45 protein-coding genes are annotated in these 53,494 nt (G+C 74.0%); 28 read left to right on the top strand and 17 right to left on the bottom strand.

Going from position 1 to position 53,494, the window contains the following annotated elements:
* Positions 1-58: 58 nt before the first annotated feature.
* Positions 59-994, bottom strand: coding sequence for a TIGR03619 family F420-dependent LLM class oxidoreductase (locus tag ABZ815_RS43845; protein WP_357707575.1), 936 nt, complete (start codon positions 992-994; stop codon positions 59-61).
* Between the two features lie 96 nt (positions 995-1,090).
* Between ABZ815_RS43845 and ABZ815_RS43840 the strand changes: the two genes are divergently transcribed.
* The 6 genes from ABZ815_RS43840 to ABZ815_RS43815 are packed head-to-tail and all read left to right on the top strand — an operon-like array spanning position 1,091 to position 7,721.
* On the top strand, positions 1,091-2,296 hold the full coding sequence (locus ABZ815_RS43840) for an ABC transporter substrate-binding protein (protein WP_357707573.1): 1,206 nt from the start codon (positions 1,091-1,093) through the stop codon (positions 2,294-2,296).
* Positions 2,296-3,153 (top strand): branched-chain amino acid ABC transporter permease, encoded by an 858-nt coding sequence (locus ABZ815_RS43835; RefSeq protein WP_357707570.1) that lies wholly within the window; start codon positions 2,296-2,298, stop codon positions 3,151-3,153. The genes ABZ815_RS43840 and ABZ815_RS43835 overlap by 1 nt, the downstream gene beginning before the upstream one ends.
* Positions 3,140-4,906, top strand: a complete 1,767-nt coding sequence (locus ABZ815_RS43830) for an ATP-binding cassette domain-containing protein (RefSeq protein ID WP_357707568.1) — start codon at positions 3,140-3,142, stop codon at positions 4,904-4,906. Before ABZ815_RS43835 ends, ABZ815_RS43830 begins: the two co-directional genes overlap by 14 nt.
* Positions 4,903-5,613 (top strand): ABC transporter ATP-binding protein, encoded by a 711-nt coding sequence (locus ABZ815_RS43825; protein ID WP_357707566.1) that lies wholly within the window; start codon positions 4,903-4,905, stop codon positions 5,611-5,613. Before ABZ815_RS43830 ends, ABZ815_RS43825 begins: the two co-directional genes overlap by 4 nt.
* Positions 5,610-7,178 (top strand): amidohydrolase family protein, encoded by a 1,569-nt coding sequence (locus tag ABZ815_RS43820; protein ID WP_357707564.1) that lies wholly within the window; start codon positions 5,610-5,612, stop codon positions 7,176-7,178. Before ABZ815_RS43825 ends, ABZ815_RS43820 begins: the two co-directional genes overlap by 4 nt.
* A gap of 45 nt (positions 7,179-7,223) precedes the next feature.
* The gene (locus ABZ815_RS43815) at positions 7,224-7,721 is read left to right on the top strand and encodes a MarR family winged helix-turn-helix transcriptional regulator (protein ID WP_357707562.1); all 498 of its coding nucleotides are present in this window, start codon (positions 7,224-7,226) and stop codon (positions 7,719-7,721) included.
* On the opposite strand, the gene ABZ815_RS43810 is transcribed toward ABZ815_RS43815, so the two are convergent.
* Complete coding sequence (locus ABZ815_RS43810) at positions 7,696-8,925, bottom strand: cytochrome P450 (protein WP_357707560.1); 1,230 nt, start codon at positions 8,923-8,925, stop codon at positions 7,696-7,698. The two genes, ABZ815_RS43815 and ABZ815_RS43810, sit on opposite strands and share 26 nt — an antisense overlap.
* A gap of 150 nt (positions 8,926-9,075) precedes the next feature.
* Between ABZ815_RS43810 and ABZ815_RS43805 the strand changes: the two genes are divergently transcribed.
* Positions 9,076-10,467: a tetratricopeptide repeat protein gene (locus ABZ815_RS43805; RefSeq protein WP_357707558.1), complete on the top strand. Its 1,392-nt coding sequence runs from the start codon at positions 9,076-9,078 to the stop codon at positions 10,465-10,467.
* Positions 10,468-10,566: 99 nt separating this feature from the next.
* Positions 10,567-11,391, top strand: a complete 825-nt coding sequence (locus tag ABZ815_RS43800) for a PIG-L family deacetylase (protein WP_357707556.1) — start codon at positions 10,567-10,569, stop codon at positions 11,389-11,391.
* Positions 11,392-11,422: 31 nt separating this feature from the next.
* On the opposite strand, the gene ABZ815_RS43795 is transcribed toward ABZ815_RS43800, so the two are convergent.
* On the bottom strand, positions 11,423-12,112 hold the full coding sequence (locus ABZ815_RS43795) for a hypothetical protein (RefSeq protein ID WP_357707554.1): 690 nt from the start codon (positions 12,110-12,112) through the stop codon (positions 11,423-11,425).
* A gap of 244 nt (positions 12,113-12,356) precedes the next feature.
* Between ABZ815_RS43795 and ABZ815_RS43790 the strand changes: the two genes are divergently transcribed.
* From ABZ815_RS43790 to ABZ815_RS43775, 4 genes are all read left to right on the top strand, one after another.
* On the top strand, positions 12,357-13,130 hold the full coding sequence (locus ABZ815_RS43790; protein WP_357707552.1) for an alpha/beta fold hydrolase: 774 nt from the start codon (positions 12,357-12,359) through the stop codon (positions 13,128-13,130).
* Between the two features lie 56 nt (positions 13,131-13,186).
* Complete coding sequence (locus ABZ815_RS43785; RefSeq protein WP_357707549.1) at positions 13,187-13,498, top strand: metalloregulator ArsR/SmtB family transcription factor; 312 nt, start codon at positions 13,187-13,189, stop codon at positions 13,496-13,498.
* Entirely contained in the window at positions 13,498-14,073 is a 576-nt protein-coding gene (locus tag ABZ815_RS43780; protein ID WP_357707546.1) for an SRPBCC family protein, read from the top strand. Before ABZ815_RS43785 ends, ABZ815_RS43780 begins: the two co-directional genes overlap by 1 nt.
* A 126-nt stretch (positions 14,074-14,199) precedes the next feature.
* Positions 14,200-15,132: a carbohydrate kinase gene (locus ABZ815_RS43775; RefSeq protein WP_357707544.1), complete on the top strand. Its 933-nt coding sequence runs from the start codon at positions 14,200-14,202 to the stop codon at positions 15,130-15,132.
* 11 nt (positions 15,133-15,143) lie between these two features.
* Here the strand turns inward: ABZ815_RS43775 and ABZ815_RS43770 are convergent, their stop codons facing one another.
* From ABZ815_RS43770 to ABZ815_RS43750, 5 genes are all read right to left on the bottom strand, one after another.
* Complete coding sequence (locus tag ABZ815_RS43770) at positions 15,144-17,726, bottom strand: glycoside hydrolase family 2 protein (RefSeq protein ID WP_357707541.1); 2,583 nt, start codon at positions 17,724-17,726, stop codon at positions 15,144-15,146.
* Positions 17,727-17,747: 21 nt separating this feature from the next.
* Complete coding sequence (locus ABZ815_RS43765; RefSeq protein WP_357707539.1) at positions 17,748-19,304, bottom strand: family 20 glycosylhydrolase; 1,557 nt, start codon at positions 19,302-19,304, stop codon at positions 17,748-17,750.
* 61 nt (positions 19,305-19,365) lie between these two features.
* Positions 19,366-23,436: a TIGR02680 family protein gene (locus ABZ815_RS43760; protein ID WP_357707536.1), complete on the bottom strand. Its 4,071-nt coding sequence runs from the start codon at positions 23,434-23,436 to the stop codon at positions 19,366-19,368.
* Positions 23,433-24,620 (bottom strand): TIGR02678 family protein, encoded by a 1,188-nt coding sequence (locus tag ABZ815_RS43755; RefSeq protein WP_357707534.1) that lies wholly within the window; start codon positions 24,618-24,620, stop codon positions 23,433-23,435. Before ABZ815_RS43755 ends, ABZ815_RS43760 begins: the two co-directional genes overlap by 4 nt.
* Complete coding sequence (locus tag ABZ815_RS43750) at positions 24,617-26,191, bottom strand: TIGR02677 family protein (RefSeq protein ID WP_357707531.1); 1,575 nt, start codon at positions 26,189-26,191, stop codon at positions 24,617-24,619. The genes ABZ815_RS43755 and ABZ815_RS43750 overlap by 4 nt, the downstream gene beginning before the upstream one ends.
* A gap of 179 nt (positions 26,192-26,370) precedes the next feature.
* Between ABZ815_RS43750 and ABZ815_RS43745 the strand changes: the two genes are divergently transcribed.
* On the top strand, positions 26,371-26,790 hold the full coding sequence (locus tag ABZ815_RS43745) for an SRPBCC family protein (protein WP_357707529.1): 420 nt from the start codon (positions 26,371-26,373) through the stop codon (positions 26,788-26,790).
* A 44-nt stretch (positions 26,791-26,834) separates the two neighbouring features.
* Here ABZ815_RS43745 and ABZ815_RS43740 read toward each other — a convergent pair whose 3' ends face one another.
* Positions 26,835-27,203: a hypothetical protein gene (locus ABZ815_RS43740; RefSeq protein WP_357707527.1), complete on the bottom strand. Its 369-nt coding sequence runs from the start codon at positions 27,201-27,203 to the stop codon at positions 26,835-26,837.
* Between the two features lie 127 nt (positions 27,204-27,330).
* On the opposite strand from ABZ815_RS43740, the gene ABZ815_RS43735 reads away from it, so the two are divergent.
* The 7 genes from ABZ815_RS43735 (at position 27,331) to ABZ815_RS43705 (ending at position 35,160) form a co-directional block, all read left to right on the top strand.
* Entirely contained in the window at positions 27,331-28,734 is a 1,404-nt protein-coding gene (locus ABZ815_RS43735; RefSeq protein ID WP_357707525.1) for an alpha/beta hydrolase, read from the top strand.
* Positions 28,735-28,867: 133 nt separating this feature from the next.
* On the top strand, positions 28,868-31,639 hold the full coding sequence (locus ABZ815_RS43730) for a Na+/H+ antiporter subunit A (RefSeq protein ID WP_357707523.1): 2,772 nt from the start codon (positions 28,868-28,870) through the stop codon (positions 31,637-31,639).
* Positions 31,636-32,454, top strand: a complete 819-nt coding sequence (locus ABZ815_RS43725) for a Na(+)/H(+) antiporter subunit C (protein ID WP_357707520.1) — start codon at positions 31,636-31,638, stop codon at positions 32,452-32,454. The genes ABZ815_RS43730 and ABZ815_RS43725 overlap by 4 nt, the downstream gene beginning before the upstream one ends.
* A gap of 21 nt (positions 32,455-32,475) precedes the next feature.
* A complete protein-coding gene (locus tag ABZ815_RS43720) occupies positions 32,476-34,044 on the top strand; it encodes a Na+/H+ antiporter subunit D (protein WP_357707517.1) in 1,569 nt (522 codons plus the stop codon).
* Positions 34,041-34,583: a Na+/H+ antiporter subunit E gene (locus ABZ815_RS43715; protein ID WP_357707515.1), complete on the top strand. Its 543-nt coding sequence runs from the start codon at positions 34,041-34,043 to the stop codon at positions 34,581-34,583. Before ABZ815_RS43720 ends, ABZ815_RS43715 begins: the two co-directional genes overlap by 4 nt.
* Positions 34,580-34,840, top strand: coding sequence for a monovalent cation/H+ antiporter complex subunit F (locus tag ABZ815_RS43710; protein ID WP_357707514.1), 261 nt, complete (start codon positions 34,580-34,582; stop codon positions 34,838-34,840). Before ABZ815_RS43715 ends, ABZ815_RS43710 begins: the two co-directional genes overlap by 4 nt.
* 5 nt (positions 34,841-34,845) lie before the next feature.
* Positions 34,846-35,160: a monovalent cation/H(+) antiporter subunit G gene (locus tag ABZ815_RS43705; RefSeq protein ID WP_357707629.1), complete on the top strand. Its 315-nt coding sequence runs from the start codon at positions 34,846-34,848 to the stop codon at positions 35,158-35,160.
* On the opposite strand, the gene ABZ815_RS43700 is transcribed toward ABZ815_RS43705, so the two are convergent.
* The 4 genes from ABZ815_RS43700 to ABZ815_RS43685 form a co-directional block, all read right to left on the bottom strand.
* Entirely contained in the window at positions 35,112-35,609 is a 498-nt protein-coding gene (locus ABZ815_RS43700) for a DUF6328 family protein (protein ID WP_357707512.1), read from the bottom strand. The genes ABZ815_RS43705 and ABZ815_RS43700 overlap by 49 nt on opposite strands.
* A 66-nt stretch (positions 35,610-35,675) precedes the next feature.
* A complete protein-coding gene (locus ABZ815_RS43695; protein ID WP_357707509.1) occupies positions 35,676-37,697 on the bottom strand; it encodes a xanthine dehydrogenase family protein molybdopterin-binding subunit in 2,022 nt (673 codons plus the stop codon).
* The gene (locus tag ABZ815_RS43690; protein ID WP_357707506.1) at positions 37,694-38,665 is read right to left on the bottom strand and encodes a xanthine dehydrogenase family protein subunit M; all 972 of its coding nucleotides are present in this window, start codon (positions 38,663-38,665) and stop codon (positions 37,694-37,696) included. Before ABZ815_RS43690 ends, ABZ815_RS43695 begins: the two co-directional genes overlap by 4 nt.
* On the bottom strand, positions 38,662-39,174 hold the full coding sequence (locus ABZ815_RS43685; RefSeq protein ID WP_357707504.1) for a 2Fe-2S iron-sulfur cluster-binding protein: 513 nt from the start codon (positions 39,172-39,174) through the stop codon (positions 38,662-38,664). Before ABZ815_RS43685 ends, ABZ815_RS43690 begins: the two co-directional genes overlap by 4 nt.
* Before the next feature lie 133 nt (positions 39,175-39,307).
* Here ABZ815_RS43685 and ABZ815_RS43680 point away from each other — a divergent pair, with 133 nt between their 5' ends.
* The 3 genes from ABZ815_RS43680 to ABZ815_RS43670 are packed head-to-tail and all read left to right on the top strand — an operon-like array spanning position 39,308 to position 43,890.
* On the top strand, positions 39,308-40,474 hold the full coding sequence (locus ABZ815_RS43680; protein ID WP_357707503.1) for an acetate/propionate family kinase: 1,167 nt from the start codon (positions 39,308-39,310) through the stop codon (positions 40,472-40,474).
* A complete protein-coding gene (locus ABZ815_RS43675) occupies positions 40,467-41,723 on the top strand; it encodes an erythromycin esterase family protein (protein WP_357707500.1) in 1,257 nt (418 codons plus the stop codon). Before ABZ815_RS43680 ends, ABZ815_RS43675 begins: the two co-directional genes overlap by 8 nt.
* 34 nt (positions 41,724-41,757) lie before the next feature.
* Positions 41,758-43,890 carry an ATP-dependent RecD-like DNA helicase gene (locus ABZ815_RS43670; RefSeq protein ID WP_357707498.1) on the top strand — a complete coding sequence of 711 codons (2,133 nt, stop codon included), beginning with the start codon at positions 41,758-41,760 and terminating at the stop codon, positions 43,888-43,890.
* A gap of 62 nt (positions 43,891-43,952) precedes the next feature.
* On the opposite strand, the gene ABZ815_RS43665 is transcribed toward ABZ815_RS43670, so the two are convergent.
* From ABZ815_RS43665 to ABZ815_RS43650, 4 genes are all read right to left on the bottom strand, one after another.
* Entirely contained in the window at positions 43,953-46,889 is a 2,937-nt protein-coding gene (locus tag ABZ815_RS43665) for an FAD-linked oxidase C-terminal domain-containing protein (protein WP_357707496.1), read from the bottom strand.
* A 57-nt stretch (positions 46,890-46,946) separates the two neighbouring features.
* Entirely contained in the window at positions 46,947-47,486 is a 540-nt protein-coding gene (locus ABZ815_RS43660) for a DUF892 family protein (protein WP_357707494.1), read from the bottom strand.
* Positions 47,483-48,700 (bottom strand): MFS transporter, encoded by a 1,218-nt coding sequence (locus ABZ815_RS43655; RefSeq protein ID WP_357707492.1) that lies wholly within the window; start codon positions 48,698-48,700, stop codon positions 47,483-47,485. Before ABZ815_RS43655 ends, ABZ815_RS43660 begins: the two co-directional genes overlap by 4 nt.
* A 245-nt stretch (positions 48,701-48,945) precedes the next feature.
* Positions 48,946-49,380 (bottom strand): hypothetical protein, encoded by a 435-nt coding sequence (locus tag ABZ815_RS43650; RefSeq protein WP_357707491.1) that lies wholly within the window; start codon positions 49,378-49,380, stop codon positions 48,946-48,948.
* Between the two features lie 212 nt (positions 49,381-49,592).
* Here ABZ815_RS43650 and ABZ815_RS43645 point away from each other — a divergent pair, with 212 nt between their 5' ends.
* From ABZ815_RS43645 to ABZ815_RS43625, 5 genes are all read left to right on the top strand, one after another.
* Entirely contained in the window at positions 49,593-49,784 is a 192-nt protein-coding gene (locus ABZ815_RS43645) for a helix-turn-helix domain-containing protein (RefSeq protein ID WP_357707489.1), read from the top strand.
* Between the two features lie 104 nt (positions 49,785-49,888).
* Entirely contained in the window at positions 49,889-50,332 is a 444-nt protein-coding gene (locus ABZ815_RS43640; RefSeq protein WP_357707488.1) for a CBS domain-containing protein, read from the top strand.
* Between the two features lie 97 nt (positions 50,333-50,429).
* Positions 50,430-51,032, top strand: coding sequence for a TetR family transcriptional regulator (locus ABZ815_RS43635; protein WP_357707486.1), 603 nt, complete (start codon positions 50,430-50,432; stop codon positions 51,030-51,032).
* Positions 51,033-51,142: 110 nt separating this feature from the next.
* Positions 51,143-52,594, top strand: coding sequence for an MFS transporter (locus ABZ815_RS43630; RefSeq protein WP_357707484.1), 1,452 nt, complete (start codon positions 51,143-51,145; stop codon positions 52,592-52,594).
* Positions 52,595-52,823: 229 nt separating this feature from the next.
* On the top strand, positions 52,824-53,186 hold the full coding sequence (locus tag ABZ815_RS43625; RefSeq protein WP_357707481.1) for an STAS domain-containing protein: 363 nt from the start codon (positions 52,824-52,826) through the stop codon (positions 53,184-53,186).
* Positions 53,187-53,494 lie beyond the last annotated feature (308 nt).

The following is a 53,494-nucleotide window of genomic DNA, read 5'->3' as shown; positions in this document are numbered from 1 at the left end:
GCGCGCGCCCCCGCGGCCCCGGCGGGGCCGCGCTCGGGCCCCGCCCCCCGCCACGTCCTCACCCGGTCAGCTCGCCCACCCGCCGCATGACCTCGCGGCAGAACGCGCCCACGCCGTCCGGGTCGTCGACGAACTGCGACGGCTTGATGCAGAAGGTGGTGTAACCCTCGGCCATCCGGGCCGGGATGTGCTCCAGGGCCGGGCCGAGCGGCGCACAGGAGACGGCGTCGGGGAAGACGGCCCGCGTGCCGCCGGCCAGCTCCAGCTCGCCGATGTCGCGACCGGCCGCCTTCATGCCGTCGGCCAGCGCCTTCATGTCCTCGGCGGGCGGGTAGCCGAGCGGGTTGAACCCGCTGCCCCACCGGGTCATCCGGCGCAGCAGGTGGGCGCTCATCCGCGCGCCGCCGAACCACAGCGCCGGCCCGCTCTCCCGGTACGCCTTCGGCTCGAAGTACACCTCGTCGAACCGGTAGTGCCGTCCGCGGTAGGTGACCGGCGAGTCCCGCCAGAGCAGCTCCCAGATCTCCAGGTGCTCGTCGAGCAGTTGCCCGCGCCGCTCGAAGGGCACGCCGAGCGCGGCGTACTCGTCGCGGCTCCAGCTCACGGTGGGCAGCACGATCAGCCGGCCCTCCGAGAGCAGGTCGAGCGTGCCGAGCTCGCGGGCCAGCGCCAGCGGGTGGCGCAGCGGGGCGAGCACCGCGGCGGCGGCCAGGCGCAGCCGGGTGGTGACCGAGGCGACGGCGGCCAGCAGGCCCAGCGAGTACGGCCACGGCGTGAACGGGTCCTGGTTGCCGGGCAGCGCGTACTCGCGGGGGTTGGCCATGCGGCCCCGGGCGCCGGCGTCGGGGCCGAGCGCCAGGTGCTCGCTGACCATGACCGAGTCGAACCCGGCGTCCTCGGCCTCGCGTGCCCACCGGACCAGCACCGGCAGGTCGCGGGCCGAGGTCATCGTCCAGTTCTCGGACAGCACGAGTTGCATGCGCGGTTGCTTCATTTTTCTTTCATACCCGAACGATCTTAAACAAGCTAGCTCTTGAACCAGCTCGTTTGGCACCTTACGATCCCTCCACAATCCGCAGAGAGGTCGCCCATGATCCCCATGAGGGCACGCGCCGTCCCGCTCGCCGTCCTGCTCGCCTTCCCGCTGTCGGTCGCCGGGTGCGGCCTGTCCGACGAGCCGCCGTCCGCCTCGTCCGGCGGCGCCGGGAACGTCATCAAGGTGGGCGGCGTCAGCTCGCTGAGCGGCGCGGTCACCTTCCCCGACTCCTCGGCCGCGGCCAAGGCCGTCTTCGACCGGGTCAACGAGCAGGGCGGCGTGAACGGCCACAAGATCGAGTACGTCAGCGCCGACGACAAGGGCGACCCGGCCGCCGCCGCCCAGGCCGCCAGGGACGTCGTCACCAACCAGGGCGTCGTGGCGCTGGCCGGCTCGGCCAGCCTGCTCGACTGCGCCGTGAACGCCCCCTTCTACCAGCAGTCGGGGATCGTCTCCGTCCAGGGCACCGGCGTCGACCCGACCTGCTTCGAGTCCCCGGCGGTCTCCCCGGTGAACACCGGCCCGTACCTCAACATGGCGATCAACCTCTACTACGCCTCCGAGGTGCTCAAACGGGACAAGGTCTGCATGTTCCTGGCGATCCTCGGCAACACCAACGACGCCTACGGCGGGGCCGTGAAGAGCTGGACCGCCCTGACCGGCAAGAAGCTCACCCTGGACGACCGCACGGTCAAGCCGGACTCCGACCCCACGCCGTTCGTGCTGCGGGCCCGGCGGGAGGGCTGCCAGGCGGTCCTGTACAACGGCACCGAGCCGATGGCGATCGCCTGGATGAAGGTCGTCAAGCAGCAGGACGTCACCGGCATCGACTGGCTGATGACCACCGCGCCCTACACCGAGGCCGTCGCCAAGGCCCTCGGCCCCGACGGGGACGGCATGTACGCCAACGCCGAGTTCGAGCCGTTCACCGAGGCGGACTCGCCCGCGCTGAAGGACTGGCGCGAGCTGATGACCTCGAAGAACGTGCCGCTCACCTCCTTCGGGCAGGGCGGCTACCTGGCGGCCACCTACTTCGTGGACACGCTGAGGACGATCAAGGGGCCGATCACCCGGGAGTCGGTGACGGCGGCGTTCAGGGCGCTCAAGCCCGTCCAGACTCCGATGACCGGCACCCCGTACGAGTTCGGGCAGGCCGCCCGGCACTTCTCCAACCGGGCCGGGAAGATCGTCCGGCTCAAGGACGGCGCCTGGCACGTGGTCACGCCCGAGTGGGTGCGCTACCCCGGGACGCTCGGCTGATGTTCCAGGGCCTGGTCTCCGGGCTGGCCTCGGGCGGCACGTTCGCCGCCCTCGGCCTCCTGCTCACCGCCATGTACCGGCTGACCGCGACGGTGAACCTGGCCGTCGCCGCGACCGGCGTGGCCGGGGTGTACGTGATGGCCGCGCTCGCCGGGACGGGGTGGCCGTACTGGGCGGCGGCCCTGGCCGGGGTGGCGGCCGGGGCACTGGTGTCGGCCGGGTGCGGCCTGGTGGTGACGCGGTGGTTCGCCGAGAGCGGGCCGCAGACCCGTACGGCGGTGTCGATCGCGCAGCTCATCGGGATCATCGCGCTGGCCTACATCGCCTTCGGCGACGAGCCGCGGGTGCTGCCGAACCCGGCCGCGGGCCGCGTCGCCACGCTGGCCGGGGTCGTGGTGACGCAGGGGGCGGTCGTGCTGCTCGCCCTGGCCGTCGTGATCGGCGCGGGCACCTCGCTGCTGCTCACCCGGACGCCGCTGGGCCTGCGCCTGCGTGCCATGGCCGAGCGGCCGGTCACCACCGAGCTGCTGGGCATCGGCACCCGCGCGCTCACCCTGACCGTGTGGGCCCTGGCCGGCGCGTCGTCGTCGCTGGTGCTGCTGGTGGTGGCGCCCGTGCGGTCGAGCGACATCCTGTCGCTGAGCATGCTCATCGTGCCCGCCTGCGCGGCGGCGCTGCTGGGCGGGCTGCGGCGGCTGGCCGGGGCGCTGGCCGGCGGGCTCGCGCTCGGGCTGCTGGAGGGGGTGCTCGCGGGGTCGGCGGTGGTGCAGCAGTACCGGGACGTGGTGCCGTTCGCGGCCATCCTGCTGATCCTCGTGTGGAGCCGGCGCAGGGAGGTGTGGGATGCGTCGCGCTGACGGGCCGGTGGCGCGGTGGGCGGTCGCGGGCGTCCTGGCGGCGGCGGCCGCCTACGGTCTCGCCGCCGGGCTGCCGGCGTACTGGGTGTTCCTGGCGATGTCGGCGGTCATCTCCGGAGTGCTGCTGCAGAGCCTCGGGGTGGTGGCCGGGCAGGCCGGGATGGTCTCCCTGTGCCAGATGGCCTTCGCCGCCATCGGCGCCTGGACCACCGCCCAGCTCAACGTCTGGGGCGTCCCCGGCGGCCTGTACGTCTGGCTGCCGCTCGCGGGCCTGGCCGCCGTGCCGTTCGGGCTGCTCATCGGCCTGCCCGCGCTGCGGCTGCGCGGCGTGCACCTGGCGATCGTCACGCTGGGCTTCGCCGCGACCGTGGACGTCGTCATGGCCGCCAGCTCCTTCCCCGGCGTGAGCCAGGGCGTCGTGGTGGGCCGTCCGGCGGGGCTGACCTCGGACCGCCAGTACTTCCTGCTGTGCTGCGGCGTCTTCGCGCTGGTGGCGGTGGCGCTGGCGGTGGTGCGGCGGACCCGGCTCGGGGCGTCGTGGCGGGCGCTGAAGGAGTCGGAACGGGCCACGGCGGCGGCCGGGACCAGCGTGCCCGGCGCCAAGTTGAGCGCCTTCGCGGTGAGCGCGTTCATCGCAGGCGTGTCCGGGGCGTTGCTGGCCGGGCAGCTCGCCATGGTGGTGTCGCGCAACTTCGACCCCGGGCAGTCGCTGGTGGCCTACGCGGTGGCCGTGATGGCGGGCGCCCACCACGCGGAGGGCGCGCTCGTCGGCGGGGCGCTGGGCGTGCTGGTGAGCGAGCTGCTGCGGCGGCTCGGCGTACCGCAGCAGTGGGCGAACGTCGTGTTCGCGGTGGGCGCGGTGCAGGCGATGACGCAGGGGTCGGGCATGAGCGACGGCCTCCGCGCCGCCCTGCGCGCCCGCCGCGCCCGCCGCTCCGACGCCCGTCACGCCGACACCGGACGCGCCGACGCTGAGCCGGGCGTGTCCGCGGTGGCCGGACCCGAGGCTCCGGCCCTCGCCGCGGACGGGCGGCGCGCGGCGCTGCGGATCGAGCGGGTGAGCGTGCGGTACGGCCAGGTCGTCGCCGTGGACGACGTCGGCCTCACCGTGCTCGCCGGCGAGGTGCACGGGCTGGTCGGCCCGAACGGCGCGGGCAAGTCGTCCCTGGTCGACGCGATCAGCGGGTTCGTCCCCGCCGGAGGCGGCCTGGTCGAGGTCGGCGGCGTCGCCGTCGCGGACGCCCGGGGCGGCGCGGCGGTCCACCGGCGCGCCAGGGCCGGGCTGCGCCGCACGTTCCAGCAGGACCGGGTGCCGGTGGGCCTGTCGGTGCGCGAGTACCTGCGGTTCGCCGCGCGCCGCGCGCTGAGCGACGCCGAGATGGAGGAGGGCCTGGCCGGGCTGGTGACGGCCGCGCCCGGCGACCCGATCGCCGCGCTCGACGTGGGCGCCAGGCGGCTGCTCGAAGTGGCCGGCACGCTGCTGGCCCGTCCGGCGATCGCGGTGCTGGACGAGCCCGCCGCCGGCCTCGGCCACGCCGAGAGCGAACGGCTGGGCGCCTGGCTGCGCCGGGTCCCCGCCCGGTACGGCGCCGCCGTCCTGCTCATCGAGCACGACCTGGACCTGGTCCGGGCGGCGTGCACGGGCGTGACCGTGCTGGACTTCGGCCGCGTCGTCGCCCAGGGCCCGCCCACCGAGGTGTTCGCCGAGCCCCGCGTCCTGCGGGCCTACCTGGGCGAGGAGCCCGCCGCGTGAGCGGGCGGACGGGAGGCGACCCCATGGATCTGGTGCTGCGCGACGTGACCGTGGCCAGAGGCGGCCGGCCGGTGGTCAGGGACGTGACGCTGACCGCCGCGCGGGGGCAGGTCACCGTCCTGCTCGGCCCGAACGGCGCGGGCAAGACGACGCTGCTCGAAGCGGTCTCGGGCGTGGTGCCGGTCGCCGGGGGCGAGATCGTCCTGGGCGGGGCCGCGCTGACCGGCCGGCCGCGCACCCACCGCGCCAGGCACGGCCTGGCGCACGTGGAGCAGGGCCGCGCCGTGTTCGGCACGCTCACCACCCGCGAGAACCTGTCCCTGGCCGGCGACCCCCGGCGCGGCCTGGAGCTGTTCCCCGAGCTGGAACGGCGGCTCGACGTGCGGGCCGGGCTGCTGTCCGGCGGCGAGCAGCAGATGCTCGTCCTGGCCAGGGCCATCGGGACCGGTCCCGTGGCGCTGCTGCTCGACGAGATGTCGCTCGGCCTGGCGCCGGGCGTCGTCCGCCGGCTGCTGCCGGTGATCCGGCGGCTGGCCGACGACGGTTGCGCGGTGCTGCTGGTCGAGCAGTTCGCGCACGCGGCCCTGGCCCTGGCCGACAGCGCGTACGTGCTGTCCCACGGCACGATCACCTACGGCGGCGACCCCACGCCGCTGCGCGAGTCGGATGCCGCGCTCAAGCGCGCCTACCTTGGAGACGATTCATGACTGACGCCGATCTTCTGCTGGTCAACGGGCGGGTGCTCACGATGGACCCGGCGCGGCCGTACGCGACGGGCGTGGCGGTGCGCGACGGCGTGATCGCGCACGTCGGCGACGCCGCCGGCTGGACCGCGGCCGAGGTCGTGGACCTGCGGGGCCGCGTCCTGCTGCCCGGGATCAACGACTCCCACCTGCACGCCTGCGGCTACGGCCTGACCCGCCCGCCGTTCTGCCTGGACGTGGCGGTGGGGTCGATCGCCGAGGTGCGGAACCGGGTCGCCGCCGCGGTGCGCGCCGCAGGGCCCGGCGAATGGGTGCGCGGGATCGGCTGGAACCCCGGCCGGCTGGCCGAGGGCCGCCTGCCCTCGAAGGCGGACCTGGACGACGTCGCCCCCCACCATCCCGTCCTCCTCCAGGACTTCTCCGGCCACACGACGTGGACGAACTCCGCCGCGCTGCGCCTGGCCGGGCTGCCCGAGGACGGCGACGGCCTGCTGCACCACGGGGACCAGGGCGTCGTCCAGCGCCTGGTGCCCCCTCCGCCGGGCGGCCTGACCCGGGTGCTGCGCGAGGTGGTGGCCGAGCTGAACCGGGCCGGGATCACCAGCTTCACCGAGCCGGGCCTCGGGCCGGGCGGCGGGGAGGCGTTCGCGGGCGGCATGGGGCCGGGGGTGCTGGGCGCGTACGGGGAGCTGGCGCGGGCGGGCGGGCTGACCGCGCGGGTGAGCGTCCTGGGCCTGCCGAGCCCGATGTCGGGCGCCTCGGTCGCCGACACCGCCGCCTACCTCGACCGCCTGCCGGACGACCTGGACGGCGTGGACGAGCGGCTGGTCCGGCTGCTGGGCGTGAAGGTGTTCGCCGACGGGATCCCGCCGTCGGAGACGGCCTGGATGCGGGAGGCGTACCCGTCGGGCGGGCACGGCTCGCTGTGCACGCACGGCGGCACGGACGCCGAGCGGGTCGCCGAGCTGGACGAGATCCTGCGCCTGGTGCACGTCGCCGGCCTCCAGGCGGGCGTGCACGTGGTGGGCAGCCGGGGCATCGACGCCGTCGCGGACGCGCTGGCCGCGATCTCCCGCGAGCACCCGAGGGCCGACCCCCGCCACTACGTGATCCACGGCCAGTTCGCCTCCAAGCAGGCGCTGGCCACGCTCGGCGAGCTGGGCTACGGCATCAACCTGCAGCCGGTGCTCCAGCGCGTCGAGTCGGGCACCACGCGCGAGCTGTTCGGCGCGCGGGCGGCCGAACGGGAGTGGCCGGCGCGCTCGGCGCTCGACGCGGGCGTGCTGACCGTGTGCAGCTCCGACGCCCCGGTGACCGCGCCGGACTGGCGGGCGGGCGTGGCGGCGCTGGTCGACCGCGACGGCGAGGGCATCTCGCTGGAGGAGGCCCTGGCCACCTATACGATCGCCGGAGCACGGCAGGACTTCGCCGAGGGCTGGAAGGGCACGCTCACCCCGGGCAAGGTCGCCGACCTGTGCCTCAGCGCGGCGACGGCGGACGAGGACGTCGTGGCGGCCCCGGTGGACCTGACGGTGTTCGGCGGCCGGGTCGTTTGGGCCCGTTCGTGAATGGCCAGCGCGAAGATTGTTAGGTACCGAATATACTTTCGTGCCATGACGGGACACCACACGCTGCGCCAGACCGAGGAGGCCATCGGCCAGCGGCTGGGCGACCTCAACATCGACTTCGAGGCCATGTGGGCGGTGTCCAACGTCTACCGCGCCTCCTCGGCCATCCGCAACCACCTGGAGCAGACCGTCCTGCGCGACACCGGCCTGACCTGGACGGGGTTCGTGGTGATGTGGGTGGTGTGGATCTGGGGCGAGAGCGAGACCCGCCACGTCGCCGCCGAGGCGGGCATCTCCAAGGGCACCCTCACGGGCGTGGTCAAGACCCTGGAGTCCTACCGCCACCTGCGGCGCTACCCGCATCCCACGGACGGCCGCCGGGTCATGCTGGCGCTCACCGCGACCGGCGAGCGGCTGATGCGCGAGCTGTTCCCGGAGTTCAACCGGCAGGAGGCGTTCGTGGTCAAGGAGCTCGACAGCGATCAGCGGCGCGAGCTGGCCGGCTCGCTCAAGCGCGTCATGGAGCACCTGGAGAGCATCTGACCGGCAGCTCCTTGATGCCGTTGACGAAGTTCGAGCGGATCCTGCGCACCTCGCCGGCGGGCTCGATCGACGACAGGCGCGGCAGCAGCTCCTCGAACAGCACCCGGATCTCCAGCCTGGCCAGCGCGCCGCCGAGACAGTAGTGCGGGCCTCCCCTGCCGAACGTCAGGTGCTCGTCGGCGTCCCTGCCCACGTCGAATCGGTACGGGTCGGGGAAGACGCGCTCGTCCCTGTTGCCCGAGGCGTACCACATGACGACCTTGTCGCCGGCGGCGACGCGGCGGCCGTTCAGGGTGACGTCGCGGGTGGCGGTGCGGCGGAAGTGGTAGACGGGTGAGGCCCAGCGCAGGAACTCGTCCACGGCGCGCGGCATCAGCGCCGGGTCGGCGCGCAGGCGGTCGAGCTGGGCGGGGTGCTCCATGAGGGCGAGCATGGTGTGCGAGATGGCGTGCCGGGTGGTCTCGTTCCCGGCCACGACCAGCAGCAGGAAGTAGTTGTCGAAGTCGCGGTCCGACAGCGGCAGGCCGTCCGCGGGGGCCTGGTTGACGAGCCGGCTGACCAGGTCCGTGCCGTCGCCGCCGCGCCGGCGGGCGGCCAGCTCCCGGCCGTACTCGAAGACCTCCAGGGAGGCGGGGCTGCGGAAGGGCAGGTCCTTGTACTTCTCGCTCTCGCGCAGCCGGTCCGGGTCGGTGTTCTCGATGATCTGGTTGCCCCAGTCGATGAGCCGCCGGGTGTCGGGCACGTCGAGCATGCGGGCCAGCACGTTGATCGGGAAGTCGGCGGCGACCTCCTTGACGAAGTCGAACTCGCCCTTGGGCAGGGCGGCGTCCAGGGTCGTGGCGGTCAGGCCGCGCAGGAAGACCTCATAGCCGGCCACCGCCCTGGCCGAGAAGTCGCGCAGCAGCAGCCGCCGCAGCGCGTGGTGGCGGGGGCCGTCGGTCTCCAGCATGGAACGCCGGATCGCGGCCTGCCGCTCGTCCACCTCCTCCAGGTTGGTGAAGCCTTCGGAGGTGAACGTCTCCGGGTCGCGGCCGACAGCCACGATGTCGGCGTGCCGGGTGACCGCCCAGAAGCCCTTGCCGTGCCCGTGCTCGTCCTGCCAGTGGACGGGTGACCGCTCGCGCAGCACGTCGAACATCCGCCACGGGGTCACGCCGTCGGCGAACCTGCCGGGGTCCGCGAGGTCGACGTCGGCCAGGCGCATGGGCTCTCCTCCTCGGTCGTTCGGCATCAAACATTACGGATACGGGGTAGGGGCGACAAGTGTTCTCTTCGTTCGTATGGCCCCTAATGACGGGCCCCGCGTCGGGCGGTCGTCCTGAATCGGGACCGGCGGCGTGGTTACAGTGATCGGGTGACCACCGACGAGCACGGCCTGGCCATGACCGGCGCGAGCGCCGCCGCCGCCCGCCACTACGACCGGGCGATCCACGAGCTGCTGCACTTCCGGGCCGAGGTCGACGCCGAGGCGACCGCCGCGCTGGCCGACTCCCCCGGCTTCCCCATGGGCAACGTCCTGGCCGCCTACCTCGACCTGTTGACCACCGAGGCGGCGGACGCCCGTAGCGCGCGCACCCGGTTCGACGCCTTCCGCCGCCAGGCCGACGAGTCGTCGCTGCTGCCCCGCGAGCGCGCGCACCTGGCGGCCGTCCAGGCGCTGCTCGACGGCGACCTGACCGCCTGCGGCGCGCTGCTGGCCGAGATCACCGTCGCCCACCCGCGCGACGCGCTGGCCCTGGCCACCGGGCACCAGATCGACTTCTTCACCGGCGACGCCCGCTCGCTGCGCGACCGGGTCGGCGGCGCGCTCACCGCCTGGCACGACGACGACCGGCACTACGGCCACCTGCTCGGCATGTACGCCTTCGGCCTGGAGGAGGCCGGCCACTACGACCGCTCCGAGGAGGTCGGCCTGCGGGCCGTCGAGCTGAACCGGCGCGACGTGTGGGGCATCCACGCGGTCGTGCACACCTACGAGATGCAGGGCCGCTTCGGCGAGGGCGTGCGCTACCTCGACGCCCGCCTGGACGACTGGTCCACCGGCACGTTCTTCAACGTCCACACCTGGTGGCACTACGCCCTCTACGCCCTGGAGACCGGCGACACGTCTCGGGCGCTCGGGGTGTACGACGCGGCGCTGGCCGGCGGGCGCACGTCCATGGAGCTGCTGGACGCCGCCGCGCTGCTCTGGCGGCTCCTGCTGGAGGGCTCCGACCAGCCCGGACGCTGGCGGGCCCTGGCCGATGCGTGGCCGCCGCTGGTGGCCGAGCCGTTCTACGCCTTCAACGACGTGCACGCGGTCATGGCGTACGTGGGGGCCGGACGGATCGGGGAGGCGGAGAAGCTGGTCGCCTCGCGGGAGGCGTACGCGCTGGAGTCCCGTCCCGGGGTCACCAACGTCGCGATGACGTCGCGGGTGGGGTTGCCGGTGTGCCGGGCCCTGGTGGCGTACGGGCGGGGCGACTTCGGGGCCGTCGTCGACCTGCTGTACCCGATCCGGCACCGGGTCAACGAGTTCGGCGGCAGCCACGCCCAGCGGGACGCCGTGCAGAAGACGCTGCTGGAGGCGGCGCTGCGGGGCGGGCGGCACGAGGTGGCGCGGGCGCTGGTGAGCGAGCGGATCGGCGTACGGCCGTGCAGCCCGTTCAACTGGCTCAAGCAGGCCGCGCTGGCCGACGCCCTGGGCGACCGCGCCACGGCCGCCGCCGCCCGCCGACGCGCCACGACCTTGACCACCACCGCCTGACGCGCCCGTCCCCCGCCCCGTCCCCCGCCCCGTCCATCGTCCGCCGTCGCCGCGCACGCGGGGGCCGAAGTGTCGGGCGCGCCGAGTAGGGTTCCCTTCATGGATCGGGAACTCACCTTGATGGTCGTCCACGCCCACCCCGACGACGAGTGCCTGAGCACCGGCGGCATCCTCGCCCGCTACACCGACGAGGGCATCCGCACCGTGCTGGTCACCTGCACCAACGGCGAGCAGGGTGACGACACGGGCGGCGTCAAACCGGGCGAGGAGGGTCACGACGCCGCCAGGGTGGCCGAGAAGCGCCTGGGCGAGCTGCGCGAGTCCGTCGCGCACCTGGGCATCGACCACGTGGAGCTGCTCGGCTACCGCGACTCCGGCATGGACGGCTGGGACACCAACCATCACCCCAACGCGTTCGCCAACGTCCCGGTCGAGGTGGCCGCCGCCAAGCTGGGCGAGCTGATGGAGCGCTACCGCCCGCAGGTGGTCATCACCTACGACGAGACCGGCGGCGGCGGTTACGGCCACCCCGACCACGTGCAGGCCCACCGCATCACGGTGGCCGCCGTCGAGGCGACCGGCATCCCCGACAAGTTCTACTACACGGCGATCCCCCGGGCCGCGATCAAGCGCATGTTCGAGCTGATGCGCGACAGCGGCGTCGACCTGGGCGGCTTCGAGCCGTCCGACGACTTCGGCACCCCCGACGAGCAGGTCACCGCCGTCGTCGACGTCACCCCCTACGTCGAACGCAAGCTCAAGGCCCTCCAGGCCCACGAGAGCCAGGGTGAGAACATCTTCCTCCTCCGCATGCCCGAGGAGGCCCAGCACCAGGCGTTCTCCCACGAGGCCTTCGAGCGGAAGCTGAACAAGGTCGACGCCCCCGCCCACGAGGAAGACCTCTTCACCGGCCTCCGCCCCTGACCCGTCACCGCGACAACACCCCACCGGGTTGCTAGAGGCCCGCGATGTCGATGGCCCGGTCGAGGTGTGTCTCGGTCTGGCCGGGCCAGAAGCGTTCGCAGGTGAGGTAGTCCAGTGGGTCCCGGCGCCCGTCCGTCAGGAATTCGCGGGCCGCACGGGGATGGTTGGCCAGGGCGGCCATGACGGCTGCCATGGGGTCCCGTTCGTCCAGGGGGATGGCGCACATCGGCAGCGAGTCCGGACGAAGGTTCCGCCAGTACGGAGACCCGGGCGGCTGGCTTCGTTCATGGTCGTAGACCTTGAAGGCCAGGTCGCGCAGGAATGTGTCGGCGAAACGCCCGTACCGCAACAACTGCCCGAGCGCGAAACCGGTTTCCGGGTCGTCGAGGTTTTCGAGCAGGCGGTGGGCGTAAGGGGTCGAGATCCTGGCCGCACAGGGGGCGCGGGAGGCGGTGCCGAGGAGCGTGCTCAGCGCCCTGGCCAGCCGGTCGAGGCTGGTGGACTGGATGGCATGCGCGCGGCGCAGACCGGCCAGAAGGCTCTTGAGCTGCCGTGGCGGCATCACGGAGGCGAACGCCACGGCGAAGTCGGGATCGTTCCGGCGCTTTTCGAGTTCGGCCAGATCGTGGGAATCGATGGCGCCCTTCTTCCCCTTCGCTCCGCAGAACGACTGGACGAAGGAATCGTAACCACAAGGATGATCGGGCAGCGCTGGCCCCACATTTCCCGATAAAGACGAAAAATCGGGCAGCCAATCTCCTCTACACACGCCCTCTCTGTACAAATCACCCGCCAGCGACGCACATCACGAAGAGATAACTTTAGCGAGCCCTCGGACGGACACGAAAAAACCACATGACCGACCGGAATCCTCACCCCCGGGCATCCGCCGAGGCGAGACCCCCCGAATGACCCACCCGCCAGGATCAACGGCAGAACAGGACAAGCGTGATGGAATCGGTCCTATGACCATCGAGTACATCCCCGTCTCCGACGGCGGCAGTCTGTGGGCCGAGAAGACCGGCGGCGGAGCCCCCATGGTCCTGCTGCACGGCTCCGTGCACGACAGCCGCCTCTGGGACGGCGTTCTCCCTGACCTCGCGCGCCACCACACCGTGATCCGGTACGATGCGCGGGGCCTGGGCCGTTCGACGCCGCCGACCGCGCCGTTCCGCTACGAGGACGACCTGCTCGCGGTGCTCGACCACTTCGGCATCGAGCGCGCCGCGCTGGTCGGGCTGAGCATGGGCGGCGAGGTCGCGCTCGACTTCACCTTGGAGCACCCGGAACGGGTGCGCTCCCTGGTCCTGGTCGCGGCGTCGGCCAGTGGCCACGACTGGCCGGACTCTCCCGAGACGGACGCCTACATGGCGGCGGACCGCGGGAACGACGCCGGCCGCCTGGCCGAGACGGAGCTGACGGTGTGGGCCTCGCTGCGTGACCGGGCGCCGGGATGGGCGGCGATCGAGGGCATGGTCACCGAGAACGCCAAGGTGCGGGTGGCCTCGGAGAAGGGCCACGTCCGCTTCTCCGAGGTGGGCGCCGTCGAGCTGCTTGAGCGGGTCGCGGTGCCCACCACCGTCGTCGTCGGCGATCACGACCATCCGGAGATCGGCGTGATCGCCCGCCGGCTCGCCGAGGGCATTCCCGGCGCGTGCCTGGAGATCGTCGCCACGGCCGATCACTATCTGCCGCTGCGTGCGCCGGAACGGCTCACGGAGATCATCATCCAGCGCTGAAGGAGCAGGCGGCTATATTCCTTGACAGGCATATACCTTCAGCGGAATATAGAGGCATGTCCGTCGACGCGTTCTCCGTGCTCTCCGAGCCGACCCGGCGTCGCATCCTCGATCGGCTCCGGGTGTCCGAGAGCAGCGTGAACGAGCTGGTCGAGGCGCTCGACGTCAGCCAGCCCACGGTGTCCAAGCAGCTGAAGGTGCTCAGGGAGGCGGGTTTCGTCACCTGCCGCACCGCGGCGCAGCGGCGGATCTACCGCATCCACGCGGGCCCCCTGCGGGCGCTGGACGACTGGCTTCAGCCGTACCGGGCCCTGTGGGACGGGCATCTCGACGCTCTTGAGCGGCATCTCGACAACCTGGAGCAGTGATGACCTCTGACGTGTACCGCCCGAGCCCGCCGGCCCAGGTCGGCGGCGAGGCGACGGGAGATCGCTGGACCCTCGTCTTCGTCCGCGACCTGCGTCACCCGCCGGAGAAGGTGTGGCGGGCGCTGACCGAGCCGGGGCAGCTCTCCGCCTGGGCCCCGTACACCGCCGGCCGGGATCTGTCCGAGACGGGCGACGTGACGCTCACGATGATCGACGACGAGAACCCCCTGGACATGGCGGCCGAGGTCGTCCGCGCCGAGCCGCCGACGCTGCTGGAGCACACGTTCGGCACCGACCTGCTGCGCTGGGAGCTGGCGGCGACCGGCGGCGGCACCCGTCTGACGTTGCGGCACACCGTCCAGGACCGCGACATGCTGCCGAAGGCGGCGGCCGGTTGGCACATCTGCCTCGACGTGGCCGAGAAACTGCTCGACGGGCGGCCGATCCCGCCGATCCGGGGCGCCGCGGCGGTCGACTTCGGCTGGTCGGAGCTCAACGACCGGTACGCGCGAAGGCTCGGCGTCCCGGACACCGGCCTGCCCCGCCACCTGGAGGACGGGAACGGCACCGCCTGACGCGAGCCCAGGACGGAGGGTGAGTGCGGGCGTGATCGCGGGCTGCGATGATGAGCTCCCATTCGGAGACGTCGATGCCGCCTCGGGCGTACGGCATCGGCGGCGCGCGCCAGGAAGGCAGGCTCGATGATCGCTGTTCTGGGCGAGTGCGTCGCCGACGGCTTCACCGCCTCCGAAGGCGCGGCCGGGCGGGGCGAGCTGGGGTTGCGGGTGCTGCCGGGAGGCGGCCCGGCCAACACGGCGGTGGCGCTGGCCCGGCTCGGCACGCCGGCCCGTTTCCTCGGGCGCATCTCCGGCGACGTGTTCGGGACGCTGTTCCGTGAGCGTCTGGCGTCCTCGGGCGTGGACCTGTCGGCGGCCGTCGAGGCCGCCGAGCCGAGCACGCTCTCGGTCGCCGCGCTCGACCGCGACGGCCGGGCCGCCTACACCTTCTACGCGGGCGGCACCGCCGACTGGCAGTGGAGCCCGGACGAGCTGGCCCCGGCCAGGCTCGGCCCGGCCGCCTGCCTGCACACCGGGTCGCTGGCGCTGGTCAGGGAGCCGGGCCGGGCGGCGGTCGAGGAGTTCGCGCGCGAGGCCGCCGCGCGGGTCACGGTCTCGATCGACCCCAACGTGCGTCCCACCCTCGCCGCCCGCGAGGACTACCGGGTCGAACGCTGGTGCGGGTGGGCCGACGTGCTCAAGCTCAGCGACGACGACCTGCGCTTCCTGCTGCCCGGCGCGTCGGCGGAACGGGCCTGCGACACCTGGCACGCGGCCGGCGCCCGGCTCGTGGTGGTGACGCGCGGAGCGGCGGGGGCGCTGGTGTCCCTCGACGGGGAACGGGCGGAGGTGCCCGCGCCGGAGGTCGACGTCGTCGACACGGTCGGCGCGGGCGACTCCTTCACCGCCGGGCTCCTGCATGATCTGGGCGCGCGTGGCCTGCTCGGCGGGCGGCTCGACGGCCTCGACCTGGACACGGCCGTGGCCGCCGCGTCGTTCGCGGCCCGGGTGTCGGCGCTGACGTGCTCGGTGGCGGGCGCGAACCCGCCCTGGGCACACGCGCTGACCGGCCCCTGACGGGGCCCGGGTCAGGGGAGAGGGATCGTGGTGGTGGGGACGTTGTAGCCGCGTACCCGTACCGACGGCTGGTGGCCGGTGAGGTCGGACGTCCGGTACGTGGCGGTGATCGTCGTGGACTCCCCCGGCCACAGCGTGACGTAGTTGTCGGTGTAGGTGACCGGGACGACCTCGCGCCCGTCCGCGACCACCTCCGGGCGTACGAGGAAGGCCAGGCCGGAGGGGTTGGTCAGGGTGATCGTGACGGTCTCGGTCCCGGCGGAGACGGCGCGGACGGCGGTGGCCGTGACATTGGCCGTGGGCAGGGCGTTCAGGCCGGTGAGGTCGGCGTACGTCTTCGGCGTGGTGCGGTACCAGTTGCTCTTGTTGCCGAGCGTGTCGGGCGAGGTGGAGTACCAGTAGACGTTGTCGCTGACCTTCGCGCCGGCCGCGTCCTTGAGCTGGAGCCTGATCAGGTACGTCCCTGACAGCCCGGTCAGCGCCGGGACGGTCAGGACCTGGACGCCGGCGTTGGCGGTCGCGGTGACCGGCGCCGAGGCCGTGTACTTCTGGGCCAGGTCCGGCAGGTTGTGCACGGAGACCGTGGCGGTCAGCCCGGACCTGGTGGCGAGGGTGGAGTTGACCACGTGGACGGCCCGGGTGAGGTAGTCGTAGGCGATGTGCACGGGCTCGGTGGCCTTCTTGGTCCCGAAGTAGCCGCCGCCGGGCTTGAGGTAGTAGTCGTAGAGGTTCCAGTGGACCGACGGCCAGGCGTTGTTCAGCATCCAGAAGATCGAGCCGAACGAGCGCACGTGCTGCCTGGCGCTCCACGCCTCGAAGAAGGCGCGGGCGTTCTCGTAGTTCTGCGCCTCGGACTTGCGCGACTGGTCGGCGGCGGAGGTCGGGGTGCCGTAACGCCTGGTCAGGCCGGTGGTGTAGGGGGCGACGGTGTCGAACACGCTGCCCGGCTTGCCGGCGTGGTAGTTGTACGCCGTGCCGATGGGCCAGATGTCGGCGGGCGCCAGGAACCGCTGGAGGGTCTCCAGGGGCGGCGGCGCCTCGGTGCCCTCCTCCCCCGTGCTGCCGAACGCGCCGCCGCTGCGGCTCTCGTCCCACCACAGCACCGGCGGCTCCCACACGTACGGGCCGTCCATCTTCATGCCGGCGTCGGCGTTGGACCAGGTGGCGACGTTGTCCAGGGTCGGGTTCTGCCAGTGCAGGGCGGCGGCCACGCCCTTGTACGCCGCCAGGTGCGCGGCCGTCGGCGGCTGGTCGCTGCCGTAGGTCCACAGGAACACCGACGCGTGATGGCGCAGCGAGCGCAGCTGGCTGTCCAGCGACGCGCGGGCGACCTGCTCCTGCTCGGCGGTCCAGGCGCTGTCGTCCTCCCAGGCGCTGCAGCAGACGAAGCCCGGCATGACCAGGATGCCCGCCTTGTCGGCCAGGTCGTACAGTTCCTCGTTGCCGAGGGTGCCCTCCAGCCTGATGGTGTTCAGGCCCATGTCCTTGACGTAGTTGATGTGGGCGGCGTTCGTCCTGGTGTCCCAGCGCTGCATCAGGTCCCACACGTACCCGCCGCCGCGCAGCAGGATCGGCCGGCCGTTGATCTTGTATCCGGCGAACGAGGTGCCGTTGACGGTGGTGCGGTAGTCGGTGACCTGGCGGATGCCGAAGTCGATCGACTTGCTGTCGGAGGCGCCCGCGGCGACCGTCAGCCGGTACAGCTCGGGGCTGCCGAACTGGTAGGGCCACCACAGCACCGGATCGCTCACGTGGAGGGGCGCGAAGGCGACCTCCTTGCGCTCGCGGGCGGCCAGTGTGACGTCCTGGGAGAAGGTGAGGTCGGGCCGGCCCGCCTTGGCGATCGTGCCGCTGACCGTGGTGGTGACGGGGGCGTTCGTGGCGTTGACGGCGTCCACGTAGACGTTCAGGTCGGCGGCGGTGCCCGACAGGGTCGTGCGCACGTACGGGTCGCGCAGGGCCACCGGGCCCGTGGTGTCCAGCAGGGTCGTGTTCCAGATGCCCGCGTTCATGTCGGGGGCCTCGGGGTTCCAGTCGACCGTGCAGGCGGACAGGTCCTTGCAGTCGTGGCGCGGCGGGGTGACCCGGACGGCCAGCGCGTTGGCCGCGCCGGGCCTGATCGCGGCGGTCGCGTCGTACTCGTGGCCGACGAACGTGCCCACCGCCGCGGCGTCGAGCTGCACGCCGTTCAGCCAGATCTGGGCGCGGTAGCTGAGGCCCTTGAACCGCAGCCAGTAGACCTGCCCGGGGGCCGTGGCCGGGGCGGTGAACTCGCCGCGGAACCACCAGTCCTGGGTGGTCAGGTCGGGCACGTTCTTGAGGTTCTGGCCGAAGTAGACGTCCTGGTAGACGCCGTTGGCGACCAGGCCGGCCAGGACGGTCGAGGGCAGGGTGACCGGGTTCCAGCCGGTGGTGGCGTACCCGGGCGTGGAGATCGCCGCGCCGGTGTCGGCGAGGCCGGTGGCCGGGCGCAGCGCCCAGCCCGAGGCCAGCTCGGTCGAACCGGCCGCCGCGACGGCGCTGCCGGCGCTCACCACCCCCGAGGCGAGCAGCAGGACGAGCACGGCGAGGACGCATCTGATCGATCGGGACATGCGCAGCTCCTGAGGGGGCTCCTACGAACCGGAGGGCCAGGCGATCTGGGTGGAGCGGTAGTAGGCGATCCCCATGACGCGCCAGCGCGGGCCCTGCGCGCCCAGCCGCTGCCGGAACGCGGTCCAGTCGTGCGTGGCGGGCGGGGACCAGCCCAGTTCGGCGAGCGCGGGCAGGCGGGGGAAGGCCATGTACTCAAGGTCGGCCGACGTCCTGAGCGTCTCGGTCCACAGCGGCGCCTCGACGCCGAGCACCTGCTCGGGCGGGAGCCTTCTGAGGTAGGCGCCGGGATCCCAGCCGTAGGCGTCCTTGACCTCGATCGTGCCCGCCCAGGTCTGGCCGAGCGGGGTGCGCCGGTTGTACTTCATGTCCAGGTACGCGCGGCTCGCCGGGGACATGACGACCTTGCGGCCCGCCGTCGAGACCGCCGTCTCGGTGGGGTCGCTGCCCCAGTACTGGACGACCGTGGAGGGCAGCGGGGTGGCGTTGACGACGTCGTGCCAGCCGATGACGGTCTTGCCGTGGGCGGCCACGATGCCCTGCGCCCGGTCGACGAACGCCTTGTAGTCGGCGGGCGTCGTGGAGGACGCCTCGTCCCCGCCGATGTGCAGGTACGGGCCGGGGGTGAGCGCGGCCAGCTCGCCGACCACCTGGTCGAGGAAGGTGTAGGTGATCTCCTTGGACGTGCACAGCGTGCTGAACCCGACCTCGGTGCCGGTGTAGAGCGGCGGGGCGACGCCGTCGCAGGTCAGCTCGCCGTAGGAGGCGAGGGCGGCGTTGGTGTGCCCCGGCGTGTCGATTTCCGGAACAACGGTGATATTTCGGGCGGCGGCGTAGGCGACGATCTCCTGGTACTGGGCCTTGGTGTAGAAGCCGCCGGGATCGCCCCCGACCGCCGTGCCGCCGCCGTAGGAGGCCAGCCGGGGCCAGGAGTCGATCGCGATGCGCCAGCCCTGGTCGTCGGACAGGTGCAGGTGCAGATAGTTGATCTTGTAGAGCGCGACCTGGTCGAGGTACCGCTCGACCGCGTCCACCGGGAAGAAGTGCCTGGCCACGTCGAGCATCGCGCCCCGGTACGGGTAGCGCGGCCGGTCCACGACCCGCCCGCCCGGCACCGGCCACGGCCCCGGCTGCACGGTGGCGGCCTCGGCCGCGTACGGGAGCAGCTGCCGGAGCGTCTGCACCCCGTCGAACAGCCCGGCGGCCCGGTTGGCCAGCACGACGATCCCGGTGGCGGTCACGTCGAGCTGGTACGCCTCGTCCCCGCCGGCCACCGTGCCCAGCCGCAGCGCGATCCCGTCCGCCGGCGGGGCGGACACGATCGGGACGGGGTAGCCGGTGGACCGGCGCAACCGCCCCGCGAGCTGCTCGCCCAGCTCGGGCACGTCGGAGTACAGGGCCGTCGCGGCGGTGATCGGGTACGTCACCCCCGCCGCCGGGACCGCGCTCACCGGGGCGGGCACGATCGTCCCGAAGGCGACGGCGGCCGCCGCCGTCGCGCTGGGCGAGACGGTTACCGACGCCGAGACCGAAGTGGCGAGCAGGGTCGTCAGCACGACCGCAGCGGTGCGGATCTTCATGACCGCCTCCCGAGGGTTGCCCCCACCATACGGACGCGTCCCCTGGTAGTAAAGAACCTTTCTAATCAAAGGTCTCGGTGGGGACCGTCCGGTAGCCGTTCCACACGAAGCGGGCCGTGGTCACGGCGTCGTCGCCGTCGCCGGTGATGAGCTGGTGGATGGCGATGCCGTCAAGCTCGCGGTATTCGCACCACTCGTGGTCGGAGGTGAGCACGAGGTCGAGGCCGAGGTTCACCAGCAGGTCGAAGACCTGGCCGCGGTTGGTCCGGTCGACGCCCACGAACACCTCGTCCAGCAGGATGAACCGGGGGCAGCCGGGGTCGGTCCGGTAGTGGGCGGCCACGGCGGCGAACAGCGGCAGGTGCAGGGCGATGGCCTTCTCGCCGCCGGACAGGGCGCCGTGCAGCTTCCTGGTCAGGTCCTGCCAGCCCTGGCCGTCGCCGCGGTCGAGGCGCACCACGAACCGGTGCCAGGCCGTGTAGTCGAGCACCCTCATGAGCTGGTCCTCCCAGCCGGCCGAGGAGTCGTCGGCGCGGACCTCCTCGACGCGGTCCCTGAAGAAGGCGTACAGGGCCTCGTGGTCGGCCTCGCCCAGCCCGGCCGGGTCGCGCAGCAGCAGGTCGCGGGCCGCGCGGGTGGCCGGGGACTGGGTGGGGTCGACCTGCCAGACCAGGCGCACCGCGACCCGCGAGGCCGTGCGGACGCGTTCGAGCCGCTGGTTCATGCCCTCGACCAGCGCGGCGGCCTGGCGGATGCGGTCGGCCAGGTGCCGCCGCGTGTCACCGGCCAGCGTGCGGTCGAACAGGTCGCGCTCGGCCTCGGTGATGTCGCCGCGCCGATCGTCGCGCTCGTCGCGCAGCGCCCTGCCGAGCGCCGCCGCGCCCGCCCGCATGCCGCCGGCGGTGGCGGTCAGCACCTGGGCGTCCTCGTCGGGGACCAGCTCCAGCTCGGCCCGGCCGGCCAGGACCTCCCTGGCGTGGTGGAAGGCGTCCCGCAGGCGCGCCTCGGCCTCCCTGACGTCGCGCCGCTCGTACGGCACCGCCGCCAGCCGCCCGGCCACGTCCCCGGCGGCCTCCAGCACCGCCCGCACCCCGGCGTCGGGGGCGAGCCCGGCCGGCACTCCGGCGTCGGCGGGCAGGTGGCCGGTCATCAGGCGGCGGAAGCGCGCGCAGACCGCCTCGCGGGCGCGTCCGGCCTCCGCGTGCTTCTCCTCGGCCCGGCCGAGTTCGCCCTTGAGCCGTCCGAGGCGGGCGTTGAGCCGGGCCGTGTCGTCGTGGACCGTCCGGATGAGGCGGCGGCAGCCCTGGTAGGCGGTCTGGACGTCCTGGAGCCGGCCGAGCACGTCCAGGTCCCCCGCGCCCGCCGTGGACTCGACGATGGCCAGCTTCTCGGCCAGCACCACGGCCGCGTCGGCCGCCTCCTCGGCCCGTTCCATCGCGCGTACGGCGAGGTCCTGGTACTCGCGGGCGGTCTCCGCCGCCTGCCCGGCGCGTTCCCTGGCCGCGCGCGCGTCGCCGCGCCGGTCGTGCCAGACGCCGCCGGTGGACTCGGCGGCGCGCAGGGCCGCCTCCAGCTGGTCGAGCGCGGGCCGGGCGGCGGGCAGGGCGTGCCGGGCGGCCAGTTCGGTCAGCCGGCGCAGCGACCTGGCCGCCTCCTTCTCGCGCTCGTGCAGGCGCCGCTCGTGCGCGCGGAGCTGGTCCTCCAGCAGGGCGACCTTGCCCACGGCCTCGTCGAGGGCCCGCGCGGCCCCGGCGTACGGCCCGCGGTCCGGCCGCCGCCGCAGCTCGGCCGCGAGCGTGTCGCGGTCGCCGGCCAGCACCCTGAACAGGTGGTCGCACTCGGCGATCGTGCCGGCCAGGTCGGACAGCCGGTCGTCCAGCTCGGCGACGCGGCGGCGCAGGGCGCGCTCGCGGGCGGCGTCGCCGATGTAGGAGGGCTCCGGCTTGACCCAACGCCCGGCGGCCGGGCCGAGCCGCCAGGTGCCGTCGGCCCCGACGGCCGCGGGGTGGTCGAGGCCGAGCGCCGTGGGGGCGAAGGCGACGCCCGCGAGCACCCGGCCGGCCGAGACGGGCGCGCCCGGCTCCGCCGACAGCACGTCGGCCAGGCTCTGGCCGGGCGCGGGCCGGGCCAGCGCGGAGGCGGCGAAGGCGTCGTGCTCGCCGGGATCCATGCCGCCGTCGGGCAGCAGCCACACGTCGAGCAGGCCCGAGGCTTCGAGCGCCGCCTCGACGCCCGCCTGGGTGACGGGGTCGACGCCGGACCGGAAGGCCAGCGCCCGCCACAGCGGCATACCGGGCCGTCCCGACCGGGAGGCGGGGCGGGCGGGCGAGGGGGGCGGCTCCAGCGCGGTCAGCTCGGCCAGGCGTTCGCGTTCGCGGGCCGGCTCGGCGCGTTCGGCGTGCAGCCGGTCGCGCAGGCCGGTCAGGTGGTGCTCGCGGGCGGCCAGCCGGACCTCGGCCGCCGTACGGGCCGCGCCGACCAGCTCGTCGGCCTGCTCCGGCCGGTCGGCGAGGGCCGCCAGCTCCTCGGGGTCGAGCCGGAGCTGGACGCAGCCGCGGGCCCACTCCTCCAGGGCGGCGGCCAGGTCGCGGGCGCGCTCGTCGCGGGTGGCGCCGGCCAGGTCGTGGGCGGCGCTCGCCGCCGCCAGGTCGTCGCGGGCGCGGTCGCGGTCGTGCTCGGCGGTGGTGCGGCGGCCGATCGCCTCCTCGTGCTCGACGGCCGCCACGCTGACCTCGCGGATCTGGCCGGCGCGGCTGGTGACGGCGGCGCGCAGCAGCTCACGGGCGCGGCGTACGGCCTCCTCGCCGTCGTCGCCCCGCTCCCCCTCCTCCAGGACGCCGCCGCCCTCGGGCTCGGGGACCGGGCGCTCGCACTCCAGGTGGACCGCGAGCAGCCCGGCGCGTTCGGCGGCCCGGCGGGCCCCGGCGCGGGAGCGGTCGGCCAGGCCGGTGGCGGCGCGGGCGACGGCCGCCGCGCGCAGCGACAGCTCCTGCCTGCCCGACGCGGCGCGGGCCGCCGCCCCGGCCTGGTCGCGCAGCCGGGCCGCCGACTCGTGCGCCTCCTGTGCCTGCGTGCGCAGCCGGTGCAGGTCGCGCCCCGCCCGGTACGCCTCGCTCTCCTTGAGCCCGTCGATCTGCGCGGCCAGGGCCAGCTCCTGGGCCTCCTCCTCCGACAGCCGGACGGCGGCGGCGGCCAGCTCGTCGTCGGCCTGCCGCAGCGCCTCGCGTCCGGCCTTGACCTCGGCGGCGAGGGCGTCGACGGCCTGCCCGGCGGACAGGGCCGCGGCGGCGGCCGCCCGCAGCACCTTCTGGGCGTAGCCGCGCTGGACGCCGGCGAGCCGGTCGGCCTCCTCCACGTCGCGGTCGAGCAGGCGCAGCTCCTCGCGCCGCCGGTCGAGCCGCTCGAACCCGTCGGCGATCTCGTGGAGCTCGCCCTCGCCGAGCGGCGGCAGGGCGCTGGACAGCAGGTCGGACAGCAGGCCGGGGTCGAGGCGTTCGGAGAGCTTGGGGGTGCGCAGCTGGCGCAGCGCGGTGAGCAGGCAGTCGTAGCGCTGCTCGTTGAGCCCGGCGTAGAGCGTGCGGCGCACGACGGCGCGGTAGACCTCGGCGGACTCGTGGACCGTTCCCGTCTCGCCCAGCTCGTCGGTGAGCTGGGCCCTGGTCAGCGGCTGGCCGCCGTCGCCGGTGAGCCGGACGCCGCCGGGCAGGCCGACGCGGGAGCCGGTGGTGAAGTAGGCGGCGGTGACGTTCTTGGTGTGGGCGGTGGCCTGGAGGCGCGCGCCGCAGGTGAACCAGCGGCCGTCGGAGTGCTGGAACTCCAGCCACACGTAGCCGACGCGGGTGACGCCGTTCGCGCCGTCGCCCATGAGGTTCCAGTGCATGGTCCGCTCGGTGCCGCCGAACGTGGACAGCCTGCTGGGCTTGAGGCTGGCGTCCAGCACGTACGGCAGCAGCAGTTCGAGCACCTTGGACTTGCCGCTGCCGTTGGGCCCGCGCAGCAGCAGCCTGCCCCGGTGGAACTCGAACACCTCGTCGTAGTAGCGCCACACGTTGAGGATCCCGGCGCGTACGGGGATCCAGCGCCGTTCCGTGCCCGGGGCGGTGCGCGCGGGCGTGGGCTCGGTGAGGGTCATGCGTCCTCCGTGTCGGCCGGGCCGCGATCGACCCGGTAGCGGGCTCCGGCGGGCAGGGCGGCCACCCGGTCGCCGGTACGGCGGGCCAGCCCGAACAGGGCGAGAACCTCCAGCGCGTCGGCCGCCAGCCGGGCCGCGCCCCCGTCCGACCGGTACGCCTTGGCCCAGTGGGGGAAGCGCCGCAGCAGTTCGGCGGCCTCCTCGTCGAGGCGGGCGGCGGCCAGCGGCCCGGCGGTGACCAGCAGGTCGAGCAGGAGCAGGGCGGCGACCTTGGCGTGGCTGCCGTCGTCGGGGAACCGCGTGTCGGTGGCGGTGGCCTCGGTGTCGACCAGCAGGAAGCCCTCGGCGCGCTCCTCCAGCACGAACCCGGCCTCCTCGGCGGCCCTGCGGATCATCCGGCGGCCGGTGGGCGAGGCGGCGTAGGCGGCCTGGGCCGGGGTCAGCTCGTCGCGGTAGACGACGGGCTCGTCCAGCAGGCGGCGGACGAGGGAGTGGCGGACCCACAGGGCACGCTGGGTCTCCGTGGGCTCGTCGCCGCCGTAACGGGCCTCAAGGGTGAGAGCGGTCGTGTCCGCCCCGGGCAGGCGGGAGGGCGGGACGGGGGCGGCGAGGAGCCTGATCACGCGGGTGGTGTCCACGCGGTAGAGCACCTTGGCCTCCTCGTCGCCGAGGTAGGCGTCGGTCGCGCCGTCCGTGGAGGTGATCGCGCCGTGCTGTTCGAGCAGCTTGAGCGCGTCGACGAAGGCGGCCCGCTCGTCGGCGCCGACGGGGTCGAACGCCGGCACGCCCGCCTCGACCGCCGCCGCCCGCGCCACCCGCCTGGCCAGCATGCCGATCGTGGTGACCGGCGCGGCGAGCAGCTCGGCCGCGCACAGGCACAGCAGCGTGTAGCGGCGGCGGTCGAACGGCGCCCCGCCCGCGCGGCGTCGGCGGGCCGGACGGGTGGCCGTCGGCCGCGACCCGACCTTGACCAGGCGGGCGTAGCCCTCGCGGGGCTCGACGACCAGCCGCCAGCCGCAGAAGTAGTCGAACCACCGGGTCAGCGGCTCCCGCCGTTTCCTGATCACCGCGAAAGCGGCGGGCTCGTCGTGCGCCGACAGGAACGGGCGGGCGAGGAGGGTCCTGATCGCGCGGGCGATCTCCTCCTTCTCCGCCCTGACGAGCTGGTTGGCCAGGCGGCTCATGCCCCTTCCGCCCTCCCGTGGCCGGGTACGCCCGGGGAGCGCATGTCGAGCAGGTAGTCGGGGCCGCGGAACCAGCCCTCGGACGTGCGCAGCACCGCGACCGCGCCGTCGCCGGGGGCCCGCAGCACGACCTCGACCCGGCCGTCGGAGGTGACGGCCCGGCGCAGGCCGGTGGCGTCGGGGCGGGCGGCCAGGGCGCGGCCCAGCAGGTCGAGCAGCCTGCCCAGGGTGTCGTGGTCGAGCGCGCCGAGCTGGGACAGGCGTACCGAGCCGGTGGTGGCCAGCGCCTGCCAGGCGGCCTCCAGCCCGGCGTGCTCCTTCTCGGCGCGGGCGCGGCGCTCGGCGCGCAGGGCGGCCACGTCCCGGACCCGCCCGGTGCGGCCCATGCGCTCGGTCCTGCCCCGCGAGCGCAGCAGCGCCGAGACCGCCACCGGCCCGGCCTCCGCCCACGGTGTCCCGGCCGGGACGAGCTCGGCGTCGGCGTGCCCGAGATGGGCGTGCCGGGACGGGCCGAGGCCGAAGGCGGCGTCCCAGAGCCGGTGGGCGTCGTCCTCGCCCGGCGCGGTGGCGAACCAGCGGGCCAGCGCGCGGAAGTCGGCGGCGGCGCCGGAGGACGGGAGCCGGGCGGCGGTGACGCGGTCGAGCAGCCCGAGCAGGGTGGCGATGGCCTCACTGGCCACGTCGTGCAACCGCCGCAGCCGGGGCCCGACGCCACTCCCCGCGCCGCTCTCAGGGGTGCCCGGGACGGTCGGGTCGAACCATTGGCGCAGGTCGGCCCAGGCGGCGGCGCGGGCGGCCAGCCAGGGGGTGGCCAGGTCGGCGCCGGGGACCCGGGGCAGGTCGGCGCCGGCCAGCGCGCGGGTGTGCAGGACGCCGACGCCGCGCCCGGCCACGCCGCGCAGCGCCCGCGCCACGGTCTCGCCGCGCTGCTCCAGCCCGGTCACCAACTCCTGGAGGTAGGCCACCGTGGCCGCCTGGACCTCGTGGAACGTGCCAAGGTCGGCGCCGTCGGCGCGCAGCAGCCCGCGCAGCTCCCCGTTGAGCCGCACGGTGTCCCGGCGCAGCCCGTCGAGGTGGCACTCCAGCTCCCGCAGGCAGGTGAACACCCGCCGGTCACGGCCGGGGTCGGGGTCGGCCAGCAGCGCCTCCAGCTCCTCCAGCCGGTCGGCGACGGCGTCGAGCACGGCGGTGTGGAAGGCTCCCGCCGAGGCCGGCGCCGACGACGCCTGCCGCAGCCCGGCGTGGGCGGCCTCGCCCCGGGCGGTCAGCGCGTACCGCAGGTTCCGGCGTTCGTACTCCTCGGCGGTCGCGAACGCGCCGGCGTGGTCGAAGACCACCTCGACCAGCCCCCAGCCGGCGAGCTGCCCGAGCGCGCCGGTGAGGTCGTGGTCGCCGACGGGGGCGTACCAGCCGCGGGCGCGCAGGCGGTCGCGGACCTCGTCGGCGGTCGGCGCGGGCTCCAGGTTCTCGGCCGCCGTGCCGAGGACGTCGAGGAGGGCCGTGTGCAGATCCGCCCGTTCCGTGGTGGCGAACCGGAACAACTCCGGCGGCACTCGTGGCAGCTCCGTCATCGCGCCGTTCTCCCCTCTCGCCACGGTTTCACCGGAGCCACCGTAGCTGGAGAGACGGGCCCCGCGAGGGCCTGTTTGCGAGCGGATGCCACGGGTATGGTCGCCGCGTTCGGCTGCCGGCGGCAGGCGGCGCGGTCCGCGCCCGGTACGGCGGCATTCGGGGGGAACGGGGGCCTGTGATGGCGGAGTTCGAGGCGACGCGCGGGATGCCGGCCGACAGCATGATCGTGTTCGGGGTGGCGTCCGACGTCGAGCTGATGGACCGGTGGCTGCCTCGGGGGCTGTGGGTCAACGACAGCGGGGCCGGCACCGTCGAGGCGGGCGGCGACCTGGTCCCCGGCAGCGGGCGGCACGAGGGGCTGTTCCGCGCCCAGGAGGACCAGCTCCGGGTGGAGTGGGGCGGCCGTGACCACCCCGACTACGCGGGCTGGCTGCAGGTGAGCGATTCGGCGGCCGGCACGAGCGAGGTGACCGTCCACCTGTCGCTGCTCGACGAGCCCGGCACGAGCGCCAGGTCCGACGAGGTGCGCGAGCTGCTCGGCCGCTCGCTCGACCGGCTGGCCGACGAGGTGACCCGCCGCGTCTCCGAGGGCGGCTGAACGGCGGGCTCCTCCAAGTGCGGGGGCGGCCCCGCCCTCCGGCGTCAGGCGTCCTGGCGGTCCGGGTTCTCCAGCCGGAAGAAGTTGCTCTGCTGGCCGTCCTTCTTGTGCTCCTGGTAGATGAAGCTCAGCTTCCGCTGGTCGAAGGTCTCCAGCCACTCCTCCCAGGTGATCTCCGCCAGGTCGCCCCCGCCGTAGCCGGGGAAGTCGAAGCGCAGCACGCCCGCCCTCCCCTGGTGCTCGGTGCCGGGCACGGTCGCGGGCCTGGCGCCGCGCTCGTGCGCCCATTCGCGGATCACGTCGTGGTCGGTGGTGACGAGGCTGCGGCCGGGCCGCTCTTCGTGCTCGCCGGTCGAGGTGACGTGCTGCTCGTACGTGTGCTCGCCCTCGACGGGACGGTTCTGCTGCGACATGGCGGCCTGTTCCCCCTGGTAGTCGTGCGGATGACCTGCTCGATACCCAGCCCGGCGCGCTTCTTGCAAATGATCTGTTCCACCCTGGTTAAAGGGGCTCGCAAGGTATTCCCGTCAATTTTTGATTATGCGACGTTTAATCACGATTCTCTCGCCCGTCCTCGCCGGTCTGATCGCCGCCGCCGGCCTGGCGGGCACCGCGGACGCGGCCACGCCCGGCGGGGTCAACGCCTACTACGGTCAGCGCCTGGCCTGGTCGGGGTGCGGCAGCGGGTTCCAGTGCGCGAAGCTGGCGGTCCCGCTGGACTACGCCAGGCCCGGCGGCAGGCGGATCAGCATCGCCATGGTCCGGCTGCCGGCGACCGGCCGGAAGATCGGCTCGATCGTGCTGAACTTCGGCGGGCCGGGCGGCGCCGGAACGACCATCTTGAAGTCCGACAAGACCGTCATGTCGGCCGCCGTCCGGCAGCACTTCGACGTGGTGAGCTTCGACCCGCGCGGCGTGGGCGCCTCGGCCCCCGTGCGCTGCCTGTCCCCCCTCGGCCTGGACGCCTACTTCGCCGCCGACCCCACCCCCGACAACGCGGCCGAGGTCAAGCGGGCCAAGGCGTGGGCGAAGATCTTCGCCCAGGGTTGCGCGGCCAACTCGGGCAAGCAGCTCCTGGCGCACGTCGGCACCGGCGAGGTCGCCCGCGACCTGGACGTGATGCGGGCCGCCCTGGGCGAGGCCCGGCTGACCTACTTCGGCTTCTCCTACGGCACCTACCTGGGCGCCCGCTACGCCGACCTGTTCCCCACCCGGATCCGCGCCATGGTGCTCGACGGCGCCGAGGACCCCGGCCAGACGCTCGCCGAGTTCGGCGCGGCGCAGGAGCGCGGGTTCCAGGTGGCGCGCGAGTCGTTCCTGCGCGACTGCTTCAGGGCCGCGGACTGCCCGTTCCCCCGGCACACCGTCGCCGCCGCGACCAGGCGGCTGGAGGCGCTCTACAAGCGGGCCGACCGCGCGCCGCTGCGCAACGACGGCGACAGCAGGCAGGTCGACGAGGCCATCCTGCGCGCCGGCGTCACCCAGGCCATGTACGCCAAGGACAGCTGGCCCTACCTGCGCCAGGCGCTCACCCTCGCCTTCAAGGGCGACGGCACGGCCATGCTCGCCCTGGCCGACGTCAACCACGGACGCCGTCCCGACGGGAGCTACGACAACAGCACCGAGGCGCTGGCGGCCGTCAACTGCCTGGACCATCCCGAGCAGCGCTGCGCGTACTGGCCGGTCAAGGGCAGGCGGTTCACCAGGAAGGTGCGCGCCCACGGGTCGCCGCCGATCGTGGTGGTGGGCACGACGCGTGACCCGGCGACGCCGTACGAACTGGCCAGGCGGCTGGCCGGGCAGCTGGAGCACGGCGTGCTGCTGACCCACGACGGCGACGGGCACACGGCGTACAAGGGCAGCTCGTCCTGCCTGGACCGGCAGATCGACCGCTACGTGATCACCGCCCGCGCGCCGCGCCCCGGCGCCTGCGCGAAGGTCTGAGTCCTCCACCCGCTCATGGGCGGGTGTGGGACTGGTGACGTTCGGGTCAACCCTGGCCGTGCCTGCGCGGCCGGGCACGGCCGAGCGGGAGAGATTGGGTGGACGTAGCCGGAAATTCCCGCCCGAGGAGCCCATGGAGTCGCTGCTGATCCTGCACGCGCTCGCGGCGGTCTGCGCTCCCTGGCTGGCCCGGCGCATGGGACGGGCCTCCCTCCTGCTGCTGGCCGTGGCGCCCGGCGCCGGTTTCGCGTACACGGTGTGGCTGGGCGTGCGGGGGCTGCCGGCGCGGGAGGACACCTCCTGGGCGCCCGCGCTCGGGCTGGAGCTGTCCTTCCGGGCCGACACGCTGACCGTGCTGATGATGGCGCTGGTCACCGGCGTGGGCGTGCTGGTCCTGGTCTACAGCTCGCGCTACTTCCCGGCGGACGAGGAGGGGCTGGGCCGCTACGGCGGCGCGATGACCGCCTTCGCCGGGTCGATGCTGGGGCTCGTCACAGCCGACAACCTGCTCCTGCTGTACGTGTTCTGGGAGCTGACCACCGTCTTCTCCTACCTGCTGATCGGCTACCACCCGGAGAGCCGGGCCGCCCGCCGGGCCGCGATGAAGGCCCTGACGGTGACCACGCTGGGCGGGCTGGCGATGCTGGCCGGGTTCGTGGTGATCGGGCAGGCGGCGGGCACGTACGAGCTCTCGGGGGTCGTCGCCCGGCCGCCGCAGGCCGGCCCGCTGGCCGCCGGGCTGGTGCTGGTCCTGACCGGGGCGCTGGCGAAGTCGGCGATCTTCCCGTTCAGCACGTGGCTGCCGGCCGCGATGGCCGCGCCGACACCGGTGTCGGCGTACCTGCACGCGGCGGCCATGGTCAAGGCCGGGGTGTACCTGGTGGCCAGGCTCGGGCCGGCGTTCGGGGACGTGCCGCTGTGGCGGGCGGTCGCGGTGCCGCTCGGGGTGCTGACCATGCTGCTGGGCGGCTGGCGGGCGCTGCGCGAGACGGACCTGAAGCGGCTGCTGGCCTTCGGCACGGTCAGCCAGCTCGGCTTCCTGATGACGCTGTTCGGCTCGGGCACCCAGGGCGCGGCGCTGGCCGGGGTGGGCATGCTGGCGGCGCACGCGCTGTTCAAGGCCGCGCTGTTCCTCGTCGTGGGCGTCGTGGACCATTCGACCGGCACCCGCGAGCTGCGCGAGCTGAGCGGGGTCGGCCGGTCGATGCCGTGGGTGTGCGCGGTCGCGGTGCTGGCGGGGGCGTCGATGGCGGGGCTGCCGCCGTTGGCGGGGTTCGCCGGCAAGGAGGCGGCGCTGGAGGCGCTGCTGGACCGGCCGCTCGTGCTGGCGGGGGTGGTGGCGGGGTCGGCGCTGACGGCGGCGTACACGCTGCGGTTCCTGTGGGGGGCCTTCGCCGCCAAGCCGGGCGTGCCGGCCACGCCGGTGCACCGGACGGCGGCGGCCCTGTTCGGGCCCGCCGCGCTGCTGTCGGCGCTCGGCCTCGCGCTGGCGCCCTTCGCCCCCTGGTACGGCGGCGCGATGTCGGGCTACACCGGCACCTTCCGCGACCCCGGCCACGCCGCGCACCTGGCGATGTGGGCCGGGTTCTCCCCCGCGCTGCTGCTGTCGGCCGTGGCGCTGGCGGGCGGCGTGCTGCTGTTCCTGGCCAGGGAGCCGGTGGCCAGGGCGGGCGCGGCGCTGCACGTGCTGGACTCGACGCAGATCTACTGGGCCGTCGTGCGGCGGCTGGACCGCTTCGCCATCCAGGCGACCGGTTTCGTCCAGCGGGGCTCGCTGCCCGACTACCTGGTGCTCACGCTGGTCGCCACGGTCGGCGTCGGGCTGTTCGCCGTCACGTACGGCGGCATGCCGCACCTGACCGTGCCCGTCGTCGCCTGGGAACGCGTGGAGCAGCCGGTGCTCGCGGTGCTGATCACCGCGGCGGCGGCGCTGGCGCTGTTCGCCCGCGCCTACATCCTGCTGGCCGCGGTCGTCGGCGTCATCGGGTACGGCACCGCGCTGCTGTTCCTCGCGCACGGCTCGCCCGACCTGGCGCTGACCCAGTTCCTCGCCGAAACGCTGGTCCTGGTGGTGTTCGCGCTGGTGCTGCGGCGGCTGCCGGTCAGGCCGGTCAGGGCCCGGCTGCCGCGCCTGTTCCGGTTCGGGCTCGGGCTGGCCGTGGGGGTGGTGGTCACGGGGGCGGGCCTGCTGGCCACCAGCGCGCGCGGCACCTGGGCCGTCGGGTCGCTGATGCCCGCCGCGGCGCGCGAGGCCGGGGCGCGCAACATCGTCAGCGCGATCATCCTCGACATCCGGGCCTGGGACACGCTGGGCGAGAGCACGGTGCTGGTCGTGCTGACGCTGGGCGTGACGAGCCTGGTGTTCCTGCGGCGCAGGACGTACGAGATCGAGCGGGACGACCGCGGCCGGGTGCCCGCCGAGCGCACCCGCTGGCTGTCCTCGACGCTGCCGCGCGGGCAGCGGGCCGTCGCCTTCGAGGTGGTGGCCCGGCTGACCTTCCACACGGTGCTGGTGCTCTCGGTGTTCCTGCTGTTCGTCGGGCACAGCGGGGTCGGCGGCGGGTTCGCCGGCGGCATCGTGGCCGGGCTGGCGATCACCGTGCGCTATCTGGCGGGCGGCCGGTACGAGCTGGCCGCGGCGCTCCCGGTGCACGCGGGCGTGCTGATGGGCGTCGGGCTGACCATGTCGACCGGCACGGCGCTGGCCGGGCTGCTGTTCGGACGGGCCGCGCTGGACATGCTGGCGACCGATGTGCACCTGCCGCTGGTCGGCACCCTGCACGTGTCCACGGGCCTGGTGTTCGACCTCGGCGTGTACGTCTCGGTCACCGGCATGGTCCAGGACGTGCTGCGCGGTCTCGGCGCCGAGCTGGACCGGCAGATCGAGGCGGAGGAGAGCTCGTGACGATCTCCCTGGCGCCGCTGCTGTGCTGCTGCGTGATGATCACGACGGGCGTGACGCTGCTGCTCGAACGGAGCCTGGTGCGGGTGCTGGCCGGGGTCGTCGTGCTGGGCAACGGCGTGAACCTGCTGATCATCACCGCGGGCGGCAACGCGGGCGGGCCGCCCATCCTCGGCAGCACGCCGGTTCGGGCCATGGCCGACCCGCTGCCGCAGGCGATGGTGCTCACCGCCATCGTGATCACCCTGGGCGTGACGGCGTTCGTGCTGGCCATGGTGCACCGGTCGTGGCAGCTCACCGGCAGCGACGAGGTCCAGGACGACACCGAGGACCGGCGCGTGCGGCTGCGGGCCAGGCGCGGCGAGCTGAGCCACGCCCTGCGCACCCGCCAGGACGACTACCGGCGGCTGGTCGTGGAGCAGCGGGCCGAGCTGGCCCGGCTGGAGGCCGAGCAGGCCGAGCGGGAGCGGCTCCAGGAGGCCGACCTGGAGCGGCGGATCGCCCGGGTGCACACCGAGCTGGAGGAGTGGATGCGCACCCGGATGGCCGAAGGGCTGTCGGAGGAGGAGCTGCAGCGCGGCTTCGAGGAGGCCGGGCTGCGCGAGGAGGCCTCGGCCGGGGACAACGCCGAGCGCATCGAGGAGCTGCGGCGCGAGCACACCCGGCGGCGGGCCGAGCAGGCGGCCGGTGAGAAGGAGCTGCGGCAGCGCATCAGGGCCAGGCAGCGTGACGCCCGCAGGCAGATGCGCTCGGCGATGCGCGCGGAGCGGGCCCGCCAGGCGCTCGCGAACGACTCCGAACTGGAGGGCGACGACTAGTGACGGGCAGGGGCGGAGCCCATGGGTGACCTGGTCGAGCTGCGCGGGCTGGTGTGCGTGCCGGTGCTGCTGCCGCTGCTGGCCGCCGGGATCAAGCTGGCGATCGGCGGGCGGCTGCGGCACCTGCAGTCCGCCATCAGCGTGACCACGCTGGGGATCTCGCTGGCGGTGTCGGTGCTGCTGCTGGCGCACGCCGACGCGCACGGCCCGCTGGTGACCCAGCTCGGCGGCTGGCCCTCGCCGGTCGGGATCTGCCTGGTGGCCGACCGGCTCTCGACGCTGGTGCTGGTGGTGTCGTCGGCGGTGACGCTGTGCGTGATGGTGTACTCGATCGCCAACGCCTACGACGAGGCGGAGCACGACGCGCCGATGGCGATCTTCCATCCGGCGTTCCTGGTGATGGTGGCGGGCGTCGCGGACGCGTTCCTGGCCGGTGACCTGTTCAACCTGTTCGTGGCGTTCGAGATGCTGCTGAGCGGCTCGTACGTGCTGCTGACCTTCGGCGGGACCGAGTCCAGGATGCGGGCGGGGGCCACGTACACGCTGATGGCGCTGGCGTCGTCGATGTTGTTCCTCATCGCGCTGGCGGTGGCCTACGGCGCGACGGGCACGCTGTCGCTGGCGCAGCTCGCCGAGCGCTTCGGCACGCTGCCCCCGCAGGTCAAGCTGCTGGTCGAGCTGACGCTGCTGCTGGCGTTCGCGATCAAGGCGGCGATCTTCCCGGTGTCGGCGTGGCTGCCGGACTCCTACCCGACCGCGCCCGCGCCGGCCACAGCCGTGTTCGCCGGGCTGCTCACGAAGGTCGGCGTGTACTCGATCATCCGGCTGGAGGCGCTGCTGTTCCCCGGCGGGCCGGTCTCCACGCTGCTGATGTGCGTGGCGCTGGCCACGATGCTGGCCGGGGTGCTCGGCGCGGTGGCGCAGACCGACATCAAACGCATGTTGTCCTTCACGCTGGTCAGCCACATCGGCTACATGGTGTTCGGGGTGGCGCTGTCGACGGTGGCGGGCCTGGCGGGCGCGGTGTTCTACATCGTCCACCACATCACCGTGCAGACGAGCCTGTTCCTGGTGACGGGGCTGATCGAGCGGCGCACCGGCACCACGTCGGTCAACCGGCTCGGCGGGCTGATGAGGACCGCGCCGCTGCTGGGGGTGCTGTTCTTCGTGCCCGCGATGAACCTGTCGGGCATCCCGCCCATGTCGGGGTTCCTGGGCAAGCTGCTGCTGGTGCAGGCGGGCCTGGCCAAGGGCGGGCCGGCGGCGGTCGTCCTGGTGGCGGGCGGCCTGGTCACGAGCCTGCTGACGCTGTACGCGATCGCCAAGACGTGGGGCAAGGCGTTCTGGCGGGCGCCGCGCGAGGAGCGGGCCGGCCAGGTGATGGAGAGCGAGGAGGCGACGGGTGAGGAGCCGGTGGTGACGACGACCGCGCTGCCGCCCGTGCTGCTGGGCGCGACGGCGGCGCTGGTGGCGTTCGGGCTGTCGTTCACGGTGCTGGCCGGGCCGCTGGCGGCGCTGACGCAGCGGGTGGCCGCGGAGCTGAGCGAGCGGCAGACGTACATCGCCGCGGTGCTGGGGACGCCGCGGTGAGCGCGAACCCGCTCGCGCCGCGGCTGTTCGGCCGCCGGGTGCCGCTGCCGCTGGTGGCGTGGCTGACGCTGGTGTGGGTGACGTTGTGGGGGGAGGTGTCGGCGGGCAACGTGCTGGGCGGGCTGGCGACCGCGCTGGTGGTGGCCTGGCTGCTGCCGCTGCCCGTCCTGGACCCGGGGATCAGGGTGCGGCCGCTGCCGCTGGTGCGGTTCCTGCTGTGGTTCGGATGGGACCTGGTGCTCTCGACCGCGCGGGTGGTGCTGTGGGTGGTGCGTCCGGGCGAGCCGCCCACGCGGCTGGTCCTGGTGCCGCTGCGCACGTCGTCGGAGTCGATGACCGTGATGATCATGGTGGCGCTGTCCACGGTGCCGGGGAGCCTGGTGGTGGAGGCGTACATGGACAGGAGAGAGCTGATGCTGCACGTGCTCGGGCTGGCCGGCGAGGGCGTCCCGGACGCGGTCCGCAGGGACGTGGCCGGGCTGGAGTCGCGCATCGTGGCCGCGTTCGGGACCCGCGCCGACCGGGAGGAGCTGCTGTGACGGCGGTGTACCTGGTGACGATGGCGCTGCTGGCCTGCGGGGCGGCGGCCGCGTTGTGGCGGGTGGGACGCGGGCCCTCGATGCTGGACCGCGCGGTCGCCCTGGACGTGCTGACGTCCTTGTCGATGTGCGCGGTGGGCCTGTTCGCGGTGGTCAGGGACGACTACTCGGACCTGCCGGTGTTGCAGGTGCTGTCGTTGCTGGGCTTCGTGGGGTCGGTGTCGCTGGCCCGGTTCTTCCCGGGGCGGTCGCGGTGAGCGGGATGGACGTCGCGGCGGCGGCCTGCCTGGTGCTCGGGGCCGGGCTGGCGCTGTCGGCGGGCGCCGGGCTGGTGCGCTTCCGCACGACGCTCGACCGCATGCACGCCGGGACCAAGCCGCAGGTGCTCAGCGTGCTGCTGGTGCTGGTCGCGATGTGGCTGCACCGGCCCACCTGGTGGAACGCCGGACCGCTGCTGATCGTGGGGGCCTCGCAGGTGATCACCGTGTCGGTGGCGGCGTACATGGTGGCGCGGGCGGCCTATTCGCGTCAGTCGTCGCGGGACGAGACCGAGATGCCGCCCTCGGAGGAGGACTGATCGTTCCTGCGGTCGAGGGCGGGCTGGCCGAACCAGGTCCAAGCGGCCAGCCCGGCCAGGATGCCGGCGGTGATCCAGGCCAGGGTGGAGTGGAACAGGTAGTCGATCACCAGCATGGTGGCCGTGGTCATCGACACGACCAGGGCGAGCGCGCCTAACAGGCCGTAGGTGTTGGACCGGCGTACCAGGGTCTCCTTGTGGCCCTGCCGGAACAGCACGCGGTGCTGGGCGGTCGGCGCGATGTAGCAGATCGACGCGATCGCGGCGCTGACCAGCGCGGCGAAGTAGAGCCATCGGTCGGTCTGGTCGAGCTTGACGAAGCCGGGCGAGAAGGGCACGGTCAGCAGGAACGCGAACAGCACCTGCACGCCGGTCACCGCGACGCGGGCGCCCTGCAGCAGCTCGACGAAGTTGCGGTCGGCGCGCTCCTCGTGCGACTCGTTCTTCACTCGGCCTCCTCGTTGGATGTTCTCCTCTTCCTTGGCGGAGGCCGGTCGAAACCTGCTTCGCGAGGGTCAGGCGAGGATCTTGGCGGGCGTGATGGGCAGGTCGCGCACCCGCCTGCCGGTGGCGTGGTGAACGGCGTTGCCGATCGCGGCGGCGGTGCCCACGATGCCGATCTCGCCGATGCCCTTGGAGCCCATCGGGTTGAGCAGGCCGTCCTGCTCGTCGATCCAGACCGCCTCGATCTCCGGCACGTCGGCGCAGGCCGGCACGTGGTACTGGGCCAGGTCGCGGTGCAGGAAGCCGCCGAACTCGTCGTCGGTCAGCGTCTCCTCCATCAGGGCCATCCCCATGCCCATGGTCATGCCGCCGACGAACTGCGACCTGGCCAGCTTGGCGTCCAGGATGCGTCCGGCGGCGAACACGCCGAGCAGCCGCGAGAGGCGGATCTCGCCGGTCACGGAGCTGACCCTGACCTCGGCGAACTGGGCGCCGAAGGCGTGCCGGGCCAGCTCCTCGTCGGCCTTGACCTCCTTGGCGGTGTCGGCGGTCCCCTCGCCGCCGTCGGCCCGCAGCGCCTCGCAGGCCCGGACGACGGCCGACCCCCACGACGCCGTGCCCATCGACCCGCCCGCGACGGGGGCCTGGGGCAGGTCGCTGTCGCCGAGCTCGACGTGCACCCGGTCAGGGGCGACGCCGAGGCAGTCGGCGGCGATCCTGGTGAGCACGGTCCTGGCGCCGGTGCCGATGTCGGCGGCGGCCACGCGGATGACGAAGTCGCCGTCGCGCACGGTCGCGGTGGCCCGCGACGGCCCGCGCCTGGCCGGGTAGGTGGAGGCGGCCACGCCGGTGCCGACCAGCCACTCCCCCTCCCGCCTGACGCCGGGCGCCGGGTCGCGGCGGTCCCAGCCGAAACGGCGGGCGCCCTCGCGCAGGCAGGTCACCAGGCTGCGGGAGCTGAACGGCAGCCCGCTCTCCGGCTCGGTCGTGGGCTCGTTGACGATCCGCAGCTCGACGGGGTCGATCCCGGCCGCCTCGGCCAGCTCGTCCATCGCCGACTCCAGGGCGTACATGCCGGGGCACTCGCCGGGGGCGCGCATCCAGGACGGGGTGGCCACGTCGAGGCGGACGACCCGGTGGGCGGTGCGCAGCGCGGGCGTGGCGTACATGACGCGGGCGGGGGCGGCGGCCTGCTCGGCGAACTCCACGAGCCTGCTGGTCTGCACGTACGCCGTGTGCTCGACCGCGGTGAGCCGGCCGTCGGCGTCCGCGCCGAGCCGCAGCCGCTGGACGGTGGGCGTGCGGTAGCCGGTGAGGTCGAACATCTGCTGCCGGGTGAAGGCGACCTTGACCGGGCGGCCGGCGGCCCTGGCGGCCAGGGCGGCGAGCACGGCGTTCGGCCTGGTGGTGCCCTTGGAGCCGAAGCCGCCGCCGACGTGCCTGGACACCACCCGCACCCGCTCGGCGGGCAGGCCGAAGGTGGCGGCGATGGTGTCCCGGTCGCCGCTGGTGCCCTGGGTGGCGTCGTAGACCAGGAGCCGGCCGTCCTCGGCCCACAGGGCCACCGCGGCGTGCGGCTCCATCGGGTTGTTGTGCAGGGGCGGCGTCGTGTACGTCACGTCGACGGTCGCCGCGGCGGCGGCCAGCCCGGCGTCCACGTCGCCCTTCTCGGTGTCCGGTGCGAGGTCCGGGTTGACGACGTCCGGCCGGTACAGGTCCGGATGGTCGGCGCGCAGCCGTACGTCGTGGGCCTGCGGCTCGTAGGTCACGCGTACGGCGTCGGCGGCGGCGCGGGCCTCGTCGTAGGTGCCGGCGACGACGGCGGCCACGAGCTGGCCCCGGTAGACGACGTCCCGGCCGCGGAACAGCGCCAGCTCGGGGTCGGCGTCCCCGGACAGGCCGGGCGGGTCCTCGACGGACAGCACGGTGAGCACGCCCGGCATGGCCAGCGCCGCGTCCGCGTCCACCCGCGCCACCCGGCCCCTGGCGATCGTGGCCTGCACCGGGTAGCAGTGGGCGACCCCCTCGACCGGGTACTCGGCGGCGTACGTGGCCAGCCCCGTGACCTTGACGCGCCCCTCGATGCGGTTCACGGCGTCAGCTCCTCCAGCGTGCGGACGATCAGGTTGCGCGCCAGCGGCAGCTTGAACGCGTTGCGCGGCAGCGGGCGGGCCTGGTCGAGCTCGGCCTCGGCGGCCCGCAGGTACGCCTCGCCCGTCGCCGGGCCGCCGATGATCGCCCGTTCGGCGCGTTCGGCCCGCCAGGGCGCGTGGGCCACGCCGCCGAGCGCGATGCGGCACTCGGTCACCACGCCGTCCCAGCGCACGTCGAGCACGGCGGCGATGGACACCAGCGCGAACGCGAACGAGGCCCGCTCGCGGACCTTGCGGTAGAGGGAGGCGCCCGGGGGCGGCGCGGGCAGCTCGACGGCGGTGATCAGCATGCCGGGGTCGAGCACGGTGTCGCGCTCGGGCGCGTCGCCGGGCAGGCGGTGCAGGCCGGGCATGGGGATGATCCGGTCGCCGGCCGGGCCGGTGACGTGCACCTCGGCGTCGAGCGCGGCCAGCGCCACGGCCATGTCGGAGGGGTGGGTGGCCACGCAGGCGTCGGAGGCGCCGAGCACGGCCAGGTTGGCGTGGTCGCCCTCGATCGCGGGGCAGCCGGTGCCGGGCTCGCGCTTGTTGCACGGCCTGGTCACGTCCTGGAAGTAGGGGCAGCGGGTGCGTTGCAGCAGGTTGCCGGCCACCGTGGCCATGTTCCTGATCTGGCCGGAGGCGCCGGTCAGCACGGCCCGGGAGAGCATCGGGTAGCGGCTGCGGACGAGCGGGTCGGCCGCCAGGTCGCTGTTGCGCACGGCCGCGCCGATCCGCAGCCGGTCGCGTACGGGCTCGATGGCGTCCAGCGGCAGGCGGCTGACGTCCACGAGGTGGTCGGGGGCGGCCACGCCCAGGCGCATGAGGTCGACCAGGTTGGTGCCGCCGCCCAGGTACATCGTGCCGGGGCCGTACCTGCTGACCGCGTCCGACGGGCTCTGGGCGCGGGCGTAGTCGAACGGCTTCACGGGGCCACCTCGCCGATCGCGGCCACGATGCCGGGGTAGGCGCCGCACCTGCACAGGTTTCCGCTCATGCGTTCCCTGATCTCCTCGGGTGTCAGGCCGGGATCGAGGAGCAGGTCGGCGGTGACGGCGCTCGGCCCCGGCTCGCCCAGCATGCCGACCGCCGAGCAGAGCTGGCCCGGCGTGCAGTAGCCGCACTGGAAGGCGTCGTGCTCGATGAACGCGGCCTGCAGCGGGTGCAGCTCCTCGCCCGAGGCCAGCCCCTCGACGGTGGTGATCTCGCAGCCGTCCACCGCCACGGCCAGCGCCAGGCAGGAGTTGGCCCGGCGTCCGTCGATGAGCACCGTGCACGCGCCGCACTGGCCGTGGTCGCAGCCCTTCTTGGAGCCGGTCAGGCCGAGCCGCTCGCGCAGCAGGTCGAGCAGGGAGATCCGGGGATCGACGGCCACGGTGTGCGGCACGCCGTTGACCTGCACGTCTACCTGCACGCCTACCTGCTCGGTGATGTCCATAGGCGCTCGCCTACCCGGCCGCCGCCCCGGACAATCACGGGCTCGGACATGTGGCGGTAAAGGTGACGGTGTCCAGGTGTCGGCCCCCTGGCGGCGGGTAGCCGGGAGGAGGAGTCGGGCCGCGGAGGGGTGCATGGGGCGAGCGTTCGACGAGTTCGACGAGCAGGTGGCGGAGTCCGAGGCGGTGCTCACCGTCAACGCGGGGTCGTCGAGCCTGCGTCTCGACCTCGTGCAGGGCGGTTGCGTGCTGGACAGCGCGCACGCCGAGCGGGCCGCCGACCCGGGCTCGGCGCGCGAGGAGCTGGCGGCCTTCCTCGGCGGCCACTTCGACCGCGACATCCGGGCGGTGGCGCACCGGCTGGTGCACGGCGGCGACGTCGTACGCGCGCCCACCCTCGCCGACGACGAGACCGTGGAGGCGCTGCGGGGCGTCGTGAGCCTGGCGCCGCTGCACCTGCCGCCCGCGCTGGCGCTGCTGGAGGCGGCCCGCGAGCAGCTTCCCGCCGTGCCGCACGTGCTCTGCCCCGACACCGCCTTCCACGCCGGCCTGCCCGACGCCGCCGCGGTCTACGCCCTGCCGCGCGAGTGGCGCGACCGGTACGGCCTGCGCCGCTACGGCTTCCACGGCCTGTCCTACGCCTGGACCGCCGACCGCGTGGCCGAGCTGCTCGGCCGGCCGCTCGCCGAGCTGGAGCTGGTGCTGGCCCACCTGGGCGGCGGCTCGTCGGTGTGCGCGGTGTCGGGCGGGCGCAGCCTGGACACCTCGATGGGGTTCACCCCGCTGGACGGCGTCCCCATGAGCAAGCGCTCGGGCAGCGTCGATCCCGGGATGCTGATGTGGCTGCTGTCGCAGGGCCACCTGTCGGCCGACGAGCTGGGCGAGGGCCTGCAACGCCGTTCCGGGCTGCTCGGGCTGTCCGGCGGCCGGTCGGGCGACACCCGCGAGCTGGTCGAGGCGGAACGCGCCGGCGACGCCGAGGCCGCCCTGGCCCTGGAGGTGTTCTGCCACCGCGTGAGCCGGGAGATCGCCGCCGCCGCCACGTCGCTGCCCAGGATCGACGCGCTGGTGTTCACCGGCGAGATCGGGTGGGACCAGCCCGAGGTGCGCGAGGCGGTCTGCCGCCGTCTCGGGCTGCTCGGCGTGCGGCCGCCCGAGCTCGGCAACCGGCACGACGACGGCCCGGTCAGCGGGCCGGACGCCGCCGTGCCCGTCCTGGTCGTCCAGGTGCGCGAGGAGCTGGAGCTCGCCCGCGAATGCCTGGGCGTCTTCCGGCCGGCAGAGGAGGACGGCTATGGATGACGTCACCCGCTCGGCGCTGCGGCTGTCGGGCGAACAGGACCTCGACCCGCTGCTGGACCGCGTCGGCGAGGCCGGTCTCGTGCTGATCGGCGAGGCCAGTCACGGCACGCACGACTTCTACACCTGGCGGGCCGCCCTCACCCGCCGCCTGATCGCCGAGAAGGGCTTCGGGTTCGTCGCCGTCGAGGGCGACTGGCCCGACTGCGAGCGCGTCGACCGCGCGGTCACCCGCGACGGCGAGGACCCCTTCGACGCCCTGTACGCCTACCGGCGCTGGCCCGCGTTCATGTGGGCCAACGAGGAGGTCGCCGAGTTCTGCCGCTGGCTGCGCCGCTGGAACTCGGCCCTGCCGCCGCCGGAGCGCGTCGGCTTCCACGGCCTCGACGTCTACAGCCTGTGGGAGTCCCTGCGCGCCGTGCGCCGTTACGCCGCCGACAACCTGCCCGACCAGCTGGACACGGTGATGGAGGCCCTGTACTGCTTCGAGTCCTACGGCCACGACCCGCAGCGGTACGGCCTGGAGACCCGCCTGGTCCCCGACTCCTGCGAGAACGAGGTCGTGCAGCTGCTCAGGGCGCTCGTGGCGGCCGCGCCCGCCGACGACGACGGCTTCGCGGCCCGGCAGAACGCCGAGGTCGTGGCCGGGGCGGAGAGCTACTACCGCGCCATGGTCGGCGGCGGCCCCGACTCGTGGAACATCAGGGACGTGCACATGGCCGACACCCTGGACCGGCTGACCGCCTTCCACGAGGCCAAGGGCGTGGTGTGGGCGCACAACACGCACGTCGGCGACGCCCGCGCCACCGACATGGCCGCCGCGGGCATGACCAACCTCGGGCAGCTGGCCCGCGAGCGGCACGGCGAGGACGTCGTCCTGGTCGGCTTCGGCGGCTACCGGGGGACGGTCGTGGCCGGGGCGGGCTGGGGCACGCGGGCGCACGTCATGCCCGTCCCGCCGGCCAGGCCCGGATCGCTGGAGGCGCTGCTGCACGACGCGCTCGGAGGCGAGCGCGCCCTGTTCGTGACGCCTCCTCGGCCCCGTCCGCACTGGTTCGACCAGCCGCTGGACCACCGGGCGATCGGCGTGGTCTACCGGCCCGAGCGCGAGAAGTGGGGCAACTACGTGCCCACCGCGCTCGGCGACCGCTACGACGCCTTCATCTATCTGGACGTCACCGAGGCCCTGCACCCGCTGCACGCCGAGCCGTGGGACGACGTCGAGCCGGAGACCTATCCCAGCGCCATGTGACGGACTGTCGGTGGCAGGTGGTTTGATCGCTGCTGTGGAGGCCTCGGTCGAGCAGCTCGTCTACGTCAGGGACGACGAATACACCGTCGCGCGCATGAGCGCCGAGGGCGTGCCCGACTTCGTGGCCACGGGCCGGGCGCTGTCGGGCGCGCAGCCGGGCGAGACACTCCGGCTCACCGGCGACTGGAGCCACCACGCGCGCCACGGCAGGCGCTTCGCGGTGGCCTCCTGCGAGCGGGTGGTGCCGGCGACGGTCCGGGCGATCCGCGTCTATCTGGGGTCGGGGCTGATCCGGGGCATCGGGCCGAGGCTGGCGTACGCGATCGTCGACCACTTCGGCGAGGAGACCCTCAAGGTCATCGACGCCGAGCCGGGGCGGCTGACCGAGGTCGTCAACATCGGGCCGCTGCGGCAGGCGCAGATCGTCCAGGCGTGGCAGGAGCAGAAGGCCGTCGCCGCGCTGATGGTGACGTTGCAGGGGCTGGGCGTCAGCCCGCTGCTCGCGGCCAAGATCCACCAGGTGTTCGGCGGCGAGGCCGAGGAGGTCCTGGCCACCGATCCCTACCGGCTGATCGGCCGGGTCAGGGGCATCGCCTTCCGCGTCGCCGACCGCATCGCGCTCCAGCGGGGGGTGCCCGAGCGCAGCCCCCAGCGGATCAAGGCGGCGCTGCTCGACCGGCTGGAGTCGGCGGCCGTCCGCGACGGCCACTGCTTCGTGCCGGTGCCCCATCTGGTGGCGCGGGCGGCCGAGCTGATCGAGCTCGATCCCGAGGCGGTCGGGCCGATGGTCGACGCCCTGGTGGCCGAGCGGCGGGTGGTGGTCGAGGCCGACGAGGAGCAGCCGGGGCGGGCGGTGGCCTACGCCAACTACGTCCACGCCCGCGAGCGGCAGCTCACCGAGCAGCTCACCAGGCTCATGCGGGCCCCCTCCACGCTGCCGCTGCGCCCCTTCCGCGAGGACGAGAGCCTCCACGACGACCAGCGCGCGGCCGTCAACATGGCGCTGACCTGCACGGTCTCGATCATCACCGGCGGGCCCGGCTGCGGCAAGAGCCACACGGTCAGGGCCGTGGCCACCACGGTCAGGGCCTCGGGCGGCACGGTCACCCTCACGGCCCCCACCGGCAAGGCGGCCAAACGCCTGTCGGAGCTGACCGGCCTGCCCGCGATGACCATCCACCGCATGCTGGCCCACCAGCCCGACCCCGATCCCTCGACGCTGTTCGAGGAGGCGCCCGCGCAGGCCGACCTGATCGTGGTCGACGAGGCGTCGATGCTCGACCTCCACCTGGCCACGCGGCTCACGGCGGCCGTCCCGCCGGGCAGCCATCTGCTGCTCATCGGCGACAGCGACCAGCTGCCCAGCATCGGCGCCGGCGACGTGCTGGCCGACCTGCTGCGCGTGGAGGCCATCCCCCGCGTGCGGCTCACCCACGTCTTCCGCCAGGCGGGCGGCAGCGGCATCGTCGAGGCCGCCCACCTGATCCGGGCCGGCCGGATGCCGGCGACGCCGGGGCGCGGCGGGTTCTGGTTCGAGGAGCTCGACGATCCGGCGCGGGTCGCCGAGCGGGTGGCCCATCTGGCCATGGAGGCGATCCCCCGCAAGCAGGGCGTCTCGCCCGACCAGGTGCAGGTGCTGTGCCCGATGCGCAAGGGCGAGACGGGCGCGGTGACGCTCGGCCGGCTGCTGCAGGACCGGCTCAACCCGGCGGCCGACGACAAGGCCGAGCACTGGTCGGGGGCGTCGGTGTTCCGGGTGGGCGACCGGGTCATGCCCATCCGCAACAACTACGACAAGGGCGTCTTCAACGGGGAGACCGCCACGGTCACCGCCGTCCTCCCTCAGGACCGTGTGGTCGAGGTCCGCACCGACGACGGCGAGACCGTCCAGTACGGGTTCGGCGAGCTCGACGACCTCACCCATGCCTACGCGATCAGCGTGCACCGCTCGCAGGGCAGCGAATACCCGTTCGTGGTGGCTCCGATCGTGGCCGAGGCCGGCGGGATCATGTTGCGGCGCAAGCTGCTGTACACGCTGGTGACGCGGGCCAAGGCGTGGGTCGTGCTGGTGGGGCAGCGCGAGGCGCTGGAGCTGGCCGTCCACCGCGTGGGCCGCCCCCGCAACACCGGCCTGCCCCGCCGCCTGTCCCAGAGCCTGGCGGACTGACGGCGGGCCGTCCCCGGCCGGGTCAGGGCCTGGCGGGCTGATGGCGGGTGTGCCCGGCCGGGTCAGGGCCGGTGGACGAGGGCCGTGGCGAGGAGTTCGGCCAGGTGGCGGCCCTGCCGTCCGGTGCCGGCGGCGGCGATCTGGGTGCGGCAGGAGAAGCCGTCGGCGAGCAGTTCGTCGTCCGGCTCCGCCGACCGTACGGCCGGCCAGAGCCCCTGCTCGGCGCACGCCTGCGCCACCTCGTGATGCCCCCGCTCGAACCCGAAGTTCCCGGCCTGCCCGCAGCAGCCGGAGTCGAGCACGCTGGTCCGGATGCCGAAGCGGTCGAGCACGGCCCGGTCGGCGTCGTACCCCATGACGGCGCTCTGGTGGCAGTGCACCTGCGCGATCGCCTGCCCGCCGGCCGTGTCGGGCCGCCAGTCGGCCGCCCGCGTCTCCAGCAGCTCGGCCAGGGTCAGGAACCGCTCCGACAGCAGCCGGGTCTCGGGCGTGTTGAGCAGTTCGGGCCCGTCGGAGCGGAACACGGCCGCGCAGCTCGGCTCCAGGCCCACCACCGGCACCCCGGCCTCGGCCCACGGCGCGAGCGCCCCCACCGTACGCGCCAGCACCCGCCGCGCGATCCCGAGCTGCCCGGTGCTGATCCACGTCAGCCCGCAGCACAGCGTCACGGGCGGCACCACCACCTCGAAACCGGCCGCCTCCAGCACGTCCACGGCGGCCCGCCCGATGTGCGGGTCGAAGTGGTCGGTGAACGTGTCGGCCCACAGCACCACCCGCCCCCGCGCGCCGGGCCCGCCCCGGGGGCGCCGCCGGAACCAGTCGGTGAACCGCTGACGGGCGAACCTCGGCAGGTCGCGCTCCGGCGTGATCCCCGCGACGGCCTTGACCAGCCGCGACAGCCCGGGCGCGGAGCCGGCGGCGTTGACCAGGCCGGGCGCGGCCGAGGCGAGCGCGGCCCACACCGGCAGCCAGCCCATCGAGTAGTGGGAGCGCGGCCGGACGCGGCGCCGGTAGTGGTGGGCGAGGAACTCGGCCTTGTAGGTGGCCATGTCCACGTTCACCGGGCATTCGGAGCGGCAGCCCTTGCAGGACAGGCACAGGTCGAGCGCGTCGCGCACGGCGGCCGAGCGCCAGCCGTCGGTGATGACGTCGCCGCGCACCATCTCCTCCAGCAGCCGGGCGCGCCCGCGCGTGGAGTGCTCCTCCTCGCGGGTCACCCGGTAGCTGGGGCACATCACGCCGCCCTCGAAGGTGTGCTTGCGGCAGGTGCCGGTGCCGACGCAGCGCGTGGCGGCGTGCCCGAAACGTCCGTGGTCGTTGGGGTACTGGAAGAACGTCCGCCGTGGTTCGAGCGGGTAGAAGCGGCGCTGGGCCAGGTTCTGGTCCAGGTGGCGGGGGTGGACGACCTTGCCCGGGTTCATCCGGTCGCGCGGGTCGAAGATGGCCTTGAAGCGGCCGAACACCTCCACGACCTGCTCGCCGAACATGACGGGCAGCAGCTCGGCCAGCGCCTGGCCGTCGCCGTGCTCGCCGGACAGCGAGCCGCCGTAGGAGGCGACCAGTTCGGCGGCCTCCCGGGCGAAGGCCCGGTACCTGGCGATGCCGTCGTCGGTGTGCAGGTCGAGCGGGAGCCGGCCGTGCACGCAGCCCTGGCCGAAGTGGCCGTACAGGGCGGAGTCCTGGTAGTCGTGCACGCGCAGCAGCCGCTCGTAGTCACGCAGGTAGGCGCCCAGCCGCTCGGGCGGCACGGCCGCGTCCGACCAGCCCTCGTACGTCTGCCGCCCGGTCGGCGGGTACGCCTCCACGCCGAGCCCCGACTCCCGCCACCGCCACAACCGGTCCTCCCTGGCCGGGTCGCCGAGGAAGGCGTGCGTGGGCGTGGGCGCCTCGGCCCGCTCCCCCACGTCGCGCATCATCGTCTCGGCCCGCTCGCGCGCCTGCTCGGGCGTGTCCCCGCCGAACTGCACCAGCAGCCAGCCGCCGCCCTCGGGCAGGTCCTGGAGCGCCGCGTCGCCGGGGTGCTCCAGCTTGGCCAGCCGGTACATGGTCTCGTCCATGGCCTCCAGCGCGATCGGCGCGTGCCGGGCCACGGCGGGGACGGCGTCGGCGGCGGTGAAGACGTCCTCGAACCCGAGCACGGCCAGCGCCCTGGCGGGCGGGGAGGGCACGACGCTCAGCTCGGCGCGCAGCACGGTCACCAGCGTGCCCTCGCTGCCGACCAGGGCGCCGGCCAGGTCGAACCCGTTCTCGGGCAGCAGCCGGTCGAGGTTGTAGCCGGAGATGCGGCGTTCCAGCCGGGGGTAGCGGGTGCGGACCAGTTCCATGGTCTCGTCGCGCAGGTCGCGCACCTGGCGGTAGATCTCGGCCAGGCGGCCGCCCTGGGCCTGGATGCGGTCGTACTCGGCGTCGCCGGTCGGCCCCACCCAGGCGCGCACCCCGTCGTAGGTGAGGATCTCCAGGCGGAGCACCGACTGCGACATCTTCCCGTACGCCTGCGCGGAGGCCCCGCACGAGTTGTTACCGATCATGCCGCCGATCGTGCAGGCCCGATGGCTGGACGGCCTGGGCCCGACCATCAGCCCGTGCGGCTCCAGCTCGTGGTCCACCTGGTCGAGCACGGCCCCGGCCTGGACGACGATCCGGCGGGCCGCCACGTCGACGGACTCGACCGCGCCGCAGTGCTTGGACCAGTCGATCACCACCGCCGCGTTGCAGCACTGCCCGGCCAGGCTGGTGCCGCCGCCGCGCGAGAGCACGGGGACGTCCCTGGACCGGCACACGGCCACCGCCGCGACCCCGGCGTCCAGGTGGCGCGGCACGACGACGCCGATCGGGACCTGCCGGTAGTTGGAGCCGTCGCGCGCGTAGGCGGCGCGGCTGCCCGCGTCGAAGCGCACCTCGCCGTCCACGGCCTCGGCGAGGCGGCGGCTCAGCGTCGCGACGTCGATCTCACGGGACGGCGGCGTGTGCGTGACGGGCGCGTTGACCAGGCTCTTCATGCCCGGCCCTTACCCTGGCCGGCTCACGGGCCGCCCAACGGCCGCCCAAGCCAGGTTCTAGACCCCGAGCAGGTCGGTGAGGTCGTCGGCGTGCTCCTCCTCCTCTTCCAGGATCGACTCCATGAGCCGGCGGGTGGTGGGGTCGCCCTCGCCGAGCCAGCGGATGATCTCCTGGTAGGTGGAGATGACGATGCGCTCGGCCCACAGGTTGGCCTCCAGCAGCGCCTTGAGGTCGGTATCGGCGGGCACCTGGTAGTCGGTGTGCGAGCGCTGGACGAGCTTGGCCGGGTCGAAGTCGGGCTCGCCGCCGAGCTGGCTGACGCGTTCGGCGGCGCGCAGCGCGTGGTCGAGCTCCTCCTTGGCGTGCTCGGTGAACTCCGCCGCCACCTGCGCGCGGTCGATGCCCTTGGCCGAGATGGCGTGCCTGGTGTACCTGAGCCAGCACACCACCTCGGTGGCGATCACGTCGTTGAGGATCTCGATGACCTTCGCCGGGTCGCGGCCGAAGGTCTGCGTGATCGGCCCTTCGTCCATCTTCTGGCGCACCTGCTCGCGGATCCTGGTGACGTCGAGCACGAAGTCGTCCGTCTGCGTCATGATGTGTCCTTCCCCCGGCGATTTCCCCTGGTCAACGGTATCTTCGCCGGACCTTCCCCAGAGGTTGCGACACGGGCGGACCGCAGGCGGGGCGCCAGCGCGAGGGTGATCGCCGCCGAGGCCGCCGCCAGCACGGCCATGGCCGTCCCCGGCGAGGTGCGCTCGGCCAGGGCTCCGGCGAGCGCGGCGGCCACCCCCTGCGTGGCGATCATGCCGGAGGAGTGCAGCCCGAGCGCGTGCCCGCTCAGCTCCGGGGGCGTGAGCGCCATCAGCCGGTCCTGGAGCAGCAGGGTGGCGGCGAACCCGGCCGAGGCGAGCGCGACCAGCACCGGCGACGGGTAGGCCACGAACGCCAGGTACGGCAGCGCGAGCAGCAGGTACAGCGGCGTGACCAGCCGTGCCCGCCAGCGCGCCGGCACGTACCGGCCGGCCAGCACGTCGCCGGCGAGCATCCCGGTGGCGGCGCAGGCGAACAGCAGCCCGGCCCGTTCGGGCGCGAGCGGCACGAACAGCGACTCGCAGCCGACGATCAGGCCGTTCGGCAGCCAGAGGGCGAGGTAGACGTTCCTGCGCGGGCGGGAGGACCACAGGCGGGCGTTGTCGCGCCAGGTCTCGGCGGGCGAGGGCCGTCCGGCCGCGCGCGGGCGCCGCCGTCCGAGCCCGAGCCCGGCCAGGGCGGCGGCCAGGTGGAGGGCAGCCGCGGCGAGCAGCGTCCCGCGTGGCGACAGGACGGTCACGAGCACGCCGCCCGCGCCGAACCCGGCGATCTGCACGATGCCGGAGGACATGTTGAGCAGCGACCGGCCGAGCAGGTATCCGTCCTGGTCGAGCAGCTCGTTGAGCAGCCCGTACCGGACGCCGCCGCCGAGCGCGGACAGCGCGCCGAGCGCCAGCACGACGGCGAGCATCCCCCACACGGGCAGCCCGGGGACGGCCAGCACGGCGGCGGCGAGCGCGGACACCAGCGCCAGCCCGGACAGGGCGGCGCGCGGCGGCAGCCGGTCGGCCGCCGACAGCAGCGTCGCCGCCCCCGCCACCTGGGCCAGCGCCGGGCCGAACATGGCCAGCCCCGACAGCAGCGGCGATCCGGTGTCGGCGTAGACGAGGGTGCCGAGGGCGAGCCCGCTCACCGTCTGTCCCGCCACCTGCCCGGACGAGACCAGGAAGAGCGGGGTGAATCCGGACCTGCCGAACAGATCCCGGTACGTACGCATGGAACGGCAGTCTCCGTGACCGGCGGCGACGGACGATACTGTTTCGCGCACCTGCGAAACAACGTCCGGCAGGCGGCGAGAGGAGGGGATGGCGTGGATTTCTGGCAGGTGGACGCCGACACCCTCGCGGGCGGCCGGTTCGTCCTGTCGCCGCTGGCCGAGACGATCGCCGCGCTGAAGACGCTGGACCGCGGCGTGGCCGCCCACCCCGGTGAGGACGCCTGGCTGGCCACCCACCTGCCCGCCTACCGCGCGGAGCAGGCCGCCGACCCGGTCACGGCGCTGCTCGTCCGCGCCGCGCTGGGCCGTACGTGGAACGCGACGTTCCTCACGCCGACGCCCGAAGGGGAGGGTGAGGCCGCCTTCGAGGAGGAGGTGGCGAGCGTCCGCGATGCCCCGCCCGAGCGGGCGCGCGAGGACCTGACCGAGTCGCTGGACGGCCCCGTGCCCGCCGCGCTGCGCCGCGACGACCTGCCCGAGCGCATGGCCGCCCGGCTGGAGTGGGTGTGGCGGGAGACGGTGCTGCCCACCTGGGCGCGGCGCCGCCGGATCATCGAGGCCGACGTCACGGCCCGCACCGCGCGGCTGGGCCGGGGCGGCTGGGCGGCGGCCCTGGACGGCATGCGTCCCGGCCTGCGCTGGCTCGGCGACGGCCGGTTGCGGGTCAGCGTCCACGACAACCCGCCGCGCGACCTGCCGGGCGCCCGGCTGATGTTCGTGCCGGTGACGCCGCGCCAGGGCTGGGTGAGTTGGCACGGCTCCCGCCGCTGCGCGATCGTCTACCCGTGCTCGGGGCCGCTGGCCGACGTCGGCCCCCCCTCCCGCGCCGGACGCGCTGGGCAGGCTGCTGGGCGGGGCGCGGGCGGGCGTGCTGGTGCTGCTGGAGACGCCTATGAGCACCACGCAGCTCGTCGCGCTCACCGGCCAGGGCCTGGGCTCGGTCGGCCGCCATCTCAAGGTGCTGCTCGACGCGGGGCTGGTCGGCCGCGTCCGGACCGGCCGTTCGGTCCTGTACCGCCGTACGGAGATCGGCGACGCACTCGTACGGGCACAAACCTGCGCAGCGCCAACGGCGTCTGGCTGACCGTCCACGTCCCGCCCGGCTACCTGCGTCTCCCTTCCTGACCCCGGCCCCCGCGACAGTGGGAGGGGGGTTGGCTAGGCTGTGGGCCGGAGGAACGATCACCCATGCGCGCACGCGATCTCGTCGCGGACTTCCCGACGGTCACGCTCGACACGTCGGCGCTCGACGCCGCCCGGCTGCTGGCCGAGCGCGACCTGCCCGGCCTCATCGTGATCGACGACGACGGCCGCCCCCACAGCATCCTCCCCGGCACGCAGGTGCTGCGGCTGGCCGTGCCGCCCTACTGCCAGGACGACCCGGCGCTGGCCCGGGTGGTGGACGAGGCCCACGCCGACCGGTTCCTGCACCGGCTCGGCACGCGTACCGTCCGCGAGTGCCTTCCGGAGCGGCCGCGCGAGCTGCCGGTGGCCGACATGAAGGCGACGGTGCTCGAACTGTCGGCGCTCATGGCCCGCACCCGCAGCCCCCTGGTGGCGATCGTGGACGGCGGCCGCGTGGCCGGAGCCGTCACCCTCCAGTCCCTCCTGGACCACGCCCTCACCCTCTGACCGGCCGGTCCGTGGCCGGTAAGAGGCCGGTCTGTGACCGGTGACGCGCCGGAGGGCGCCGCCGATCTCCGGGCTCGGGCGTCGTAGGCTGGTGCGCATGGGGAAGACCGCCGCCCGACAGCCCGTCCCTGCCCGGCGCGCCGACGCCGAGCGCAACATCGCCGCCATCCTGGAAGCCGGGACGCGGCTGCTCAGCGACGACCCGGGCGCGAGCGTGGCGGAGATCGCCAAGGCCGCCGGCGTCGGCCGGGTCACCCTGTACGGCCACTTCCCCTCCCGCGAGGCCCTGGTGGACGCCGTCCTCGATCACACCGTCGGGCTGGCGGACGCCGTGCTGGCGAACGAGTCCCTCGACACGGCCCCTGCCCCCGAGGCGATGGCCGGGCTGCTGCACTCGTCGTGGGAGATCCTCGACCGCCACCGCCGCCTCTTCGTGGCCGCCGACCGGGTGCTGCCCACCGAACGCATCCGCGAGCACCACGACCGCCCGCTGCGCCGGGTGGAGCGACTGATCGCCCGCGGCCAGGACGACGGCGACTTCCGTACGGACCTGCCGCTGGAGTGGCTGGTGACGACGTTCTTCGCGATCATCCACAGCGCGGCCCAGGAGCGGGAGGCCGGGCGCCTGGCCGCCGAGCAGGTCGAGCCGGTCCTGACCCGCACCATGCTCTCCCTCCTCGCCGCGCCCGCTTCGGCATAACCTCCCGCCCTTCCGGCTCCCCGCACGTCCCCGGCCGCCGGGACACCCTACCGGCGTACCGTTTTCTTGTGCTTAACTTGAACATCAGTGTTCGAGTTAAGGAGTCACGGATGAGTCATCACGTCGGGACGCGGGCTGCCGCGCCCGTTCGGAGCAAGGGCTGGGCGGTGCTGGTGCTGTTGTGCCTGGCGCAGTTCATGCTGATCATCGACATCACCGTCGTGCAGGTGGCGCTGCCCACCATCGGCGCCGACCTCGCGCTCGGACGTGAGGCGCTCACCTGGGTGGTGACCACGTACACGTTGTGCTTCGGCGGCCTGATGGTGCTCGGCGGGCGGCTCGCCGACGCGGTCGGCCCCCGCCGCACGCTGCTGGCCGGGCTGGCGCTGTTCACCGCGGCCTCGCTGGCCTGCGGCCTGGCCGGCGACGGCACCACGCTCATCGCCGGACGGGCCCTCCAGGGGGTCGGCGCGGCGCTGCTGTCCCCCGCGGCCCTGGCCGTCGTCACCACCGTCTTCCAGGGCGAACGCCGGGCCCGCGCGCTCGCCGTCTGGGCGGCCGTCGGCGGCTCGGGCGCGGCGATCGGCGTGCTCCTCGGCGGCGTCCTCACCGACGGGCCCGGCTGGATGTGGGCGTTCTTCGTGAACGTGCCCGTGGGCCTGCTGGTCCTGGCCGTGGTCCCGGCCGTGGTCCCGGCCGCCCGCCACGTCCCGGGGGCTCACGGTGGCGGGCGCGTGGACGTCGTGGGCGCCCTGCTCGTCACCCTGGCGACCGCCCTGTTGATCTACGGGCTCGTCGCGGCCGGCGACGGCGGCTGGGGCGCCGCGGGAACCGTGCTGCCGCTGGCCGGGGCCGCGCTCTCGTACGTGGCGTTCATGCTGGTCGAGCGGTCCGTGCGGGCGCCGCTCATGCGGGTGGAGACCCTGGCCAGGCGGCCCGTCGTCTCGGGTGCGTTCGTCATGCTGGTCGCGACCGGCCTGATGCTGGGCCTGTTCTTCCTCAGCTCCCTCTACCTCCAGCACGTCCTGGGCTTCAGCCCGCTGCGGACGGGGCTCACGTTCCTGCCCGTCGCCGTCGCCATCACGCTCGGCGCGCACCTCGGCGGCCGGCTCATCGGCAAGGTCGGCGGCCGGCCGGTGGCCGTGGCGTCGTTCGCGCTGACCGCCGTGGGGGCGGCGCTGATGACGCGGGTCTCCCCCGGGGCGGGGGCGTTCACCACTCTGGTGCCGGGGTTCGTGCTGGCCGCCGTGGGCATCGGGCCGGCGTTCGTGACCGCCACCACGACGACGATGGCCAACGTCCCGCCCGGCGAGAACGGCGTCGCCTCCGGGGTGATCAACACCTTCCACGAGCTGGGCGGCGCGATCGGGGTGGCGGTGGTGTCCACGGTCGCCGCGTCCAGCCTGGGGCCGGGCGCGGGCGTCGGCGGCTTCACCTCGGGGCTCGTGCTGTGCGCGGTCGTCGCGGGGGTGGCGGCCGTGATCTCGCTGGGCCTCGTGCCGCCCGGCAAGCCGGCGGGCGCGTTCGTCGGCCACGGCCACGGTCACCAGCACGGCCACTAGCACGGTCACCAGCACGGTCACCAGCACGGCCACTGGGCACTGGCGCGGTCACCGACGGGATGTCCCCGGCGACTCCGGGAGGCTATTCTGCTTGCGTGACTGCTCCGCCCCCCGCGGGACGCGGCTTCTCGACACCTCCGGCCTCCGCCGGGGCCGGTGATGGCCTGGCGCCGGGCGGCGCGCCTCCTCCGCCGGCGGCGTCCCGCCGGACGCGCGGCGGGCCACGGCGATGCCACCGCTGACGCTCCTGCGCCGGGAGCGGCCGGGCGTGACCGTGATCGTGGTGTCCGGCGAACTCGACGCCACCAACCGGGGCCAGTTCGAGAGCTTCCTCAGGGAGCGTCCCGAGCCCGGCCACGTCGTGTTCGACCTGGCGCGGGTGCCGTTCGTGGACAGCTCGGGCCTGCACGTCCTGCTGGCCTTCGCCACCGACCAGCTCAGGAGGTCGGGCGCGGTGCGCCTGGCCGCGGTGCAGCCCCTTCCCGCGCGGTTGCTGGACATCACCGGGGTGCTCGCGCACGTCCCGGTGCACGACACCGTCGAGGAGGCGGTGGCCGCCGCCGCCAGGGCCGCCGCGGAACGTTCCGTGTGACCGGCGGGCGCGCGGGGGCATTCTTGGCTAACTTCGGGGCTAGCGCGCGTCTGGGCGCAGGCGGCTACTCTTCCGCTACCCAGGGTTGAAGTTCTTCCATGCCGGGCGAGCACGGAACGAGGAACACGACATGAGCGACCCCACGGTCGGCACCGCACGTTCGGGCGGGCGCGGCAAACGCGTCCGGGGCCCGTCGGAGGTGGGTGAGACGGAGCTGCGTCAGCTGCTCGGCGGGCTGACGGCGGTCCGGGACGGCGACTTCCGCACCCGTCTGCCCGAGGACGCCGACGGGCTGCTCGGTGAGATCG

This window comes from Nonomuraea sp. NPDC047529 (assembly GCF_040642995.1).
Lineage (GTDB): Bacteria > Actinomycetota > Actinomycetes > Streptosporangiales > Streptosporangiaceae > Nonomuraea.
Note: the sequence above shows the minus strand (reverse complement) of the source record. Positions and strands in the feature narration are given on the sequence as shown.

Excerpts from the sequence above, each read along its gene's own strand:
- ABZ815_RS43845 (WP_357707575.1), bottom strand. The coding sequence starts at position 994 with ATGAAGCAACCGCGCATGCAACTCGTGCTGTCCGAGAACTGGACGATG.
- ABZ815_RS43840 (WP_357707573.1), top strand. The coding sequence starts at position 1,091 with ATGATCCCCATGAGGGCACGCGCCGTCCCGCTCGCCGTCCTGCTCGCC.
- ABZ815_RS43835 (WP_357707570.1), top strand. The coding sequence starts at position 2,296 with ATGTTCCAGGGCCTGGTCTCCGGGCTGGCCTCGGGCGGCACGTTCGCC.
- ABZ815_RS43830 (WP_357707568.1), top strand. The coding sequence starts at position 3,140 with ATGCGTCGCGCTGACGGGCCGGTGGCGCGGTGGGCGGTCGCGGGCGTC.
- ABZ815_RS43820 (WP_357707564.1), top strand. The coding sequence starts at position 5,610 with ATGACTGACGCCGATCTTCTGCTGGTCAACGGGCGGGTGCTCACGATG.
- ABZ815_RS43815 (WP_357707562.1), top strand. The coding sequence starts at position 7,224 with ATGACGGGACACCACACGCTGCGCCAGACCGAGGAGGCCATCGGCCAG.
- ABZ815_RS43810 (WP_357707560.1), bottom strand. The coding sequence starts at position 8,925 with ATGCGCCTGGCCGACGTCGACCTCGCGGACCCCGGCAGGTTCGCCGAC.
- ABZ815_RS43800 (WP_357707556.1), top strand. The coding sequence starts at position 10,567 with ATGGATCGGGAACTCACCTTGATGGTCGTCCACGCCCACCCCGACGAC.
- ABZ815_RS43790 (WP_357707552.1), top strand. The coding sequence starts at position 12,357 with ATGACCATCGAGTACATCCCCGTCTCCGACGGCGGCAGTCTGTGGGCC.
- ABZ815_RS43785 (WP_357707549.1), top strand. The coding sequence starts at position 13,187 with ATGTCCGTCGACGCGTTCTCCGTGCTCTCCGAGCCGACCCGGCGTCGC.
- ABZ815_RS43780 (WP_357707546.1), top strand. The coding sequence starts at position 13,498 with ATGACCTCTGACGTGTACCGCCCGAGCCCGCCGGCCCAGGTCGGCGGC.
- ABZ815_RS43775 (WP_357707544.1), top strand. The coding sequence starts at position 14,200 with ATGATCGCTGTTCTGGGCGAGTGCGTCGCCGACGGCTTCACCGCCTCC.
- ABZ815_RS43770 (WP_357707541.1), bottom strand. The coding sequence starts at position 17,726 with ATGTCCCGATCGATCAGATGCGTCCTCGCCGTGCTCGTCCTGCTGCTC.
- ABZ815_RS43765 (WP_357707539.1), bottom strand. The coding sequence starts at position 19,304 with ATGAAGATCCGCACCGCTGCGGTCGTGCTGACGACCCTGCTCGCCACT.
- ABZ815_RS43760 (WP_357707536.1), bottom strand. The coding sequence starts at position 23,436 with ATGACCCTCACCGAGCCCACGCCCGCGCGCACCGCCCCGGGCACGGAA.
- ABZ815_RS43755 (WP_357707534.1), bottom strand. The coding sequence starts at position 24,620 with ATGAGCCGCCTGGCCAACCAGCTCGTCAGGGCGGAGAAGGAGGAGATC.
- ABZ815_RS43750 (WP_357707531.1), bottom strand. The coding sequence starts at position 26,191 with ATGACGGAGCTGCCACGAGTGCCGCCGGAGTTGTTCCGGTTCGCCACC.
- ABZ815_RS43745 (WP_357707529.1), top strand. The coding sequence starts at position 26,371 with ATGGCGGAGTTCGAGGCGACGCGCGGGATGCCGGCCGACAGCATGATC.
- ABZ815_RS43740 (WP_357707527.1), bottom strand. The coding sequence starts at position 27,203 with ATGTCGCAGCAGAACCGTCCCGTCGAGGGCGAGCACACGTACGAGCAG.
- ABZ815_RS43735 (WP_357707525.1), top strand. The coding sequence starts at position 27,331 with ATGCGACGTTTAATCACGATTCTCTCGCCCGTCCTCGCCGGTCTGATC.
- ABZ815_RS43730 (WP_357707523.1), top strand. The coding sequence starts at position 28,868 with ATGGAGTCGCTGCTGATCCTGCACGCGCTCGCGGCGGTCTGCGCTCCC.
- ABZ815_RS43720 (WP_357707517.1), top strand. The coding sequence starts at position 32,476 with ATGGGTGACCTGGTCGAGCTGCGCGGGCTGGTGTGCGTGCCGGTGCTG.
- ABZ815_RS43705 (WP_357707629.1), top strand. The coding sequence starts at position 34,846 with ATGGACGTCGCGGCGGCGGCCTGCCTGGTGCTCGGGGCCGGGCTGGCG.
- ABZ815_RS43685 (WP_357707504.1), bottom strand. The coding sequence starts at position 39,174 with ATGGACATCACCGAGCAGGTAGGCGTGCAGGTAGACGTGCAGGTCAAC.
- ABZ815_RS43680 (WP_357707503.1), top strand. The coding sequence starts at position 39,308 with ATGGGGCGAGCGTTCGACGAGTTCGACGAGCAGGTGGCGGAGTCCGAG.
- ABZ815_RS43675 (WP_357707500.1), top strand. The coding sequence starts at position 40,467 with ATGGATGACGTCACCCGCTCGGCGCTGCGGCTGTCGGGCGAACAGGAC.
- ABZ815_RS43665 (WP_357707496.1), bottom strand. The coding sequence starts at position 46,889 with ATGAAGAGCCTGGTCAACGCGCCCGTCACGCACACGCCGCCGTCCCGT.
- ABZ815_RS43660 (WP_357707494.1), bottom strand. The coding sequence starts at position 47,486 with ATGACGCAGACGGACGACTTCGTGCTCGACGTCACCAGGATCCGCGAG.
- ABZ815_RS43655 (WP_357707492.1), bottom strand. The coding sequence starts at position 48,700 with ATGCGTACGTACCGGGATCTGTTCGGCAGGTCCGGATTCACCCCGCTC.
- ABZ815_RS43645 (WP_357707489.1), top strand. The coding sequence starts at position 49,593 with ATGAGCACCACGCAGCTCGTCGCGCTCACCGGCCAGGGCCTGGGCTCG.
- ABZ815_RS43640 (WP_357707488.1), top strand. The coding sequence starts at position 49,889 with ATGCGCGCACGCGATCTCGTCGCGGACTTCCCGACGGTCACGCTCGAC.
- ABZ815_RS43635 (WP_357707486.1), top strand. The coding sequence starts at position 50,430 with ATGGGGAAGACCGCCGCCCGACAGCCCGTCCCTGCCCGGCGCGCCGAC.
- ABZ815_RS43630 (WP_357707484.1), top strand. The coding sequence starts at position 51,143 with ATGAGTCATCACGTCGGGACGCGGGCTGCCGCGCCCGTTCGGAGCAAG.
- ABZ815_RS43625 (WP_357707481.1), top strand. The coding sequence starts at position 52,824 with ATGCCACCGCTGACGCTCCTGCGCCGGGAGCGGCCGGGCGTGACCGTG.